The organism is Streptomyces sp. NPDC048288 (genome assembly GCF_043201555.1).
Classification (GTDB): domain Bacteria; phylum Actinomycetota; class Actinomycetes; order Streptomycetales; family Streptomycetaceae; genus Streptomyces.
The window spans coordinates 114,042-171,712 of record NZ_JBICZD010000001.1; the positions used below are offsets into that span (position 1 = coordinate 114,042).

Here is a 57,671-nt window from a genome sequence, read left to right on the forward strand (position 1 = left end):
CCACCGCGTCCGCGAGGGCGCGCGGGACCGGCGCCACCGGGAGGCCCGTCACCGGCTCGGGGGTCGGCAGCGCGGCCGTGCGGAGCACCCGGACGTACGAGGTGGAGCGCAGCCGGCGCAGCCGGGGCACCAGCACGTCCACGTGGTCCAGGGAGGGCAGCGGCGGCGTGGACGAGAAGCCGTGCAGGGTGAGGGCCGCCAGGCCCGTGATCATCGCGTCCGGGTAGACCGGGCGGTGGGGGGAGTCGGGGCTCGGCTGGGAGGGGACGCCGGGGGCCGGCTCCCGGGCCGCGAACAGCAGGGCCCCGTGCAGGCGTTCCTCGCTGGTCGGCGGGCCCGGGTGGAGCATGATCACGCCCGGGAGCAGCTGCTGCCAGGCGCCGCCCGGGCGGCACTGCTCGGCGATCTCGGTGGCCGCGACGCCGTGGGAGCGGAGCTGGGCCGTGGTCAGCACCCGGCGGCGGGCCTCCGGCAGATGACGGAGGGGGCGGGGGGAGAGCGGGGTGTTGTGGGTCATGGCCTCGGGATTCCCGGGGCCGGCCGGGTCCTTAACCGGTGTTACGCGTTCGTCGATGAATACGGACAAGCCGGGGCTAAAGGGCAGGTGTTCGGGTGCCGAAGAGAGGCCGGAAACCCCTGGTCCGCACGGGTGGGGGCCAGGGGTTACGGGCGTGATCGAATGAATTGCGTAACGGTCACCCGGCGGGCGACCTATGGCCAAAGGTCAGCCGGTGGCCGCCTGTGCGTCGCACTCCTGTCCGCGCAGCGCGCGGGCCAGGTCGTCGCGGGCCTCCAGGACCAGCCGGCGCAGCGCCGGCGGCGCGTCGGCGTGCGCCGACAGCCAGGCGTCCGTCGCCTCCAGCGTCCGCGGACCGTCCTGCAGCGAGGGGTACAGACCGCGCACCACGTCCATGCCGATCTGGATCGAGCGGTCCGCCCAGATCCGCGCGATCACCTCGAAGTACTTCTCCGCGTACGGCGCGAGCAGCTCCCGCTGCGTCGGCTGGGCGAAGCCCGCGATGGTCGCCTCCACCAGCGCGTTGGACAGCGCCTGCGACTCCACGACCTGCGCCCACGCCTGCGCCTTCACGGCCGCCGACGGGCGGGCGGCCAGGCAGCGCACCTGGTGCCGCTTGCCGGACGCCGTGTCGTCCCGGGCCAGTTCGGCCGCCAGGTCGGTCTCGTCGGCCGCGCCGTGCGCGGCGAGGGGTTCGAGGAACGCCCAGCGCAGCTCCTGGTCGACGTCGAGGCCGTCGATCGCCGCGGTGCCGGCCAGCAGCTCCCGCAGCAGCCCGAAGTCGTCCTCGCCCGTCGCCGTCGACGCGAAGAACCGCGCCCAGGCCAGCTGGTGCTCGCTGCCCGGCTCCGCCTGCCGCAGCTCGCGCAGGGCGCCCTCGGCGAGCAGCCGCCCGGCCGTGTCCCGCCACTGCGGCGCCACGTAGTGGGTCAGCGCCGAGCCCGCCCACGCCTGCAGCATCTGCAGCACGCCGATGTCCGACTCGCGGCTCGCGAACCGCAGCACCAGGTCGACGAAGTCCCGGGCCGGCAGCAGCGCGTCCCGGGTCAGGTTCCACAGCGCCGACCAGCACAGGGCGCGGGCCAGCGGGTCGGTCAGGGCACCCAGGTGGTCCCGGAGGGTCGCCAGTGACGTGTCGTCGAAGCGGATCTTGCAGTACGTGAGGTCGTCGTCGTTGACCAGGACCAGCTCCGGGGCCTCGGCGCCGGCCAGCTCCCCGATCACCGTGCGCGGGCCGTCGACGTCCGTCTCCACGCGCGCGTACCGCTCCAGCGCGCCCTCGGCCGTACGGCGGTAGAGGCCGATCGCGACCCGGTGCGGACGCAGCTCCGGGTGCGACTCGGCGGCCTCCTGCAGCACCGCCAGCTCCTGTACCCGGCCCTCCGCGTCCAGCAGCACCTGCGGGGTCAGCGAGTTCACCCCCGCCGTCTGCAGCCACTGGTGCGCCCACGCGCTCATGTCCCGGCCGCTGGTCTCCTGAAGGACCGACAGCAGGTCACCGAGCCGGGTGTTGCCGTACGCGTTGCGCTTGAAGTAGCGGCGGGCACCCTCCAGGAACGCGTCCTGGCCGACGTACGCCACGAGTTGCTTCAGGACGCTGGCGCCCTTCGCGTACGTGATGCCGTCGAAGTTGAGCTTGGCGTCCTGCAGGTCGCGGATGTCGGCGGTGATCGGGTGTGTGGAGGGCAGCTGGTCGGCGCGGTAGGCCCAGGCCTTGCGGCGGTTGGCGAAGGTGATCCAGGCGCCGTCGAAGCGGGTCGCGCCGACGTTCGCGAAGGTGCCCATGAAGTCCGCGAAGGACTCCTTCAGCCACAGGTCGTCCCACCACACCATGGTGACCAGGTCGCCGAACCACATGTGCGCCATCTCGTGCAGGATCACGTTGGCGCGGGCCTCGTACGACGCCTGCGTCACCCGGCCGCGGAAGATGTACTCCTCGCGGAAGGTCACCAGACCCGGGTTCTCCATCGCGCCGAGGTTGTACTCGGGCACGAACGCCTGGTCGTACTTGCCGAACGGGTACGGGTAGTCGAAGTGCTCGTGGAAGAAGTCCAGGCCCTGCTTGGTGACCAGGAAGACGTCGTCCGCGTCGAAGTAGGGGGCCAGGCCCTTGCGGCACATCGCGCCGAGCGGGATCTCCAGCGTCGAGCCGTCCGGCAGGGCCCGGCTGTAGGAGTCCGTCACGTAGTGGTACGGACCGGCCACCACGCAGGTGATGTACGTCGAGATGGGCTTGGTCTCCGCGAACCGCCAGACGCCGTCGGCGAGTTCACCGGCGCCGTTGCTCCACGCCGTCCACTCCTCGGGCGCCCGCACCTCGAAGCGGAACGGCGCCTTGAGGTCCGGCTGCTCGAAGTTGGCGAAGACCCGGCGGGAGTCGGCCGGCTCGTACTGCGTGTAGAGGTAGACCTCGCCGTCCTCGGGGTCGACGAAGCGGTGCAGGCCCTCGCCGGTGCGGGAGTAGGCGCACTGCGCGTCCACCACCAGCTCGTTCTCCGCGGCCAGGTCCTCCAGGGCGATCCGGGTGCCGTCGAAGACCTCGCCCGGGTCGAGATCCTTCCCGTTCAGTGTCACCGCGGTCACGCTCGGTGCGATCAGGTCGGCGAAGCTGGACGCGCCCGGCTCGTTGCAGCGGAAGCGGATCGTGGTGACCGAACGGAAGGTGCGCGGCTCGCCCCGGCTCTCGCCGACGGCGGACCGTACGTCCAGCGCCACGTCGTACCCGTCGACGGACAGCAGGGCGGCCCGCTCCCGGGCCTCGTCGCGGGACAGATTCTCACCGGGCACGGTTGGCACTCCCTCGTCGTCGATACGCATCGTTGTCGGTACGCCGGAACAGCACCGATCCTCCCATGCGCCCCTGACGCCGGGCAGCCGGGAATGGGGTGGCGGGTGCCGGTGTTGCCGCTGGAAAACGGCCGTATTCCGAGGAGAACCATGTCCGAGACCGTGACCGGCTCCGGCAAGACCCCCGTCGACTTCTGGTTCGACCCGCTGTGCCCCTGGGCCTGGATGACCTCCCGCTGGGTCCTGGAGGTGGAGAAGGTCCGCGACATCGAGGTGCGCTGGCACATCATGAGCCTCGCCGTGCTCAACGAGCCGAAGCTGGACGAGCTGCCCGAGGAGTACCGGGAGCTGCTGGAGACCAAGGCGTGGAAGCCGATCCGCGTGGTCACCGCGGCCTGGCAGAAGCACGGCTCCGACATCCTCGGCCCGCTGTACACCGCGCTCGGCACCCGGATCCACAACAACGGCGAGGGCCCGACCGTGGAGGCCGTCGCGGGCGCCCTCGCGGACGTCGGCCTGCCCGCCGACCTGATCGACTACGCCGACCAGGAGGACTTCGAGTTCGACGCCGAGCTGCGCGCCTCCCACAAGGAGGGCATCGACAAGGTCGGCCAGGACGTCGGCACCCCGGTCATCGCGGTCCCCGGCCCCGACGGCGAGCAGATCGCCTTCTTCGGCCCGGTCGTCACCCCCGCCCCGCAGGGCGAGGAGGCGGCCCGGCTGTGGGACGGCACCCTCGCGGTCGCCTCCGTCCCCGGTTTCTACGAGATCAAGCGGACCCGCACCAAGGGCCCCGACTTCAGCAACCTCAGCTGAAGGAGGCGGGGAGGGAGAAGCCGTCCGACTGGTTGAAGTAGGGCTGGACCCAGAGGCACTGCCCCTGCGAGGTCTTCCCCTCGCACCGCCAGAAGCCGTGCGCGCCCTTCTTCTCGAAGACCGACGCGATGTACTTCTCCTCCTCCTCGGTGACCCTGCGGAAGGGGTGCAGCTTTCCTCGGGGGCAGTTGGGACAGTGCAGGGTGGACACACCAGCCTCCCGGAGCGGTCCGGCGAAAAGGTCGGAAACGGGAGCATAGGTGCGCCGCCCTGCCTCGCGTGAGTCCGGAATCCGTCCCGCCGGGGCGGATTCCGGACGCGGCCCCAGCTGCCGTAGCACCATGGGCACATGACGGAGATCGACACCTCGGTGCCGCACTCGGCGCGCATCTGGAACTACTGGCTCGGTGGCAAGGACAACTACCTCGTGGACCAGGAGGCCGGCGACGCCTACGCCGCCGTCTTCCCCGGGATCGTGACCATCGCCCGCAGCAGCCGGGCCTTCCTCGGCCGCAGCATCCGCCATCTGGTGGCGGAGGCGGGGATACGGCAGTTCCTGGACGTCGGCACGGGGCTGCCGACCGTCGACAACACCCATGAGGTCGCCCAGCGCAGTGCTCCCGAGTCGAGGATCGTGTACGTCGACAACGACCCGCTCGTCCTCGCCCACGCCCGCGCCCTGCTGACCTCCACCGAGGAGGGCGTCACCGCCTACGAGGACCTCGACCTGTACGCGCCGGAGCGCATCCTGGAGGCCGCGGCCAGGACCCTCGACCTCACCCGGCCCACCGCGCTGATCCTCAGCGGCATCCTCGGCCATGTCGACGGCCACGACCGTGCCCGTGACCTGGTCGACGCCCTGCTGTCCGGCCTGCCCGCCGGCAGCTACCTCTCCGTCAACGACGGCTCCCGCGGCACCGACCCGGCCTACGAGCAGGCGCAGGACGCCTACAACGAGACCGGCGCGGTCCCCTACTTCCTGCGTCCCGTCGACCAGATCGAGGGCTACTTCGAGGGCCTGGAACTGGTCGGCCCCGGAGTGGTCTCGGTCCCCCTGTGGCGCCCCGAGCCGGGCACGGACCCGGACCCGCGGCCCATCGGCCAGCACGGCGGCCTGGCCCGCAAGCCGTAGGCCCCGGGCCACAGGCCGGTCACCGGGAAGCCCCCGCGAGTCACGTCCTCGCGGGGGCTCCCCCTCTTTCCGCCCGCCCCGGTGAACGGTGAGAAGACGATCACGAGGCAGGACGCGTCGGCGGCTCAGGGAGCCAGCAGCAGCACATCCGCGCGCGACCGCGCCGCCTCGTAGCGGCGGGCCACGTCCTGCCAGTCGACGACCGCCCACATGGCCTCGATGAAGTCGACCTTCTGGTTGCGGTACTGGAGATAGAACGCGTGCTCCCACGCGTCGAAGACCAGGACCGGCGTCGACCCCTGGCCCACGTTGCCCTGGTGGTCGTAGACCTGCTCGACGATCAGCCGCCCGCTCAGCGGCTCGTACGCGAGGACGCCCCAGCCGGAGCCCTGGGTGGTGGCCGCCGCCTTGGACAGCTGCGCCTTGAACCCGGCGAAGGAGCCGAACGACTCCGCGATCGCGTCCGCCAGCTCGCCCACCCCGTCCGCCGCGAGCGGCTCGCCGCCCCCGTCGCCCGTCATGTTCCGCCAGTAGATGCTGTGCAGGATGTGGCCCGACAGATGAAAGGCCAGGCTCTTCTCCAGCCCGTTCACCGAGCCCCAGCTCTCCTTGTCCCGCGCCTCCGCCAGCTGCTCCAGCGTGTCGTTGGCACCCTTCACATAGGCCGCGTGGTGCTTGTCGTGGTGCAGCTCGATGATCTCGGGACTGATCACGGGCGCGAGCGCGGAGTAGTCGTAGGGCAGTTCAGGAAGCGTGTAGACGGGCATGGGCGTGGATCCCCTCCGAACCTCTTATTGCAAAGAGCTTGCAACTACACATTAGCAACAAGAGCCTCGGTGTGGGGGGCGGCGCGCGTGGGGAATGCGCCCGGCAGGGGCGGGATCTACTATCGAGAGTCGTGGAGAGGGGGCGCCATGGGGCCGGAGATCGCCGACCTCGCTCGGACGGCGGGTACGACGGTGGTGACTCTGCTGGCCACCCAGGCCTGGGAGTCGGCGCGGGATGGTGTGGTCGCCCTCTGGCAGCGCTTCCAGCCTGCCCGGGCGGAGGCGGTGGGCGGCGAACTGGAGGCCACCCGAGAGGACCTGCTCCTGGCCCGCGCCGCGGGCGACACCGAGGCCGAGGCCGCACTGACCGCCGAGTGGCAGGCACGGGTCCGCCGGCTGCTGCTCACCCAGCCGGAGGTCGCCGACGAACTGCGTCGCATCCTTGGTGAGCTGGACCACCGTTTCCCACAACAGCAGACCAAGGTGGACGTCCGGTTGCGCGCCGAGGTCTCCGGCAGTGGTCGCGTCTACCAGGCCGGCCGCGACCAGCACATCACCGAACGATGAGCGAACTGGGCGCCCGCGCCTCGGGGCAGGGCCGGATCTTCCAGACGACCGGCGACCAGCACATCGAGGAACACCATCACCATTACGACGCTGGTGCTGCCCCGCTCTTCGGCACCGCGTCGCCGTCCTGGCCAGTGAGCCCGGCCGGGCCCGACTCCGTACGGGTGCCGCTGGTCGGCCGTCCGCCGGGCATTCTGCGCGACCGCGAGGAACTCCTCGGCGTGCTGACGGCCGCCCTCACCGGGACCGGCGGCGACGCCCACGTCGTACACGGTATGGGCGGTTGCGGGAAGACGGCGCTGGCGTACTGGTTCTTCACCGGGGCCGTCCGCGCTCACGGTAGGACAGGCTTCTGGGTGAACGCCTCGGAGCGCATGTCCCTGCGGGCCGGGATGCTCGCGGTCGCGGGCGACCAGGGGGCGACGGCGGGTGAACTCGCCGCGGCTGCCGCAGGACAGCGGGCCGCGGCCGACGTGGTCTGGCACTACCTCGACCAAGCGGCGGATCCCTGGCTGCTGGTTCTCGACAACGCCGACGACCCGGGCATCCTGGAGGACGGCGCCTGGCTACGGACCAGCCCCGGGGGAATGATCCTGGTCACCACCCGCCATGCCGGATCGCCGCTGTGGCGCGGGCCCGGTGTCACCCGGCACGCCCTGGACGTCCTTCCGCTCGATCACGCGGCCCAGGTGCTGTGCGACCTGGCACCCGACGCGGGCGACCTGGAGTCTGCGGGGAGAGTGGCCGAACGCCTGGGCCGGCTTCCTCTCGCGCTCACCCTGGCTGGTTCCCATCTCGCCCACCAGCTACTGGAGTCGTGGTCCATGGACGAGTACGACCGCAAGCTCGCCGAGGAGTCGACCGCCATCGTGGACCGGGGCGCGACCGGTCACGGCAGCAGCCAGTCCCGCCATTTGGTCGGCCGCACCTGGCAGTTGTCGCTGAACACCCTGACCGAGCAGGGACTGCCGGAGGCGACGACGTTGCTGCGGCTGCTGTCCTGCTGGGCGGCGGATCCCGTGCCGCTGGACGCGCTGGCCCCGTTGGCGCAGGGGGCGACGGCCCTTGAGGAAGTCGAACCGGCGCGAGTGGAACCCGCCCTGCGGGCACTGCTCGACCACTCGCTGGCCGAGCTGGTCCTTGTGTCCGACGGGGTGCGCTGCGTCCGTGCACACGGCGTGCTCCTCGACAGTGTCGCGGCAGGCATGCCGGAGGAACGACGGCCGGCGCTGGTCGAGACGGCGGCGAGGTTGCTGGAAGCGGCCCTGCCCGAGTCGGGCACCGCATCGCCCGAGGTCCGAGACCGGCTCGGGCTGCTGGCGCCGCATGCCTCGGCGCTGCTGAGGACGGCGCCCGGGGAGCGGACCGTCACGCTGGCGGTGCGCGTTGCCCGGCGGGTGTTCGACTCGGGAGACTTCCCAAGTGCTCTCGGACTCGCTCCGGAAGTCGCCGACCGGGGAGAGGCGTTGCTCGGTGTGCGGCACCCGGTTGCCCTGGAGGCGCGTGAAGTGGAGGCCAGAGCCCTGTTCCGGATGGGCCATTACCCCGAGTCCGAGGAACTGCACCGCCGGGTCCTCGCGCGCCGCGAACTCGTGCTCGGTCCGGACCATCCGGACACCCTGCGCAGTTGTGTCGGCCTGCACCAGCCGCTCGACCTCCAGGACAACGACGAGGAGGCGGAACGCCTGCTCCGCAGGGCACTCGAAGGTCAGCGGCGGGTGCTCGGGGAGCACGCCCCGGAAACCCTCTTCACCTGGGTCTACCTCGCGGAGATTCTCCCCCAGCTCGGCAAGGAGAGCGAGTTCAGGGCCGAGGTCGGCGCCCTCACCGAAACCTGTGAGCGAGTGCTGTCGCCTGACGACCTCACGACGGTCGGGGCCTACCACTCCTACGGTGTCGGCCTGGTGGCCTTCGAGCGGTACGAAGAGGCTGAGCCCATCGCCCACCGCGTGCTGGCGGACCGGACGCGCCTCCAGGGGGCCGGTCACCCGGTGGCTGTCTCCGCCCTCTCCCTGAACGCCGTGGTCGCCCGCGGTCTGGGCAGACACCGGGAAGCCCTCACGATGCTGCGTCGGGTCGCCGAACTCCGGGAACAGGCACTCGGCCCCGACCACCCCTTCGTCGCCTACGACCGCGACCGGCTCACCGCCTGGGAGGCCGAAGCCGGAGCCTGATCACTCCCCGGCGGCGCGTCCGCGCTGGCGGGCGTAGCCCAGTGCTGCCAGGGCGGCTGTCATGCCGCCGGTGTAGTAGAGCTGGGTGCGGGTGTCCGGTTCGCGGGCCATCAGGGCGAAGATGGTGGCCATGCCGGCCAGGGCCAGCCAGGTCAGGTAGGGGAACGCCCACATGCGGACGGCGAGTTTTTCCGGGGCCTCGGCTTCCACGCGGCGGCGCAGGAGGAGCTGGGAGACGGCGATGAGGATCCAGACGACGAGGATCACCGCGCCGATCATGTTGAGGAGCCAGGGGAAGACGTCGTCGGGACGCCAGTAGCTGAGCAGGACGCAGAGGAACCCGAAGACGCAGGAGGTGAGGACCGCGCGGCGCGGGACGCCGCCGGAGATCCTGGCCAGCGCCCGGGGGCCCTGGCCGCGCGTCACCAGGGAGTGGGCGATGCGCGAGGAGCCGTAGATGTTGGCGTTCATCGCGGAGAGCAGGGCGACGAGGACGACCACGTTCATGAGCTGCCCGGCGCCGGGGATGCCCAGGTGGTCGAGGGCGGCGACGTACGGGCCCTTCGCAACGAGTTCCGGGGAGTCCCAGGGGACCAGGGTGACGATGACCGCCATGGAGCCGATGTAGAAGAGCGCGATGCGCCACATGGCGGTGCGGACCGCGCTCGCCACGCCCCGGACCGGGTCCTCGGACTCGGCCGCCGCGATGGTGACCGTCTCCAGGCCGCCGTACGCGAAGATCGAGGCGAGGAAGCCGATGACCAGGCCCTCCCCGCCGTGCGGGAGGAGGTCGGTGAGGTGGGCGGTGCCCGGGGAGTCCGTGCCGGGGAGGACGCCGGCGATCGCCAGGACGCCGAGGACCAGGAAGAGGCTGATCGCGCCGACCTTCAGGGCCGCGAACCAGAACTCGAACTCGCCGAAGTTGCGCACCGCGGCCAGGTTCGTCGCGCAGAAGACGGCCATGAACAGGGCGACCCAGGCCCACTCCGGGGTGCCGGGCAGCCAGCCCGTCACGATCTTCGCGGCGCCGATCCCCTCCAGGCCCACGGCCGTGCAGAGCAGCACCCAGAACGCCCAGCCCGCCGTGAAGCCCGCCCACGGCCCGATCGCCCGCTCGGCGTGCGCGGAGAAGGAGCCCGACGACGGGTACGCGGCCGACATCTCGCCCAGCATCCGCATCACCAGCATCACGAGCAGGCCGGAGAGGGTGTAGGCGAGGACGACGGACGGGCCGGCGGCGGCGATCCCGGCGCCGGAGCCGACGAAGAGCCCCGCGCCGATCACCCCGCCCAGGGCGATCATCGACAGATGGCGCTGCTTGAGACCGGGGGAGAGGCCCGGGGACGGCGGGACACCGCCGTCCTCGTGCGACGGCGGTGTCTCGACCGGGGTGCTGCGGTGCGGCATGGGCGCGGCTCGTCCAATGGGTGAGATGGGCAAAAACGCCCACAGTCTGGGCGGCCGCACCGCTCAGCGGAGGTGGCCGTCCATCATCCGGACGGGCCCCTGACCGGGTGTGGTCACGCGGCCACGGGAGTGTAGTGCGAGGCGTCGCCCTCGATCGAGTAGCTCTCCTTGCCCTCGATGCCGACCGGGACGTCGCCGGCGAGGGTCACCCGGTGCAGGCGGCGCGGCCGGCCGTCGTAGTTGTCGATGGCGTAGTGCTGGGTGATCCGGTTGTCGAAGACCACCAGCTGGTTCTCCGACCAGCGGTGGCGCAGGATGTTCTCCGGACGGGTGACGTACGCCTGCAGCAGGTCCAGGATCCGGCGCGACTCGGACGGCGACAGGCCGACGACGCGCTGCGCGAACCCGCCGATGTACAGGCCGCGTTCACCGGTCAGCGGGTGGACGCGGACCACCGGGTGGACCGTGCGGTACTTGATCGACGTGAACTGGGCGCGCTGGGCGGCCTGCCGCTCGTCGATCTCCTCGTCGGGGACGGCGTAGTCGTAGTCGTTGGTGTGCTCCGCCCACAGGGTGTCGGCCAGGGCCCGCAGCGGCTCGGGGAGTTGGCGGTAGGCGGCGGCCGAGCTGGCGATCAGGGTCTCGCCGCCGTACGGCGGGACCGTGATCGAGCGCAGGGTGGTGGCCTGCGGCGGGTTGAGGACGAAGGTCACGTCCGTGTGCCAGTGGTTGGCGGCCCGGCCGCGCTCGCTGTCCACCGGGAGGACGTTCGGCACGCCGTCGATGGAGGAGACCGTCGGGTGGGCGGTGGTGACCTCGCCGAAGGTGCGGACGAACGCCTGGTGGCTGTCGTCGTCGAGGTTCACGTCGTCGAAGACGAGCGCCTTGTGCGTGTTGAGGGCCTCGCGGACGGCGACGGCCGTCTCCGGGTCGAGGGGGCGGGAGATGTCGACGCCCAGGACGCGGGCGCCGATGTTCGCGGTGATCTTGCTGATCTGGAGGGACATGGCGGTTCCTTTCAGGCGAACACAGGGCTGGCGGTGTACTGGTTGGCGGGGCGCGGGAGGCCGTAGCGCTCCCGCAGGGTGCGGCGCGGGCCGTATTCCGTACGCAGCAGGCCGCGGGCGCGCAGGATCGGGACGACGTGGTCGACGAAGGTCTCCAGACCGGACGGCAGCACGGGCGGCATGATGTTGAAGCCGTCGGCGGCGCCCCGGGTGAACCAGGTCTCGATCGCGTCGGCGACCTGCTCCGGCGTTCCGGCGAAGGTCAGATGGCCACGGCCGCCGCCGAGCCGCCCGATCAGCCGCCGCACGGTCAGCCGCTCGCGGCGGGCGAGCCCGACGACCAGCGAGTAGCGGCTCTTCGCACCCTCGATGGCGTCCTCGGACGGCAGCTCGGCGGGGAGCGGGCTGTCCAACTCCAGTGTTCCGGCCGGGAGATGGAGGAGCCGTTCCAGGTTGGCGACCCCGTGCCGGTGCACGATGTGGTCCTCCAGGAGCCGCTCGTGCGCCCGCGCCTCGGCCTCCGTCGAGCCGATGACGGGGACGATGCCGGGCAGCACCTTGATGTGGCCGGGGTCGCGGCCGGCCGCGGCCGTACGGGACTTCAGGTCGGCGTAGAAGTCCCGCGCCTCCTCGATGGTCTGCTGCGCGGTGAACACCGCCTCCGCGTACCGGGCGGCGAACGCCTTGCCGTCCTCGCTGGACCCGGCCTGCACCAGCAGCGGGTAACCCTGCGGGGAGCGGGGCACGTTGAGGGCGCCCTCGACGCTGAAGTACGACCCCTGGTGCCGGGGCGGGTGGATCTTCGCGTCGTCGCCCCAGACCCCGGACGCCTTGTCGGCGAGGATCGCGTCGTCCTCCCAGCTGTCCCAGAGTTTCAGGGCCACGTCGAGGAACTCGGCGGCCCGCGCGTACCGCTCGGCGTGCGCGGGCTCCTCCTCGATCCCGAAGTTGCGGGCCGCCTCCGCGCCCGCCGTGGTGACGATGTTCCAGCCCGCCCGGCCGCCGCTGATGATGTCGAGCGAGGCGAACTTGCGGGCCAGGTTGTAGGGGGAGTTGTAGGAGGTGGAGGCGGTGGCGATCAGCCCGATGTGCTCGGTGGCCGTTGCCAGCGCGGTGAGCAGGGTGAGCGGTTCCAGGGCCCCGGCGGGCCGCTGCGCGACACTGCCCCACAGATGCGGGCCGTCGGCGAGGAAGAGCGAGTCGAAGGTCCCCCGTTCGGCGGTCTTGGCCAGCCGTACGTAGTGCGCGAGATCGACGTGCGCGTACGGGTCGCTCTCCGGGAGGCGCCAGGAGGCCTCGTGGTGACCGGTGTTCATGAGGAAGGCGTTGAGCTGGAGCCGGCGGGTCATGCGGCGTCCTCCGTGACACCGAGGGCGGCGAGCAGCCGGGTGCGGTACTCGTCCCGTGGGCGGGTGTGGTCGATGGTCAGGTCGACGCCGACCCGGCCCTTCTCCAGGACCAGGACGCGGTCGGCGAGGACGATCGCCTCGTCGACGTCGTGGGTGACGAGAAGGACGGACGGGCGGTGCCGTTTCCACAGCTCGCGCAGCAGGTGGTGCATCTTGATCCGGGTGAGGGCGTCCAGCGCGCCGAACGGCTCGTCGGCGAGGAGCAGTTCGGGCTCGCGGACCAGGGAGCGGGCGAGCGCGGCGCGCTGTGCCTCGCCGCCGGACAGCTCGCCCGGCCAGGCCCGCTCCCGGCCGCCGAGGCCGACCTCTTCGAGGGCGGCCCGCCCCAGGTCGTGGGCGTCCCGGCCGTCCAGCCCCAGCACCACGTTGTCGAGGACCCGGCGCCAGGGCAGCAGCCGGGAGTCCTGGAAGACCACCGACACCCGCTCGGGGGCGCTGAGTTCACCGCTGCCGGCCACCCCGTGGTCGAGTCCGGCGACCGCCCGCAGCAGGGTGGACTTGCCGGAGCCGCTGTGCCCGAGCAGGGCGGTGAACTGCCCGGCGGGCAGGTCGAGATCGACGGAGTCGAGGACCCTGCGCTCCCCGAACGACCGGGTCAGTCCCCGGAGCCGGACGGCGGGGCGGGTCAGCTGCTCAGTGTGCGGCGCCACGACAGCACCCTCCGTTCGACGAGTCGGACCACGGTGTCGGAGACGAGGCCGAAGACGCCGTAGATCAGCAGACCGACGAGGATGATGTCGCTGCGCCCGTAGTTCTGGGCCTGGAACATCATGTAGCCGAGGCCGCTGGTGGCGTTGATCTGCTCCAGGACGACCAGGCCGAGCCAGGATCCGGTGACACCGAGCCGGAGTCCCACGAAGAATCCGGGCAGCGCGCCGGGGATCACGACCTCCCGGACGAACCGGAGCCTCGACAGGTTCAGCACCTCGGCGAGTTCGACGTACCGGCTGTCGATCGCGGACAGCGCGGCATGGGTGTTCAGGTAGACCGGGATGTAGACGACGATCGCGATGATGGCGATCTTGAAGGTCTCGCCGATGCCCAGCCAGAGGATGAACAGCGGGATCAGGCCGAGGGTGGGGATGGCCCGGTTGATCTGCACGGTCCCGTCGATCAGCGCCTCGCCGGTGCGGGTGAGCCCGGAGGCCAGGGCCAGCAGCACCCCGGCGGTCAGGCCGATCGCGAAGCCGTACCCGGCCCGCTCCACGGAGGTCAGGATGTCGGTGCGCAGCGTCCCGGCGGTCCACAGGTGGACAGCGGTGTCCAGGACGGTCCAGGGCGCCGGGATCGCGCCGGGGTCGAGCTGTCCGGCGGCGGAGGCGACGGCCCAGGCGGCGAGGACGACGAGCGGACCGGCGAGCCGGGCGGCGGGCAGCCGGCGGCCGGGGGAGAGCCGGCGGCGCGGCCGGACCCGGTGCGCCTTCTCCTCCGCGACGGGGACCGGCACGGTGCCGGTGGTCACGGCGGTCATTTCCGGTACTCCGCCGGTACGGCCTTGGCGGCGAGGGACTCGAAGCGGTGGTCGAAGAGCCCGGTGACGTCGGTCTTCTTCACGAAGCCGCCCTCCGCCAGCAGATCGGCGGTCTCCTGCTCCCACTTGACCGCCTCGTCCCAACTGGGCGGGAACAGCGGCTTGTTGGCGAGCCTGGTGATGCCCTGGGCCTGGGCGAGGGTCAGGTTCTGCGTCTTGACGTAGAACTCCTCGTTCCAGGTGTCCGGGTTCTCCCACTGCCAGACCAGACCCTTGGCCCACTCCGGGATGTACGCGGCGATCGCGGCGGCCTTGGCCTTGTCGTTCAGCACCGCCTGCGGCGCCCAGAGCAGGTTGAGCAGGTCGACGACGTCGGTGGCGATGGTGTGGGCGCCCTTGGAGCCGTACTGCTGGAGGTAGGCCGGCGCCTGGGTGTTGGCCAGCGGGGCCACGTCCACCTGCCCGGACTGCAGGGCGGTGAGGAACTGGTTGCTGGTCAGCGGGACCAGCTGCACGTCGTCGTAGGCGAGCCCGGCCTCCTTGAGCGCCCGCAGCAGGACGACCCCCTGGGCCTGCCCCTGCGAGAAGGCGAGCTTCTTTCCCTTGAAATCGGCGGCCGTGCGGATGTCGCTGCCGGGCTTGGTGGCGAACAGGTAGTTCGGCTTGCGGGTGATGCTGATCGCCACGATCTTCGCCGCGAAACCCTGGAACTGCGCCTGGATCGGCGGAATACCCGCGTTGTTCGCGAGGTCCAGGGACTTGGCGCGGAACGCGTTGATGACATCGGGACCGGCCCCGATGTTCACCCAGCTCGACACCGTGAACGGCAGCGCGGGCAGTTTCGCCAGCCGGAACTGCAACTGCTGGGTGCCCAGATAGGAGGCGATCTTCAGGCTGGTCCCGGCCGGGACCTTCGCGGCCGGCGGAGCCGTGGAGGCGGCCGCGGTGTCGGCGGCGGCACTGCCACCGGCGCAGCCGGCGAGCCCGGCCACGGCCGCCGAGGCGCCGAGCAGCGAGGTGAGGAAGAGCCGGCGGTCGAGGCCGGGGGAGGACGCAGAGGACATGGGAGGGCTCCGAGGGGAAAAGCAGCAGAAAGGCAGGGCGAATTCCCGGCGGCAGAGGGCCGGAAAGAGAGATCTCACGCAGAGAGAGCGGAGAGCGGAGAGCGGAGAGAAATGCGCGCTCGCGGCGCGTCAAGACGTCAGCAACAGAGGGTGCGACAGGTCATGAGCAGGATGTTCCTTGCCGTGTGCGACGGCTGTCAATATTCCGAGTTTCTGAATTAAATAAGCCGTGGTGACGCGCTCAGCGGATCCCGGTACAGCACGTCCAGGACCACCGAACCGCCCGCCACCGCCAGCACCGAGTCGCCGAAACTGGTCGGCGCGACCAGGGCGGCGCGCTCCGCTCCGACCGCCTCCCGCAGCGCGGCGAGACAGTCCTCCCGGTACAGCACCCCCACCTCAGTGACGACCACGCTCTCCGGGTTGAGGACGTCGAGCAGCAGCGCCGCCGCCCGTCCGGTCAGCCGCGCCCGCTCCACCAGCAGCGCCGCGGCCGCCGGGGCACCGGCCCGCGCCGCCGCGAGGACGTGCATCGGGTTGCCGCCGCCGTCGACGACCCCGGCCGCCCGGGCCCGCCGCACCAGCGTCCGCTCGCTCAGCTCCACCTGGAGGCAGCCGGTGCGTCCGCAGCCGCACGGCTCGGTGCCGCCCGGCACCGGGAGATGGGCGATCGTGCCGGCCTGGGAGCGCGGGCCGTGGTGCACCTCGCCGCCGGTGGCGAAGGCCGCGTCGACCACGTTCCCGACGAACAGGTGCAGCACGCTCCGGCTGCCCCGGGCCCGCCCGAACAGCCGCTCCCCGTTGACCAACGCCCGCGCGTGCCCGTCCACATGGACCGGCAGCCCGGTGCGCGCGCCGAGCAGCTCCCGCACCGGCACCTCGCGCCAGCCCAGCAGCGGATGCTCGACGACGGTCCCGGAGTCCCGGTCCACCCAGCCGCCGACGGCCACCCCGACCCCGAGCGGCCGACTGCCCGGCACCTCGGCGAGCAGTGCGGCCAGCCCGGCGGCGGCCCGCTCCAGCACCGCGCGGGGACCGGTGTCGCCGTGCTTCAACTCCCTGCGGACGACGACCCGTCCGCGCAGGTCGAGCAGCGCGACCGTGGTGTACGGCACGGCCACGTGCACCCCGCCCACCACGAACCGCGAGTCGTCCAGGTCGACGGGCACATGCGGCCGGCCCACGCCGTTCACCCGGCGCGGCGCCTCGGCCTCCCGGATCAGGCCGAGTTCGGTGAACCGGGCGCAGTAGTCGGTGACGGAGGCCGGCGAGAGCCCGGTCAGCCGGGCGATGGTGGAGCGGGCCACCGGCCCGTGCTCCAGCACCGAGCGCAGCACCACACTGGCGCTGGTCCGCCGCCGGTCGCCGGGGGGAGAGAGGGGATGCGGGGGTGCCGCGGTACGGGGCATGGGAAACCGTCCTCGGGAACGGGGCCGACACGTCTCGTCTCGGGAGTCGAGGCGCGCCGGACCGGTCACCCGCCGTACGGCCTCAGAGCGGCCGGCGACAGACGGCAGCCCCTTGCCGTCGCAGGTCGACATAGCGACGCGACGTGAAGTTCCGGGACTGGGCGACCATGTCCGGAAGCGTAGGCCAGAAACCTTGAATCCCACCAGAGCGCTGGGATTCGATTGGCGGAACTCCACAGGCCTGTTCAACGCCGTTGACGTGAGTGAAACATCTCTGCCTCAGTGATCGGCGTCACGCCGTACCGGGTGTAACCCACATCCTTTGTGGGGAGCCCACCAACCGTCGCTTCCGCCCTTTGTCGACCGCTGACGTGTCCGGCTCAGACCGGCCGGGATAGCGTCACGGTGTTCCCAGCCTGCCCGCCCCACCCTCACCCCGCGGAGTCCCCATGAGCACCGCCACCGCGACCGCCTCCAGCCGCACCGGCACCGTCCTCGCCGACCTCCTGCCCGCGTCCCGGGTGCGCGATGCCGCCCTCGTGCTCGGCGGCGCCGCGCTCACCGGCCTCGCCGCCCAGATCGCGGTCCCCGTGCCCGGCTCCCCGGTGCCGGTGACCGGCCAGACCTTCGCGGCCCTGCTCGTCGGCACCAGCCTGGGCGCCCGCCGCGGCGTCGCCTCCCTCGCCCTGTACGCGCTGGCCGGCCTCATGGGCGTGCCGTGGTTCGCGAGCGGCACCTCCGGCCTCTCCGTCTCCTTCGGCTACATCCTCGGCATGATGCTGGCCTCCGCCGCCGTCGGCGCCCTGGCCCGGCGCGGCGCCGACCGCGACGTACTGCGCATGGCGGGCACCATGGTGCTCGGCGAGGCGGTCATCTACGCGATCGGCGTGCCCTACCTGGCCTTCGCCGCCGACATGTCCGCGTCCGCGGCGATCGCGGCCGGCCTCACCCCGTTCCTGATCGGTGACGCCGTCAAGGCGCTCCTGGCGATGGGCGCGATGCCCGCGGCCTGGAAGCTCGTCGGCAAGCGCTGACCCGACGGCGGACGACAGACGACAGGGGCCCGGGGTGCGGCAAGCACCCCGGGCCCCTGTGCTGTTCTCGTCCGGTTACGACGGCTGCCGCGGCCGCCGCTGCGACCACCACACCCCCGCCGCCCCCGCCGCGATCAGCGCCGCCCCGGCCGCGCCGAGCGGCAGCACGTCACGTCCCGCGCCGGTCTTCGGCAGCTGGTCGCCGCCCGGCCCCACCGGCTTGTTGTCGGTGCCCAGCAGCAGCGGGGTGGCCGGGGCGTTCGGCGACGGGTTCGTCGTACCGAACGGCACCGGGCCCTGCTGCCAGAACGTCTTCTTCCCGTCCGCACTCTGCACGGGCAGGCAGATCTTCCCGGCCTTGCCCAGATCGAACGTGGCGTCGACCGCGTACGACGTCGACCTGCCCGCGCCGAGCGCGCCGACCGGGCAACTGAAACCGCTGTTCGAACCGGCCGGCAGATCCTTCTCGGCGATCGCGTCGCACCCCTTGACGCCGTTCACCTTCAGGCCGTCGAAACCGACCACCAAAAGCCTGATGTCGCCGCTCTCCTTGGTTCCCTCGTTCTTCACGGTCGCGGTAATCGACGTTTTCTGCGAACTGTTGTCGACGGAGATCTTCTCGGGCAGCGTGGTCGTCAGCTTCACACCCTCGGGTGCCTGGTCAACCGCCTTTCCCCCCTTGCTGCTTCCCGGTCCCTGGTCATCGGCGGCAGCCGTGAACGGCAGGATCATCACGGCCGAGAAAGATGCCGTGACCAGCGATCCCGTGACCACGGCCAGCCGCCGGGCCATACGACGAGAACTCATGTTCGTCCCCCTTGCAACCCCCTGGACCGCGCCTGAATTCGCGGCCACTTGAAGAGGTACCACAAGATTTCTCCGCACTATGCTGGTACGGCCGTAAGTGTGACCATTGTGTGTCAGCAGGGGCGGTCGTTGAGGGGGTGCAGCGAATTGCCGGAGAATTCAGGGAGTTCAGGGAGTTCAGGGAGTTCAGGGAATTCGGAGGGGCCGGGGAATTCCGTTGGTCCAGGGAACGCGGGGAGCGCGGGGCCGGGTGGTGTCCCGGGGCTGCTGGTGAACGGCCGCTACCGGCTGGCCGAGAGTATCGGGCAGGGAGGAATGGGGCGGGTGTGGCGGGCCGCCGACGAGACGCTCGACCGGCAGGTCGCCGTCAAGGAGATGCGGATCGACGGCCTCGACGCCGAGGACACCCGCACCCGCCGCGAGCGCACCCTGCGCGAGGCCAGGGCCACCGCCCGCATCGACCACCCCAACGTCGTACGGGTCTACGACGTCGTCGACGAGGGCGAACGCCTGTGGATCGTCATGGAGCTGGTGCACGGCCGCTCCCTGGAGTGGATCATGGCCGAGGAGGGGGCGCTGAGTCCCCGCGCGGCGGCCCGGATCGGCCTCGGCCTGGTCGCGGCACTGCGTCAGGTGCACGCCGGGGGAGTGCTGCACCGCGACATCAAACCCGGGAACGTCCTCGTCGAGAGCACCGCCGGCCGGGTCGTCCTCACCGACTTCGGCATCGCGGCCATCCAGGACGCCAAGGCGCTCACCATGGTCGGCATGCTGGTCGGCTCCCCCGACTACATGGCCCCCGAACGGATCTCCGGCCGCCCGCAGGGCCCGCCCTCCGACGTCTGGTCGCTCGGCGCGACCCTGTGCGCGGCCCTGGCCGGCCGCTCCCCCTTCTCCCGCGACACCACCCTCGCCACCCTGCACGCGGTCCTCTACGAGGAGCCCGAACTCCCCGCCGCAGCGGGCCCGTTGCGCGAACTGCTGGCCGCGCTCCTGGAGAAGGACCCGACGACCAGGCCGGACCTGGCCGAGGTCGAACAGGCCCTGCGCCCGGTGGCGTACCCGACCCGCACCCCGACCGAGACGCATCCGGCTCCGCCGCCCCGGCCGACGGAACGCCCGACACCGGTGTACGTCGACCCGACAAAGCTCCGCCTGCCACCGCCGCAGGACGAACGCCCACAGCCACCGCGGACGCAGATATCACCGCCGGTCAGCGCCTCGACGGAGGCGGCTTCGGAAGGCTCGGAGGCCCGTTCCGAAACCCCGTCGGGCAATTCGGCGGCCCCGACATTGCAACGCCCCGAACCGCAGCGCCCCGTCAGGGGCGCGGGGCTGCATCGATCAGCGGCTCCGCCGCAGGGCGCGACCAGCCCCCACACACCCGCAGCGACCCACCGCCGCACAGCCCCCCGACGCACCACCCTCCTCGCCGCACTGGGAGCCGCAGCCGTTGCCACCGCCATAGCCGTCCTTCTCACCACCACCACAACAGGCGGCGGCGACGACAAGACGGCGACCGGCACCTCCTCCTCGGCCAAGCCCACTTCATCGGCGCCGACCGTAGAGGGAACGACCCGCCCCCGCAGCCTCCCGCCCGGCGCCCACGAGGAGGCCGGCGGCTTCGCCTGGGTCACCCCCAAGGGCTGGCGGCGGGACGTGAAGACGGGCGCCGAGGTGCACTACACCTCCCCCGACGGCCGCCAGGAACTCGTCGCCAAGTCCTCCCTGGCCCGCGGCGACCTCATGGAGAGCTGGACCGCCTCCGAACGCAGCGCCCACCAGGGCCAGGACTACCGCAAGATCCGGCTGGCCGAGACGACCTTCCGCGGCTACCCGGCGGTGGTCTGGGAGTACACCTTCACCCTCAAGGGCACCCCCTGGCACGCACGGCTGCTGGGCTTCGACGCCGACGGCAAGTCGTACCAGATCAACACCTGGTACCAGCCGGCGGTCGAAGCCCAGGCCGTACGGACGTACGCACAGGTGAAGGAGGGCTTCACCCTGCTGTGAGCGTCAGCCGACGGACACCTTGTCGGCGGACTCGGTGGACTCGGCGGCCGCCGTCGCCTCCGCGGCACGGCCGCCCGTCATCTTCTGCTTGACCACGGCGACCGCGACCACGACCGCCGCGACCAGCAACGACAGCAGCACCGTCGTACGACCGCTGCTCTCGCCCTCCGTGTCGGTCAGCATGTAGCCCAGCACGAACACGATCAGACCGGCCGTCGCCCAGGTCAGATACGGGTACAGCCACATCTTCACGACGAGCTTCTCCGGCGCCTCGGCCTGGATGATCTTCCGCATCCGCAGCTGCGAGAAGCAGATGACCAGCCAGACGAACAGGGCGACCGCGCCGGAGGAGTTGACCAGGAAGAGGAAGACCGAGTCCGGGAACCGGTAGTTGAAGAAGACGGCGACGAAGCCGAAGACGACGGAGGCGACGATCGCGGCCATCGGCACACCGCGGGACGTGGTCCGCGCGAACGCCTTCGGCGCGTCTCCGCGCTGACCGAGCGAGAACGCCATCCGGGAGGCCGTGTACAGGCCGGAGTTGAGACAGGACAGCACGGACGTCAGCACGATGAAGTTCATGATCTCGCCGGCGTGCGCGATGCCGAGGGAGTCGAGGGCGGCGACGTACGAGCCCTTCTCCTTGATCGACGGGTCGTTCCACGGCAGCAGCGCGACCACGATCAGGATCGAGCCGAGGTAGAAGACGCCGATCCGCCAGATGATGCTGTTGGTGGACTTGGTGACCGCGCGCTGCGGGTTCTCCGACTCGCCGGCCGCGAGGGTGGCGATCTCGCTGCCCATGAAGGAGAAGACGACCAGGAGCACGCCGGTCAGGATGGCGCCGGGGCCGTGCGGCAGGAAGCCGCCGTGGTCGGTCAGGTTGGAGAAGCCCGCCTTGTCGCTGTGCGCGCCGGGCAGGACGCCGAGCACGGCCAGCAGGCCGACGACGATGAACGCGCCGATCGCGACGACCTTGATGCCGGCGAACCAGAACTCGAACTCGCCGTACGAGCCGACCGAGACCAGGTTGGTGGCGGTGAGCACGACCATCACGATCAGCGCCCAGCCCCACTGCGGTACGGCCGGGATCCAGCCCTCCAGGATCTTGGCGCCGGCGGTGGCCTCGACCGCCAGCACCACGACCCAGAAGAACCAGTACAGCCAGCCGATGGAGAACCCGGCCCAGCGGCCGAGCGCGCGGTCCGCGTGCGCGGAGAACGATCCGGAGGTGGGGTTCGCGGCGGACATCTCGCCGAGCATCCGCATCACCAGCACCACGAGCGTGCCGACGAGCGCGTACGACAGCAGGATGCCGGGGCCTGCGGTGGCGATACCGGAACTGGAGCCGACGAAGAGACCGGCGCCGATGACGCCGCCGATCGCGATCATCGACAGATGTCGGTTCTTGAGTCCAGCGTGGAGACCGTTACCAGTCATGGGGGGAATTCCTTTGCGCCGGGTGAGCGGGCTCTCGTACGAGCGGCGTACGAGTCGGTCCAGTGAAACGGAGGTGGACTGATTCCTGAACCTTTGAATCCAGATTGTTACTTGAGGTTTTCCTGAGGTTCTGTAGTGTTACTCACATTTTCCGGGGCGCTTTCGGGTACATGGCCCCGGCCCTGCCGGGTGGTTACACCCGTGTCACACTCATCCCATGCGCGTGTATCTCGGCTCCGACCATGCGGGCTTCGAACTCAAGAACCACCTCGTCGAGTGGCTGAAGGCGGCGGGTCACGACCCCGTCGACTGCGGCCCCCACATCTACGACGCCCAGGACGACTACCCGCCCTTCTGCCTCCGCGCGGCCGAGCGGACGGCGGCGGACCCCGAGTCCCTCGGCATCGTGATCGGCGGCTCCGGCAACGGTGAGCAGATCGCCGCGAACAAGGTGAAGGGCGTGCGGGCGGCGCTGGCCTGGAGCGAGGAGACGGCGTCGCTCGGCCGGCAGCACAACGACGCCAACGTCGTCGCGGTGGGCGCGCGGATGCACACGGAGGACGAGGCGACCAAGTTCGTCGAGACGTTCCTCAACACGCCGTTCTCCGAGGGGGAGCGGCACATCCGCCGCATCGACATGCTGTCGGCGTACGAGACCACGGGCGACCTCCCCCCGATCCCGGCCCACCACCCCCAGCCGTAGCCTCTGCCACCGACCCACCCACCCACCCGACTGCTTCGGGATCTCCCCGTCCCCTCGACGTTCACCTCTCCACTGACCGAGTCGGGTGGACGGGTGGGAAGGAAGTGCGGAAGTGCCGGAGGGGCACACCATTCACCGGCTCGCGCTGGACTACCGGCGGTTCACCGGGCCCGTACGGGTCACCAGCCCGCAGGGGAAGTTCTCCGACGCCGCCGCGCTGATCGACGGCGCCCCCCTCACCCGTACCGAGGCGCACGGGAAGCATCTCTTCCTCGGGTTCCGCGAGAGCGACTGGGTGCACATCCACCTCGGCCTCTTCGGCAAGGTGGGGTTCGGCGACGCACCCGCGCCGCCGCCCACGGACACCGTCCGGCTGCGGCTCGCGGACGCCACCGCCTACGTCGACCTGCGCGGGCCGACCACGTGTGCCCTGATCACGGCGGAGGAGAAGGACGCCGTACACGCCCGGCTCGGTCCGGATCCGCTCCGTGACGACGCCGACCCGGACGCGGCGTACCGGAGGATCTCCCGCAGCCGTACGACGGTCGCCGCGCTGCTGATGGACCAGAAGGTCATCGCGGGCGTCGGCAACGTCTACCGCGCCGAGGTGCTGTTCCGGCACGGCATCGATCCGTACCGCGCGGGCAGGGACCTCACCCCGGGCGAGTGGGGCGCCGTGTGGGGGGATCTCGTCGAGCTGATGCGCGAGGGCGTCAGGAACAACCGGATCGACACCGTGCGGCCCGAGCACACACCGGAGGCGATGGGCCGGCCGCCGCGCGTGGACGACCACGGCGGCGAGGTGTACGTCTACCGCCGGGCCACCCTGCCCTGCCACCTCTGCGGCACCGGCATCCGCACCGCCGACCTCGCCGCCCGCAACCTCTTCTGGTGCCCCACCTGCCAGCAGCGCTGACCGTGTCCCGGCAGCGCTAGAAGCCGTGCGGCAGCCACGGCGTCACCGGTGACCCGAACGCCGTCGACGCCTCCGCCAGCGCCCCCGGCCGCAGCTCGGCCACCCGGCCGGCCCGTGCCAGCGACAGCAGGGACACCCCGCCGAGGTACGCCGCCCCCAGCTCCCGTACGGACACGGCGAGCTCGGCCGGGTCCGTCGTACGCTCGCAGGACGCGCCCTTGGGGTCCCCGGTCAGCCGCCAACGCCCCGTGTTCCAGGGGCAGAAGGCGTCCTCCACCGCCAGCACCACGTCCACCGGCGTCTGGTAGGTGCGGGCCGCGAGCGCCGCACCGACGTCGACGAGGCGGACGTACCCCTTGTCCTGGACCCGGGTCAGACAGCGCCGGATGTCGGAGACCAGGTACTGCCAGGCGTCGTCCACCGGGCGCCCCCGTACCGTCAGCTTCGACATCAGGTCGATGCCGAACAGGAACCGCCACAGCGCCGCGTCGCTCACGGGGTCGACGGCGGCCAGGTCCTCCAGCGCCACCGTGCCGTCGTGCCCGCTCGGCGACCAGCCCAGCTTGGTGCGGAACCGGGCGTACCCGGTGACCTCCCCGTCCCGCTCGGCGACCACGCACTGCAGCGCCGACGCCCCGTCGCGCTCGCTCTCCGGGTCCAGCAGCGCCACCCGCTCCCAGCCGGGCTGCCGGGCCAGCATCCCGGGCCGCAGCGGCACCGTCCGCGCGTACACCGCCTCGCACGCGGCGAGCACCTCGGCCGGCGCGGCGTACCGCACCCGTACGCCGTCGGTGCCGGCCGGCACGTCCAGGGTGACCCGGCTCGTGTCGATCTCGGCCTGCAGCTGGAAGGTCGCGGCGGCGTACCCGAAGCGGCCGTAGATGGCCGGCTCGGAGGCGGTCAGCGCGGCCAGCGGCTCGCCCCACTCCCGTACGTCGTCCAGCTGGCGGCGCATCATCGAGGTCAGCACCCCGCGCCGCCGGTGCGTCGCGGCCACGCTCACCATGGTGACCCCGGCGGTGGGCAGCACGGCGCCGCCCGGCACGGTCATCCGGAACCGGAACGCGCCGCCCGTCCCCACCAGCTCGGATCCGTCCCAGACGGCCAGCGAGCGCTCGAAGTCGGTGAGGGAACGGTCCAGTTCCCGCTCCTCGGCCGACGCCGGACCCGCGCCGAAGGCGCGCACCAGGTGCTCCCACCACCCGTCGAACTCCTCGGCACGCAGCACCTTCAACTCGGTCGCACGGTCGGTCGCCATACCTCATGCCTAGCAGGGGCAATGCAGGACGAGCCAGCGAATTTCTCCCGGACGGCGACGTGAGGGCGTCCGGTGAAGTTCACTGTGAAGTCGCACGCGAAGTTGAGCCTCGGACGGGGGACAAGTGGGACCTCCCGTGCCAAGAAGCTGGTCCGATGGATAGGGTCCCGAACTAATGGCAGTAGACCGAGAGCGGCGCGCGAAGGCCGAGACGCTTACGGCCCGGTGGAAGATGCAGTGGCACCGGGCCCGCGTCGGCCTGCGCAGAAGCGCCGTGGACTACTTCCGCGGCGACGGCTCCGACTGGATCGCGCTGGCCGGACTGCTGCTCACCATCCCGGTCCTCGCGGCCATGACCCTCGCCAACTCGGTGTGGTTCTCCCCGGCCCTGCTGGTCCTGCCGATCATCGCGGGCGGCCTGCTGCTGCGCCCGGCGAGCCTGCTCGGCCTGTACGCGGCGGCGGCGACGGCCCTGATCGTGGAGTCGGTACGGCTCGGCCCCTACACCGAGGGCCCCTCCCGGGTCACCCCGGGTGTCGTCCTGGTCGTCGCGGCCTGCGGGTTCTTCGGACTGCTCACCGCGCAGTTCCGCAGCCGGGTCGGCGTGCCCTGGCGGCGCGGCGGCACCATGCTCTTCGACCTGCGCGAACGCATCCGGGTGCAGAGCAAGCTGCCGAAGCTGCCACCGGGCTGGCACCGCGAGATGGCCCTGCGGCCGGCCGGCGGCCAGTCCTTCTCCGGCGACTTCGTGGTCGCCTCCCGCACGAACAACGGCCGCACCATGGAGGTCGTCCTCACGGACGTCTCCGGCAAGGGCATGGACGCGGCGTCCCGCGCCCTGCTGCTCTCCGGCGCCTTCGGCGGCCTGCTCGGCTCCCTGCCCCCGCACGCCTTCCTGCCCGCCGCCAACGGCTACCTGCTCCGCCAGGACTGGGACGAGGGCTTCGCGACCTCCATCCACCTGGTCCTCGACCTCGACTCCGGCGACTACGAGCTGTACTCCGCGGGCCATCCGCCCGGCCTCCAGCTCAGCGCGGGCAGCGGCCGCTGGGAGGAGAAGGCCGCGGAGGGCCCCCTCCTCGGCGTCTACGACGGTGCCCAGTTCGACTCGGTCAAGGGCTCCCTGCGCCCCGGCGACGTCCTGATGCTCTTCACGGACGGCCTGGTGGAGACCTCCGACCGGGACATCATGGAGGGCATGGACCGGCTCACCGGGGAGGCGGACCGCTATGTGGCCGGCGGCTTCCACGGCGCGGCCTGGCACCTCATCGAGGCCGTCGCCAAGGACGTCAACGACGACCGGGCCCTGCTGCTGATCTGCCGCGAAGCGGCCAGGTGACATGACCCCGGCCCCCTTCTCCGTCCCCGAGGTCGAGGAGATCGCCCGCGCCGCCCACGCCGGGCAGACCGACAAGGCGGGGCGGCCCTACGCCGAGCACCTGGCCGCGGTCGCCGAAGGGGTGCGCGCCCGGGGCGGTGACCCCGAGCAGGTCGCCGCCGCGTGGCTGCACGACTCCGTCGAGGACCACGCCGTGACGGAGGAGTGGCTGGCCTCGGCGCCGCTCACGCCCCGTACGAAGGCGATCGTGCTGGCCCTGACCAAACGGGCGGGCGAGGCCCCGGAGGCGTACGCGCGCCGCGTCCTGGACACCCCGGGCGCGCTGCTCGTCAAAGAGGCCGACCTCGCGCACAACGCCGACCCGGGGCGTCTCGCCGTACTCGACGCGTCCACCCGCGACCGGCTGACCGAGAAGTACGCCCGGATGCGCGCCCTCCTCGGCCTGCCCGCGTAGGCGGACTCACGCGTTGGCCATCTCCCGGCCGCGCCGGCTCCGCTCCCGGGCCTGTTCCGCCGCGTCCTGCCGGAACGCCCACTCCATCCGTGGCTCCATGGCGAACCGGAACACCCGCCGGACGGGCCGGGTGCACAGCAGGGTCACCCCGGCGCCGGCGAGCGCGGTGACGAGGATCTCGCCGAGCGGGCCGTGCAGCCACCTCGGGTCGAACCAGCCCGCGTGGACGCCGTACTTCACGACGAAACCGTGCAGCAGATAGCCGTAGAGCGTGCCCGCGCCCAGCGCGGTGAACCACATCCGGCGGCCCGGCACCCAGGAGAAGAAGGCGGCCGTCAGCACCGTCGAGCAGCCGAACATGGCGAGCACCATCACCGGCCCGCACCACCACGGCGCACCCAGTTCCTGCGCGGAGTCCCGGTGGTAGAACCACGCGGTGTTCATCCGCGGCACCGCCCACCAGGAGAACGCCAGCGCCAGCGCGAACACCGGCACCGCGGCGATCCGCACCGGCCACCTGCGCACCAGCCGGAAGTGCTCGGGCCGCAGGCACAGGCCGAGCACGAAGTACGGCAGGAACTGCAGCACCCGCTGGAGGTCCAGGTCGTCGCCGATGCTCGGCGACACGGACGCCAGCATCGCCACGGCGAACGCGAGCGGCAGCGGGTGGCGGACCGCCCGCCAGATCGGCGTGGTCAGCCGCCAGGCGAACAGCGCGCACAGGAACCAGGTCAGGTACCAGGGGTCCAGCAGGCTGATGTCCTGGCCGGAGTCGCCGATGACGAAGCGCTCGAAGAGCGAGTAGGCCGTCTCGAACAGCACGTACGGCACGACCACCCCGGTGAGCAGCCGCTTCAGCCGGTCCGGGCGCAGGTCGAAGGTCCGGGAGAAGTAGCCGGAGACGATGATGAACGCCGGCATGTGGAAGGCGTACACCACGGAGTACACGGCCTCCAGGACCCGGCTGTCGCCCTTCAGCGGCTCCCAGGAGTGGCCCATGGCGACCAGCACGATCGCCAGGTACTTGGCGTTGTCGAAGAACGCGTCGCGCTCCGTGCCTCTCGGCGGTCGGGCCGGGGGACGGGGTGTTCGGTTCTGGCCGGGGGGCGTGGCGGCGTCGGACATCTGAGGCACCTTAGCGTCGCCTGTGGGATTCCGTAAAACCCTCGATGGGAATCCTGGATATGAGCTGGGACACGTGCCGAATCGCCGTCCGTATTGGCCGAGTCGACTCCTGTACTCATGCAGTTCCATGCGGCACTTACACCCGTGATGTCCCTATTCTTCCTGACTAATTGGTGCATAACATCCGTGCGCGGACCTGCCTTGTGGTGCCTGTGTCAACAATTCGAATTCGCTGCGCGCACGTTGTGTGGACACGGAAACCATGTCTGCCAATTGCCATGGATCCATGGGCGGGTGGACCCTCGAATTACTGTGCGGGCGGCAGTCGGTGTGCGGTGCACTGTCGACGTTGTGTCACGAACCGCATAGTGCGGCCTGGTTGGTGGCACGATGGTTCTGGCGGGGGTGCGGGGTCGTACCCCTGGGCCGGGAGAGCGGAACCGACCGAGGGCGTGATCAGTTGTGGCCATTTCACTGTCTGTGGTGCTGCTGTTGGCGATCATCCTGGTAGTGCTGATCAGAGGGGGGAACATCAAGGCCGGCCCCGCGATCGTCGCGGTCCTGTTCGGCTTCTTCCTCGCGTCGACCGGGATGGCCCCGTCCATCCAGCGGTTCCTCGACTCGATAGCGCAGACCATCAACTCGATCAGCTTCTGACCGTGACCACGGCCCCTGGACGCACCGAAGGCCCAGGGCAGAGGGGGAAACCTCTCACCTGGGCCTTCGCCGTTCAGAGCGGGCGACGGGAATCGAACCCGCGTAGTCAGTTTGGAAGACTGAAGCTCTACCATTGAGCTACGCCCGCACACCACGCGCCGCAGGTCGGTGACCGCGGCACAGGAGGCATCGTAGCGGGTCGCCGGCTGCCCGGGCCAACGGGTTGGTCCGGGCGGATGTCGGTGAACAAAGCGGCCGACGCAGGCAGCCCGGGCATGTACCCTACGTGTCGCACCGATACGGGGTGTGGCGCAGCTTGGTAGCGCGTCCGCTTTGGGAGCGGAAGGCCGTGGGTTCAAATCCCGCCACCCCGACCACCACCTGACGGCGTCCGTCTTGATCGCCTTTTGGGGCGCTGAGCGGCTGCGGTTACTATGCAAGCTGCGCGCCCGTGTGTCCCGGCCCGCCAGACGGCGGCCTACGAACTCCTCCGGGCGGCGAAACTCCGCCGGGCCCCTCTGGCACCGGCAGAACCCAAGAAGTCAGCCACAAGGAGACCGAACCGTGAAGAGCGCCGTGGAGACCCTGAACCCGACCCGGGTTCGGCTCACTGTCGAGGTGCCCTTCGAGGAGCTCAAGGACAGCCTCGACGCGGCGTACCAGAAGATCAACCAGCAGGTCACGGTGAAGGGCTTCCGCAAGGGCAAGATCCCGGCCCGGGTCATCGACCAGCGGTTCGGTCGCGGTGCGGTGCTGGAGGAGGCCGTCAACGACGCGCTCCCGAAGTTCTACACCGAAGCGGTCAACGAGGCCGAGCTCAGCCCGCTCGGCCAGCCCGACGTCGACATCACCGAGCTGAAGGACGGCGAGACGCTGAACTTCACCGCCGAGGTCGACGTCCGCCCCGCCCTGGAGATCCCGGACTACACCGGCATCGAGGTCGAGGTCGACGCCGTCGAGGTGACCGACGAGGACATCGAGAAGTCCGTGGAGCAGCTCCGTGAGCGCTTCGCGTCCACCTCCCCGGTCGAGCGTGCCGCCGAGGACGGCGACGTCGTCACCATCGACCTGGAGGCCAAGGTCGACGGCGAGGTGCTGGAGGACGGCATCGCCAGCGGTGTCTCCTACACCATCGGCTCCGGCGAGCTGCTGGACGGCATCGACGACGCCGTGAAGGGCCTGGAGGCCGGTGGCGAGGCCACCTTCGCCTCCGAGCTCAAGGGCGGCTCCGCGGCCGGCAAGGAGGCCGAGGTCACCGTCAAGGTCACCCAGGTCGCCGCCCGCGAACTGCCCGAGCTGGACGACGAGTTCGCGCAGCTCGCCTCCGAGTTCGACACCCTGGACGAGCTCAAGGCCGACAGCCGCAAGCGGCTCGCCAACATGAAGACGTACGACCAGGCCACCCAGGCCCAGGAGCGCGTCCTCGAGAAGCTCCTGGAGCTCGTCGAGGTGCCCGTCCCCGAGAAGCTCCTCGAGGACGAGATCAACACCCGCAAGCACAACCTGGAGCACCACCAGCTCGGCCAGATGGGTCTCGACCTCGAGAAGTACCTGGAGATCCAGGGCAAGACCGCCGAGGAGTTCGACACCGAGACCCGCGAGGCCGCGGTCAAGGGCATCAAGACCCAGTTCGTCCTCGACGAGCTGGTCAAGAAGGAGAACCTCAACGTCAACCAGGAGGAGCTCACCGAGCACCTCATGCGGCGTGCGGCCTCCTCCGGCATGTCCCCCGACCAGTTCGCCCAGGCCGTCGTCGAGGGCGGCCAGGTTCCGCTCCTGGTCGGCGAGGTCGCCCGCGGCAAGGCCCTGGCCGTCGTGGTCGAGGCCGCCACGGTGAAGGACACCAACGGCGAGATCGTCGACCTCGACGACGAGGACGAGGACGAGACGGAGGCCCCCGAGGCCGCCGCCGACGCCACGGACACCGCCGACGAGGAGAAGGCCGAGGGCTGACCCCCACGGCGCCCGTAACGGCGTACAGAGGGGCTCCTGGGCACTGTCCCGGGGGCCCCTTCGTCGTTGCCGCCCCGATGGCGGCGCAGCCGCCGTTCGGGGGCGCGGGGAACTGCGCGACCGGCCCCCGCGCACCCGCACATGCCCCCGTACCGCACCCCGAACGGCGCTACGCCCCCGGCGAACAGCCCTGTTACCGGGATTCCCCGAAGGGACCATCGCGTTAGGGTCCATGAGTACGAGGGCAGCCAAGCCCCCGGCTACGGAAACGTGAGACGGCCCGGCGCCGTCGTAAGACGAGCAGGTGGATACGTGACGAATCTGATGCCCTCCGCCGCCGGCGAGCCTTCCTTCGGTGGTGGCCTCGGCGACCAGGTCTACAACCGGCTGCTCGGCGAGCGGATCATCTTCCTGGGCCAGCAGGTGGACGACGACATCGCCAACAAGATCACCGCGCAGCTGCTGCTGCTCGCCGCCGAGCCCAACAAGGACATCTTCCTCTACATCAACAGCCCCGGCGGCTCGGTGACGGCCGGCATGGCGATCTACGACACCATGCAGTTCATCCCGAACGACGTGGTGACCATCGCGATGGGCATGGCGGCCTCGATGGGCCAGTTCCTGCTCACCGGCGGTACCGCGGGCAAGCGCTTCGCGCTGCCGCACACCGACATCATGATGCACCAGGGCTCCGCGGGCCTGGGCGGTACGGTCTCGGACATCAAGATCCAGGCCCAGTACCTGCTGCGCACCAAGAAGACCATGTCCGAGCTGACCGCCCTGCACTCCGGTCAGTCCGTCGAGACGATCGTCCGCGACGGCGACCGCGACCGCTGGTTCACCCCGGAAGAGGCCAAGGAGTACGGTCTTATCGACGGGATCATCACGCATGCCTCCGGTGTTCCGGGAGGCGGCGGCACCGGCGCCGCCTGAGCCCGGCCAGGCCGCACTCCGCCGAGACTCCAGCCCCCCGAACGCCACCAGGACGGTGAACACCCTCATGAGCAACATCTCCGGCGCCGCTGACGCCCGCTACGACGGGCCCCGGCCCGACGCCCGCTACGTCATCCCGCGCTTCGTCGAGCGCACCTCCCAGGGCATCCGCGAGTACGACCCGTACGCGAAGCTCTTCGAGGAGCGCGTGATCTTCCTCGGCGTCCAGATCGACGACGCCTCCGCCAACGACGTCATGGCGCAGCTGCTGTGCCTGGAGTCGATGGACCCCGACCGGGACATCTCGATCTACATCAACAGCCCGGGCGGCGACATGACCGCCCTCACGGCGATCTACGACACGATGCAGTTCGTGAAGCCCGACATCCAGACGGTCTGCATGGGTCAGGCGGCCTCCGCCGCGGCGATCCTGCTGGCCGCCGGCACGCCCGGCAAGCGCATGGCGCTGCCGAACTCCCGGGTGCTGATCCACCAGCCGGCCGGTTCCACCGGCCGCGGCCAGCTCTCCGACCTGGAGATCATCGCCAACGAGTTCACGCGGATGCGCGACCAGCTGGAGAACATGCTGGCCAAGCACTCCAACCGGCCGATCGAGCAGGTCCGCGAGGACATCGAGCGCGACAAGATCCTCACGGCCGAGGAGGCGCTGGACTACGGCATCGTCGACCAGATCATCTCCACCCGGAAGATGAACAACTCCGCGGTCAGCTGACAGAGGATGTAGTCTCTGCCGCCCTTGGCACGGTTTGACCGCGTGCTCGGCAAGGTGCACGTCAAAGTGAACCGTGCCAAGGGGGGCCCGTACGGGGGGCCCGGCAAGGTACCGTCGACATAAGGCAGCACCAGGAGCCGCTGGATTCGAAAGAGTCCAGGCGTCTCCCAGGCGAAGGGGAAGCACACCGTGGCACGCATCGGTGACGGCGGCGATCTGCTCAAGTGCTCGTTCTGCGGCAAGAGCCAGAAGCAGGTCAAGAAGCTCATCGCAGGGCCCGGTGTGTACATCTGCGACGAGTGCATCGATCTCTGCAACGAGATCATCGAGGAGGAACTCGCCGAGACGAGCGAGGTGCGCTGGGAGGAACTCCCCAAGCCCCGCGAGATCTACGAGTTCCTGGAGGGCTACGTGGTGGGCCAGGAGCCCGCCAAGAAGGCCCTCTCGGTCGCGGTGTACAACCACTACAAGCGCGTCCAGGCAGGGGAGAACGGCGGCGCCCAAGGCCGCGACGACGCCATCGAGTTGGCGAAGTCCAACATCCTCCTGCTGGGCCCCACGGGCTCCGGCAAGACACTCCTGGCACAGACCCTGGCCCGCATGCTGAACGTCCCGTTCGCGATCGCCGACGCGACCGCGCTGACGGAGGCGGGCTATGTGGGCGAGGACGTGGAGAACATCCTCCTCAAGCTGATCCAGGCGGCCGACTACGACGTCAAGAAGGCCGAGACCGGGATCATCTACATCGACGAGATCGACAAGGTAGCCCGAAAGAGCGAAAATCCTTCGATCACGCGGGACGTCTCCGGCGAGGGTGTCCAGCAGGCCCTGCTCAAGATCCTCGAAGGCACCACGGCCTCCGTCCCGCCGCAGGGCGGCCGCAAGCACCCGCACCAGGAGTTCATCCAGATCGACACGACGAACGTCCTGTTCATCGTGGGCGGTGCGTTCGCCGGCCTGGAGAAGATCATCGAGTCCCGGGCGGGCGCCAAGGGCATCGGCTTCGGCGCCACCATCCGCTCCAAGCGGGAGCTGCAGTCGAAGGACCAGTTCGAGGACGTCATGCCCGAGGACCTGGTCAAGTTCGGCATGATCCCCGAGTTCATCGGCCGCCTCCCCGTCATCACCTCGGTCCACAACCTGGACCGCGAGGCCCTGCTCCAGATCCTCATCGAGCCGCGCAACGCCCTGGTCAAGCAGTACCAGCGCCTCTTCGAACTCGACGGTGTGGAGCTGGACTTCGAGCGTGAGGCCCTGGAGGCCATCGCCGACCAGGCGATCCTCCGCCAGACCGGCGCGCGCGGCCTGCGCGCCATCATGGAAGAGGTCCTCATGTCCGTGATGTACGAGGTCCCGTCCCGCAAGGACGTGGCCCGCGTGGTCATCACGGCCGACGTCGTCCACTCCAACGTCAACCCGACCCTGATCCCGCGCGACGCGCGCGGCCGGGGCTCGGGCGAGCAGAAGTCGGCGTAACCCCGCCAACACCGAAGCGCCGGGCCCTCCGAGGAGGGTCCGGCGCTTTCGTGTGGGCTGTCAGGTCCTACCTGGCGACGCGGGCCTCACCGCGCACATCCGCCGCGATCTTCGCGGACTCGTCCAGGGTGTACGTCTTCACCCCCGCGGTCGGCTCCACGACACCCATGGTGCTGTAGTCCGCCCAGATGCACATGTACGTCGACTGCTCCTTGCCGGTGACCTGGTTCTTGCTCTGCGCCTGCTGGCACTTCATCACCGCGCCGTCCAGACCGTCGGGGGAGACCGACTGCGCGTTGCCGACCAGCTTCACGTCGTCGTCCGAGGAACCGTCCTTCTTCATCTGCGCGAAGGTGGTGTCCAGGGCGACCTGCGGGTCCTTCACCGTGCCGTACACCCCGAAGAGGGTGACGTTCTCGGCGGCCTGGGCCTTCGCCACCGACGTCGGGTCGGTGGTGTCGAGGGACGACAGGTCGACGGTGGAGTAGATCGCGCCGACCGAAGTGGCGTCGGTGACACCGGCCTTGGCGAGGTCCTTCGCGTCGCTCGCGCTCGCCTTCTCCTCGTTGGAGTCCCCGTACCGCTTGTACTTGGTCAGCAGGGTGCTCGGCGTCGTCAGCTTGTGCGGCCCGTCGTCCTTCAGCTCCGAGCCGCTGCCGGCGAGCACGAAGTACGCCCCGACCGCGACGGCGGCGACCACCGCGACCGCGCCGATGATCAGACCCGTCTTCTTCTTGCCGCCGCCCGGGGCCGGCGGCTGCGGGACGCCGTAGGGCTGCTGGCCGTACGGGGGCTGGCCGTACGGGTTCTGCTGGGGCGGGACCGGCGGGGCCTGCTGCGGGTAGCCGTAGCCCGGCTGCGGCGGGGCCGCCGGCGGAGCCTGCTGGGGGTAGCCATAGCCGGGCTGGGGCGCCTGCGGCGGCTGGCCGTACGGACCCGGCTGCGGTCCGTACGGTCCCGGCTGCTGCGGCGGCGGCCCGCCGTACGGGCCCGGCTGGTTGTAGCTCATCTCTGGGTTCCCCTCCAGATGCTTATGTGTTCCTGACATCCTGGCGCAGTCACAGGGGGCTCATGGCGTGGGGGTGCCCACCGTTACAGAACAAACGCGTTTCGGGACACGCCCGGGACACCTCTAAACTGAGCCCCGTGACCGAGAATGCTCAGCAGCAGCCCACAGCGCCCAGCACCGAACTGCCGACCCAGTACGCGCCGGCCGACGTAGAGGGGCCGCTGTACGAGCGCTGGGTAGAGCGCGGTTACTTCGCGGCCGACGCCAAGAGCGACAAGCCCGCGTACACCATCGTCATCCCCCCGCCCAACGTCACCGGCTCCCTGCACCTGGGCCACGCCTTCCAGCACACGCTGATGGACGCGCTGACCCGCCGCAAGCGCATGCAGGGCTTCGAGGCGCTGTGGCTGCCCGGCATGGACCACGCCGGCATCGCCACCCAGAACGTGGTCGAGCGCGAGCTCGGCAAGGAGGGCAAGTCCCGCCACGACCTGGGCCGCGAGGCGTTCGTCGAGCGCGTCTGGCAGTGGAAGGAAGAGTACGGCGGCAGGATCCTCGGCCAGATGCGCCGCCTCGGCGACGGCGTCGACTGGTCCCGTGAGCGCTTCACCATGGACGAGGGCCTCTCCCAGGCCGTCCAGACCATCTTCAAGAAGCTCTACGACGACGAGCTGATCTACCGCGCCGAGCGCATCATCAACTGGTGCCCGCGCTGTCTGACGGCGATCTCGGACATCGAGGTCGAGTACCAGGACGACGACGGCGAACTGGTCTCGCTGAAGTACGGCGAGGGCGAGGACACGGTCGTCGTCGCCACCACGCGCGCGGAGACCATGCTCGGCGACACCGCCGTCGCGGTCCACCCCGACGACGAGCGGTACCGGCACCTCGTCGGCAAGCGGATCAAGCTCCCGCTGACCGACCGCACCATCCCGGTCGTCGCGGACACCCATGTCGACCCCGAGTTCGGCACCGGCGCCGTCAAGGTGACCCCGGCCCACGACCCGAACGACTTCGAGATCGGCCGACGGCACGGCCTCGAGTCGATGACCGTCATGGACGAGCGGGGCGTCATCACCGTCCACGGCCCGTTCGAGGGCCTGGACCGCTTCGAGGCCCGTTCCGCGATCGTCGCCGCGCTGCGCGCCGAGGGCCGGATCGTCGCCGAGAAGCGGCCGTACGTCCACTCGGTGGGCCACTGCTCCCGCTGCAAGACCACGCTGGAGCCCCGCCTCTCGATGCAGTGGTGGGTCAAGGTCGGCCCGCTGGCCAAGGCGGCCGGTGACGCCGTCCGCGACGGCCGGGTCGAGATCCACCCCGCCGACATGTCGAAGCGCTACTTCGACTGGGTCGACAACATGCACGACTGGTGCATCTCGCGGCAGTTGTGGTGGGGGCACCGCATCCCCGTCTGGTACGGCCCCGACGGCGAGGTCGTCTGCGTCGGACCGGACGAGGAGCCGCCGGGCGGCGAGGGCTGGACCCAGGACCCTGACGTCCTGGACACCTGGTTCTCCTCCGGCCTGTGGCCCTTCTCGACCCTCGGCTGGCCCGAACAGACCCCGGACCTGGAGAAGTTCTACTCCACCGACGTCCTGCTCACCGGCCACGACATCATCTTCTTCTGGGTCGCCCGGATGATGATGTTCGGCCTCTACGCGATGGACGGCGAGGTCCCCTTCAAGACCATCGCCCTGACCGGCCTGGTCCGCGACCAGTTCGGCAAGAAGATGTCCAAGTCCTCGGGCACCGCCGTCGACCCCCTCGACTGGATGAACCAGTACGGCTCCGACGCCGTCCGCTTCACTCTCGCCAAGGGCGCCAACCCCGGCGTCGACGTCCCGATCGGCGAGGACTGGGTCCAGGCGTCCCGGAACTTCGCCAACAAGATCTGGAACGCCACCCGCTTCGCGCTGATGAACGGCGCGACGGTCGAGGGCCCGCTGCCGGAGCCGGAGAAGATGTCCGCCACCGACCGGTGGATCCTCTCCCGCCTCAACAGGACCGTCGCCGAAGTCGACGCGTTCTACGAGGACTTCCAGTTCGCGAAGGTCTCCGACGCCCTCTACCACTTCGCGTGGGACGAGGTCTTCGACTGGTACGTCGAGCTGTCCAAGACGACGTTCATGGCGGGCGGCGAACCGGCCGAGGTCAGCAAGCGGGTCCTCGGCGAGGTCCTCGACGTCACCCTGAAGCTGCTCCACCCGGTGATCCCGTTCGTCACGGACACCCTGTGGACCACGCTCACCGGCGGCGAGTCGGTCGTCATCGCCGACTGGCCGGCCGACAGCGGCTTCCGTGACGAGGCGGCGGAGAGGGAGATCGAGGCCCTCCAGTCCGTCATTACCGAGGTCCGCCGGTTCCGCGCCGACCAGGGCCTGCAGGCCGGGCAGCGGGTCCCGGCCCGCCTCACCCTGGACGGCACGGCCCTCGCCCCGCACGAGGCCGCCATCCGCCAGCTGCTGCGCCTGCAGCCGGAGGGCGACGCCTTCGCGGCGACGGCCACCCTCCCGGTCGCCGGCGCCACGGTCGCCCTCGACCTCTCCGGCACCATCGACGTGGCGGCGGAGCGCAAGCGCCTCGCCAAGGACCTCGCCGCCGCCGAGAAGGAGAAGTCCCAGGCCACGGCCAAGCTGGGCAACGAGGCGTTCCTGGCGAAGGCCCCGGACGACGTGGTCGACAAGATCCGCGGGCGCCTCGCCAAGGCCGACGAGGACATCGCACGGATCCAGACCCAGCTGGACCGCCTTCCGCAGGCCTAGCCCGACGCGTCCCCGCAGGCGCCCGGCAGCCCTTTCCCGGGGTTGCCGGGCGCCTGCGCGTGTCTCCCGTTCGCCCGGCGCCGGCTGCGTACCGCCCTACAATCCAGAAGTAGGGGCATGACCTTAATGCTCCGTTTTGGTGCTATGTGGCGGAGGGAACGCCCGCATGCAGCGCAGGGGCCGGACGAAGACAGCTCCGCGCAGGGGACTCGTTCCCCTGACGGCTGTCGCGGGCGGCCTGCTCGCCGTCCTCATCGGCCTCGTCTTCCTGGTCCTGGTGCTGGCCGTCCAGGACGCGCGGCACTCCCTGCTGTCGGCCCGCAGCGGCAGACCGGCCCTGGACCAGATAGGGGTGGTCGAGGCGACCGTCCTCGACATGGAGGGCGGACAGCGGGGCTACGTCATCACCCGGCAGGACGAGTTCCTCAAGCCCTGGCAGGCGGCACGGGCCGCGTTCCCCGCGCGGGCGCGGAAACTCGTGGACGTCAGCACGTCCCCCGCCCAGCGCCGGCTCGCCGAGCAGATCCAGCAGGCCGGGCAGTCCTTCATCCACGACTACGCGATCCCGCTCGTCGAGGAGGCCCGGCGCGGCGACCCCGACGCCCGCAGCATCGCGCGGACCGTGGAGGGCAAGCAGCGCCTCGACGCGCTCCGCGGCCAGTTCTCCCGCTACCTGCACGCCGAGCGCCTCGCCATCGGCCGCCGCGAGAGCGCCCTCGAGACCCGGATGGACATGCTGACGGTCGCCGCGTCCGTCGGCGTCGGGGTCGCGGCCCTCCTGATCGTCGGCTACGGCGCCTATGTGACCCGGGTGATCGTCTGGCCGGTGCGCCGGATGGCCGGCACCGCGACCAGGCTCGCCGCCGGGGACCTGAGCGCCCGGGTGCCGCCCTCCGGCCGCAAGGAGATCGGCCAGCTGGAGACGGCCTTCAACACCATGGCCGGCTCCCTGGAGAAGAGCCACCGGCGGCTCAGACTGCTCTACGACGCCGGTACGGCCGTCGGCTCCACCCTCGACGTGCGGCGGACCGCCGACGACCTGGTGCGGGTGGCCGTCCCGCGCTTCGCCGACTTCGTCACCGTCGACCTGGAGGAGTCCGTGCTGCACGGCGGGGACCCGACCTCCGCCGAGAAGGCGCTGCGGCGCGTCGCCCGGGGCGGTGTCCGCGACGACTCCCCGCTGGACCCGGTCGACGCGCTGATCGCGGTGAGCCCGCCACCCCGGTCCGCCCCCGGCGCCCTCCCGGACGCCGCCCTGGTGCTCGACCTGCGTACCGCCGAGGCAGGGGCCTTTCCCGACGCCGGGAAGGCGGACCGGCTCCGTGAGTACGGCATGGGCTCGCTGATCACCGCGCCGTTGTCGGTACAGGGCGTCCTGATGGGGGTGATCACCTTCTGGCGCACGCACGACTCCCCGCCGTTCGAGGCGGACGACCTCTCCGACGCCGACGAACTCGCCGCGAAGTCCGCGCGCGCCATCGACAACGCCCGGCGCTACACCCGCGAGCGCGAGACCGCGCTGGCCCTGCAGCGCAGCCTGCTGCCGCACGGCCTGCCGGTCGGCCCGACCCTCGACTTCGCCTACCGCTACCTGCCCACCGGCACCCGGGCCGGAGTCGGCGGCGACTGGCTCGACGTGATCCCGCTGTCCGGCACCCGGGTGGCCCTGGTCGTCGGGGACGTCGTCGGCCACGGCATCCAGGCCTCCGCCACCATGGGCCGGCTGCGCACGGCGGTCCGCACCCTCGCCGACGTCGACCTGCCGCCCGACGAGCTCCTCACCCACCTCGACGACCTGGTCCTGCACCTCGACGACGGCGCCGGGGAGCAGGCCGCCGAGGTCGGTTCGACCTGCCTGTACGTCGTCCACGACCCGATCTCCCGGCGCTGCGCCCTCGCCAGCGCGGGCCACCCGCTGCCCTTCGTGATCACGCCCCAGGGGGCGGTGGAGCCCGCCCCCGGCCAGGCCGGGCCGCCGCTCGGGCTCGGCGGGCTGCCGTTCGAGACGACCGAGCTGGACCTCGCCCCGGGCAGCACGCTCGCCCTGTTCAGCAACGGCCTGGTGCACTCCCGCGACCTCGACCTGAGCCACGGCCTCGACCGGCTGCGCCGCGCGCTGGCGGGAAACCCCGGAAACCCCGAAAACCCGGGAAGCACGGCAAACCCGGGAAGCACGGCAAACCCGGGAACCCCGGAGTCGCTGGAGGCGACCTGCGACCGGGTGGTGGACGCGCTGCGCACCGGCGAGCCCGCCGACGACGTCACCCTGCTGCTCGCCCGCACCCGCGCCCTGCCCGGCGACCAGGTGGCCACCTGGGAGGTCCCCGCGGACCCCGAGCACGTCGCCCGGGCCCGCACCCTGACCAGCGCCCAGCTCGCCGCCTGGCAGCTGGACGAGCTGTCGTTCACCACCGAACTGGTGGTCAGCGAACTCGTCACCAACGCCATCCGCTACGGCGGCTCCCCGATCCGGCTCCGTCTCATCCGCGACACCACGATGCTGATCACCGAGGTCTCCGACGGCAGCAGCACCGCCCCCCACCTGCGGCGGGCCCGGGTCTTCGACGAGGGCGGCCGGGGCCTGCTGCTGGTCGCCCGGCTCACCCGGCGCTGGGGCACCCGGCAGACCTCCGCGGGCAAGACCATCTGGTGCGAACAGTCCCTGCCGGACACCCCCTGAGTTCTCCGGGCGGTCGCCCGGCTCCGTAGACTGGTGGGGTGAGTGATCTGCCCCCGCGCGACCCCCATGAGAGCTTCGACGAGATGATCGAGGCCGAGACGGACCGTGACCCCGATCTCGCGCTGATCGAGGCCGGCAGCCGGACCCTGCGCACCCAGGGCGGCCCGCAGCAGGCCGACGTCCCCGCCCGCCCCGAGGACCCCGAGGTCGACAAGGCGCTGCGCGAGGTCGAGGCGGAGCTCGCCACCCGTTGGGGCGAGACCAAGCTGGAGCCGTCCGTCACCCGTATCGCCGCGCTCATGGACGTGCTGGGCGAGCCGCAGCGGTCGTACCCCTCGATCCACATCACGGGCACCAACGGCAAGACCTCCACCGCCCGCATGATCGAGGCCCTGCTCGGCGCCTTCGACCTGCGCACCGGCCGCTACACCAGCCCGCACGTGCAGTCGATCACCGAGCGCGTCAGCCTCGACGGCGCCCCGATCTCCGCCGAGCGGTTCATCGAGACGTACCAGGACATCAAGCCGTACGTCGAGATGGTCGACGGGCAGCAGGAGTACCGGCTCTCCTTCTTCGAGGTGCTCACCGCCATGGCGTACGCGGCCTTCGCGGACGCCCCGGTGGACGTCGCCGTCGTCGAGGTCGGCATGGGCGGCTCCTGGGACGCCACCAACGTCATCGACGGGGACGTCGCCGTCGTCACCCCCATCGATCTCGACCACACCGACCGCCTCGGCGAGACCACCGCCGCCATCGCCGTCGAGAAGGCCGGGATCATCAAGCAGGACGCGACCGTCATCCTGGCCCAGCAGCCGGTGGACGCGGCCCAGGTGCTGCTGAAGAAGGCCGTCGAGGTGGACGCCACCGTGGCCCGCGAGGGCCTGGAGTTCGGCGTCGTCGCCCGCCAGATCGCCGTCGGCGGCCAGCTGCTCACCCTGCGCGGCCTCGGCGGCGAGTACGACCAGGTCTACCTCCCCCTGCACGGCCCCTACCAGGCGCACAACGCCGCCGTCGCGCTCGCCGCGGTGGAGGCGTTCTTCGGCGTCGGCTCCCAGCGTCCCGAGCCGCTCGACATCGACACGGTCCGCAAGGCCTTCGCGGCCGTCTCCTCGCCGGGCCGCCTCGAAGTCGTACGACGCTCTCCGACCGTCGTCCTGGACGCCGCGCACAACCCGGCCGGCGCCCGCGCCACCGCCGAAGCCGTCGGCGAGGCCTTCGACTTCAGCCGGCTGATCGGCGTGGTCGGGGCGAGCGGCGACAAGAACGTCCGGGGTCTGCTGGAGGCCTTCGAGCCGGTCTTCGCCGAGGTCGTGATCACCCAGAACTCCAGCCACCGCGCGATGGACGCGGACGAGCTGGCCGCGGTCGCCGTCGAGGTGTTCGGCGAGGACCGCGTCCAGGTCGAACCGCGGCTGCCCGACGCCCTGGAGGCCGCGATCACGCTGGCCGAGGAGGAGGGCGAGTTCGCCGGCGGCGGGGTGCTGGTCACCGGTTCCGTCATCACCGTCGGCGAGGCCCGACTGCTCCTCGGGAGGGGCTGACCATGCGGACGCTCTGCTCCTCCACCCTGATCGGCGAGTTCTTCGTCATCGGCTTCGCCGCCCTGGTCGCCATGAAGGACCCCGACCTGTCCACCTCCACGGTGTGGCTGGTCAGCGGCATCGCCATGGTCCTGTGCGTGGCCCTGTGCGGGGTGATCACCCGGCCGGGAGGCGTCGCCCTCGGCTGGGCGCTGCAGATCGCGCTGATCGCCTCCGGCGTCTTCGTGCCGACGATGTACTTCATGGGCGCGATCTTCGCCGGGCTGTGGTGGGCGTCGGTGCACTACGGCAGAAAGATCGACGAGGCCAAGGCGCGCTTCGCGGCCCAGTCCGAGGCCTCCTCCGCACCTGACGCTGCGTGACGGACGCCCGGATCCGCCCTGTAGCCTGCCAGCACCGCACCCGGTCAGTACCGAAGGAGCCCCTCCCGTGACTCAGCGCACCCTCGTCCTCCTCAAGCCCGACGCCGTCCGTCGGGGACTGACCGGCGAGATCATCAGCCGTATCGAGCGCAAGGCCGGCTGGCAGATCACCGCGCTGGAGCTGCGCACCCTGGAGCGGGCCACGCTGGAACAGCACTACGCCGAGCACGTCGGCAAGCCGTTCTACGAGCCGCTGGTCGAGTTCATGTCCGCCGGTCCGTCCGTCGCCCTGATCGTCGAGGGCGAGCGGGTCATCGAGGGCATCCGCGCGCTCGCCGGCCCGACCGACCCGATCGCCGCCGCGCCCGGTTCCATCCGCGGTGACTTCGGTGTGATCGTCCGCGAGAACCTGATCCACGCGTCCGACTCCGAGGAGTCCGCCGAGCGCGAGGTCAAGATCTTCTTCCCGGGCCGCGCGTAACCCTCCGGACCCCCGCGACGGGCCCGTACGGAGTTTTCGTGGAAGTTTTTGACGCGGCGTCAGCATGACGGCCCGCGTACGCTGGGACGGCCGAACGTTTTCGGCCATCCCTCGGCATATGCGTGCCGATCGGGGGAACGCGTGGCCCCGTTGGACCGTCTCCAGAAGCGAGGCGGCCCTGTACGTGCTGACAATGGCGAAGACCCTCGCGCAGTGTTCGTGCAGGCGCGTCTACGATGGAAGCCTTCACGTCACAGCACGCACTTCGCCGACCTGAAATGCCCTCAAAAGCTCCCGGGAAGGCCAGACGAATCCTGATGGGGAACTCAATGTCGTTCATCGGCCGTGACATGGCTGTCGACCTCGGGACCGCCAACACGCTGGTGTACGTCAGGGGTCGCGGGATCGTACTCAACGAGCCGTCCGTTGTCGCGATCAACACGAACACCGGTGGAATTCTGGCGGTCGGCGCGGAGGCGAAGAAGATGATCGGGCGTACGCCCGGGAACATCGTCGCCGTCCGCCCGCTGAAGGACGGCGTCATCGCCGACTTCGAGATCACCGAGCGGATGCTCCGCTACTTCATCCTGAAGATCCACAAGCGTCGCTATCTCGCGCGCCCGCGCGTGGTCGTCTGCGTGCCCTCCGGCATCACCGGCGTCGAGCGCCGCGCCGTCATCGAGGCGTCCTCGCAGGCCGGTGCCCGCCAGGTGCACATCATCGAGGAGCCCATGGCCGCGGCCATCGGCTCCGGCCTGCCGGTCCACGAGGCCACCGGCAACATGGTGGTGGACATCGGCGGCGGCACCACCGAGGTCGCGGTCATCTCGCTCGGCGGCATCGTCACCGCCCAGTCCATCCGCGTCGCGGGCGACGAGCTGGACAACGCGATCATCCAGCACATCAAGAAGGAGTACAGCCTCCTCCTCGGCGAGCGGACGGCCGAGCAGATCAAGATCACGATCGGTTCGGCGTACGAGCTCGACGACGACGAACACACCGAGATCCGAGGCCGGGACCTGGTGTCCGGCCTGCCGAAGACCGTGGTCATCTCGGCCGCCGAGGTCCGCAAGGCGATCGAGGAGCCGGTCAACGCGATCGTCGACGCGGTGAAGACCACGCTCGACAAGTGCCCGCCGGAGCTGTCCGGCGACATCATGGACAGGGGAATCGTTCTGACCGGCGGCGGAGCCCTGCTGCGCGGTCTGGACGAGCGGCTGCGCCGGGAGACCGGCATGCCGATCCACATCGCCGAGGACCCGCTGGACAGCGTGGCGCTCGGCTCCGGCAAGTGCGTCGAGGAGTTCGAGGCGCTCCAGCAGGTCCTGGACGCCCAGCCGCGCAGATGACGTAACTCTTCGATTCCGCCGTACGAGATGATCTCCTCTCGTGCGGCGGATCGTTGGTATAGAGGCATAAGCTCACACAAAACGAGCTCTGCTTCCCCGACGCTTCCCCAACACCCCATAAAACCAAGCTCGCCCAAGTTCCTATTGAGGAAGGCACGGCCGCCGCACGTGAGGGACACGAAAGAGAGCCGGCTGCTCCTGGTGCTGCTGATCGCCATCGCGTTCGCACTGATCACGGTGGACATCCGAGGTGGCAGGAACTCCCCGGTCGACGGTGCCCGGCAGGCCGCGGCAGCGGTCTTCGGCCCGATCGAGAACGGCATGTCGACGGTGGTGGACCCGGTGGGCAACGCCGTCTCCGCCGTCCGTGACTCCGGCGAACGCCACGACCGGCTGGCCCGGCTGGAGAAGCAGAACGCGACCCTCAAGGCGCGGCTCGGCAGCAGCGACCGCAACCGCAGCCGCCTGGCGCAGCTCGACAAGATGCTGAACATCGCCGCCGAGGGCCAGTACGGCATCAAGGGCGCCCAGGTCATCGCCATAGGGTCGGCGCAGGGCTTCTCCTGGACCATCACCATCGACGTCGGCTACAACGACGGCATCAAGCGCGACATGACCGTCCTCAACGGCAGCGGTCTCGTCGGCCGCGTCACCACCGTCGGCCCGGACGCCTCCACCGTGCTGCTCGCCAACGACCCCGACTTCACCGTCGGCACCCGCATGGAGGGCAGCGACGAACTCGGCTTCGCCTCCGGGCAGGGCGACCGCCCGCTGCGCGTCGAACTCCTCAACGGCAAGGCCGAGGTGAAGAAGGGCGACCGGCTCGTCACCTTCGGCTCCCAGGGCGACAAGCCCTTCGTGCCGGGCGTCCCGGTCGGCCGGGTCGCCTCCGTCGACCCCTCCAACGGCGGCCTCACCCGCACCCTGTACGTCACGCCGTTCGTGTCCTTCACCAAGCTCGACATCGTCGGCGTGGTCGTCGAGGCACCGAAGAAGGACCCGCGCGACGAGGTGCTCCCGGCCAAGCCGAAGCCGACCCCGACCCCGACGGTGACCGTCACGGTCACCCCGTCCGCGAACGCGAGCACGGGCACGGACACCACCGACCAGCAGCAGTAGGAGCTGAATCCCCCATGCGTGTCAACCGGATCCTGCTCTCCACCGCCCTGGTCGTCGTCGCCCTGGTGATCCAGGTCAGCGTCCTCGCCCGCCTCCACCTCCCGGGCGCCGTCCCCGACCTGATGCTGCTCACCGTCCTCGGCCTCGCCATGGTCTACGGCCATGTGGGCGGCGCCCTCGTCGGCTTCGGCGCCGGGCTCCTCGCCGACCTCGCCCCGCCCGCCGACCACGCGGCCGGCCGCTACGCCCTGGTGCTGTGCGTCGTCGGCTACTGCGCCGGGCTCATCAAGCCGGAGAACGGCCGCCTGAAGTCCGCGACCGGCCCGATGCTCGTCGTGGTCGCCGCCGCCGTCGGCTCCACCCTGCTCTACGCCGGCGTCGGCGCCCTCGTCGGCGACACCGCCGCCCGGCACGTCGGCATGACCAGCCTGCTGATCACGGCCGCCCTGTACGACCTGCTGCTCGCCCCGTTCGTGGTCCCCGGCGTCATGGCCCTGGCCCGCCGCGCCGACAACGACCCGCTCACCGAGGCCAACTCCGGCGGCAAGGCGGGCGACATCTCCTCCGGCTGGATCTCCTCCGGCACCGGGATGCGCATCGGCGGCCAGCGCGGCGGCCTCGGCGGCCTCAAGGCGAAGGCCCGCTCCCGTACCGTCCGCGTGGGCCGCATCAAGGGGGTCAAGCGCCTGTGAGCACGGCGGAGTTGGGCCGCGGAGCCATTCACAGCTCCGTCGGATATGACACCCAGGTACAGCACGGAGAGGGGGAGGCAACCCAGTGACCAACATTCCCGAGACCGGTCGGACCCCACGGGTCCAGATCCGTCTCGTCGTCATCCAGATCCTGGTCCTCTCCCTGCTCGGCACGCTCGGCGGCCGGCTCTGGTACCTGCAGATCCGCGAGGGCGCCGAGTACCAGAAGGAAGCTTCCGGCAACCACGTCCAGCAGGTCGTCGAACCCGCCGTACGCGGCTCGATACTGGACGCGCGCGGAGTCCCCCTCGCCGACAACGAGACCCGGCTCGTCGTCTCCGCCTCCCGTACCGACCTGCTCAAGCAGAAGGACGACGGCAAGGCGGTCCTGACCAAGCTCGCGGGCGTCCTCGGGATGAAGCCCGAGGAGGTCATGCAGAAGGTCCGCCTCTGCGACTCCAAGACCCCCCAGCCCTGCTGGAACGGCTCGCCCTACCAGCCGATCCCGATCACCGACGAGGCCACCGCCAAGCGGGCCCTGCAGATCCGCGAGCGCGCCGAGGACTTCCCCGGCATCACCGCCGAGCCCGAGGCCGTGCGCCGCTACCCGGCCCCCGGCAAGTCCAACACCGCCCAGGTCCTCGGCTACCTCTCCCCGGTCACCGACGACGAGATCGAGCAGGCCAAGGACAGCAGCTCGCCCTACCTGCGCTCCGACATGGTCGGCCGGTCCGGCCTGGAGCGCGAGTACGACAAGGAACTGCGCGGCAAGGCCGGCGTCACCCGCTACGAGGTCGACAACCTCGGCCGGGTCATCGGCAAGGCCAAGTCGGACGCCGCCGAGCCCGGTTCCAACCTGGTCACCAGCATCGACTCCCGCGTCCAGCGGGTCGCCGAGTACGAGCTGGACAAGGCGATGAAGACCGCCCGCAAGCAGTACGACAAGATTACCCAGGAGAACTACAAGGCCGACTCCGGCGCCGTCGTCGTGATGGAGGCCAAGACCGGCCGGATCGTCGCCATGGCCTCCGCGCCGAACTACGACCCGAACGTCTGGGTCGGCGGCATCTCCGCCAAGGACTACAAGGCCCTCACCGGCAAGGACTCCGACTACCCGCTGCTCAACCGGGCCATACAGGGTCAGGCGGCGCCCGGTTCGACGTTCAAGGTGGTCTCCACGGCCGCCGCGGTCCAGGCCGGCTACGTCTGGGACGGCGGCTACCCCTGCACCAGCTCGTACTCGGTCGGCGGCCAGGTCTTCAAGAACTTCGAGGGCGAGAACTTCGGCCCCATCTCCCTGGGCCGCGCCCTGGAGGTCTCCTGCGACACCGTCTTCTACGGCCTCGCCGACCGCGAGTGGAAGAAGGACGGCGGCATCAACCCGAAGAAGGGCGAGCCGAAGGACTGGTTCTTCAAGACCGCCCACCAGTTCGGCCTCGGCCAGGAGACCGGCGTCGACCTCCCCAACGAGGTCACCGGCCGCGTCCCCGACCGCCAGTGGAAGCTCGACTACTGGAAGGCCAACAAGGACGCCTGGTGCAAGTCCGGCAAGAAGGACGGCACCTACGTCGAGAAGATCGAGTACGAGAACTGCCTCGAAGGCAACAAGATGCGCGAGGGCGACGAGATCAACTACTCGATCGGCCAGGGCGACACCCTCGTCACGCCGATCCAGGAGGCGATGATCTACAGCGCCGTCGCCAACGGCGGCACCGAGTACCAGCCGACCATCGGCAAGGCGATCATCAGCGCCGACGGCAAGAGCGTCCAGGAGATCAAGCCCAAGGCGCTGCGCAAGCTGCCCGTCAGCCAGGCCACCCTCAAGGGCATGGACGACGCCTTCGCGGGCGTCATCACCCGCGGTACCGCCGCCTGGAAGTTCGGCGGCTGGCCGCAGGACAAGATCGCCCTGCACGGCAAGACCGGTACCGCCGAGGTCTACGGCAAGCAGACCACGTCGTGGCTGGCCACCTACACCAAGGACTACACGGTCATCATGACCATCGCCCAGGCCGGTACCGGTTCCGGTGCCTCCGGTGAGGCGGTCCGCAACATCTACAGCGCGCTCTACGGCGTCGGCGCGGACGGCTCCGTCGACAAGTCCAAGGCGCTGCTCTACAGCCCGCAGCAGGGCCTGCCGAAGGTCCGCACGGACGGCACCATCGCCTCCCCGAAGGTCTCCAAGGACCCGGCGAAGGACTTCCAGGCCTCCCAGCAGAGCGACAAGCAGGACGACGGCCAGACCCCGGCCGCGACCACGGCCTCACCGTCGACGGGCAACCGCACCACCCGAAGGCGGCCGCGCAGGAGGGGAAGCCGGAGGATGCTCACATGACCGGCGTCAACAGCTTCTCCGTCTCCGGCTACGGCCCGGCGCGGGCCGGCTGGACCCGGCTCTTCGCCCGGGACTCGCTCACCCGCCGCCTGGACTGGCCGATGCTGCTGGCCGCCCTCGCCCTGTCCCTGCTCGGCTCGGTGCTGGTCTACTCGGCGACCCGCAACCGCACCGAGATCAACCAGGGCGACCAGTACTACTTCCTGGTCCGGCACCTGATGAACATGGGCATCGGGCTCGCCCTGATGATCGGCACGGTCTGGGTCGGCCACCGCCAGCTGCGCAACGCGGTGCCGATCCTCTACGGCCTCTCGGTGCTCGGCATCCTCGCGGTGCTCACCCCGCTGGGCGCCACCATCAACGGCAGCCGCAACTGGATCGTCTTCGGCGGCGGCTTCTCGCTGCAGCCCGCCGAGTTCGTGAAGATCACGATCATCCTGGGCATGGCGATGATACTGGCGGCCCGGGTGGACGCCGGTGACAAGCCGTACCCGGACCATCGCACCGTCCTGCAGTCCCTGGGCCTGGCCACCGTCCCGATCCTGATCGTGCTGCTCATGCCCGACCTCGGCACGGTCCTGGTCATGGTGACCATCATCCTCGGCGTGCTGCTCGCCTCCGGCGCCTCCAACCGCTGGGTCTTCGGCCTGCTCGCCGCCGGCGTGACCGGCTGTGTCGCCATCTGGCAGCTGCACATCCTGGACGAGTACCAGATCGCCCGCTTCGCCGCCTTCGCCAACCCGAGCCTCGACCCGGCCGGCGTCGGCTACAACACCAACCAGGCGCGGATCGCGATCGGTTCCGGCGGCCTGACCGGCGCCGGCCTCTTCCACGGCTCGCAGACCACCGGCCAGTTCGTCCCGGAGCAGCAGACCGACTTCGTCTTCACGGTCGCGGGGGAGGAGCTGGGCTTCCTCGGCGCCGGCCTGATCATCGTGCTGCTCGGCGTCGTCCTGTGGCGGGCCTGCCGGATCGCCCGCGAGACGACCGAGCTGTACGGCACGATCGTGGCGGCGGGCATCGTGGCCTGGTTCGCGTTCCAGGCGTTCGAGAACATCGGGATGACCCTCGGCATCATGCCGGTCACCGGCCTGCCGCTGCCGTTCGTGTCGTACGGCGGCTCGTCGATGTTCGCGGTGTGGGTGGCCGTGGGGCTGCTGCAGTCGATCAGAGTGCAGCGCCCGATGTCGGCATAGCGGGACAGGATGCGACAGAACGGGTTGGAACGGGAGGGGTGTGCAGATCGTTCGCGATATGTTCACCTCTCCCTCATTTTGATTTTTCCTCCGATTTACCCTCCTTGGCTTCTGGCCCTTGTAGGGCGCGCCCACTAGATTCGGTTCATGGCGGATACGAAGCGTGAAATCGAGCGCAAGTACGAGTCCGACGACAGCGGGCTGCCCGACCTGACCGGTGTCGCGGGCGTGGCGAACGTCCTGGACAAGGGCACCGCCGAACTCGACGCGACCTACCACGACACCTCCGACCTGCGCCTGGCCTCGGCCAGAGTCACCCTGCGGCACCGCACCGGCGGCAGCGACGCGGGCTGGCACCTCAAGCTCCCCGTGGCCCCGGGCATCCGCGACGAGATCCACGCCCCGCTCTCCGACACCCTCCCCGACGAACTGGCCGGCCTGACCCGCTCCCGGGTCCGCGAGGGCAGCCTCGTCCCCGTCGTCCGGCTGCGCACCGCCCGCGACGTCCAACACCTCGTCGACGCCGACGGCACCCTGCTCGCCGAGGTCAGCGTGGACCGCGTCCGCGCCGACCGGCTCTTCGGCGGCTCCGGCAAGGCCCAGTGGACCGAGATCGAGGTGGAACTGGCCGACGGCGGCGACCCCGCCTTCCTCGACAAGGTCGAGAAACGCCTCGGCAAGGCGGGCGTCCGGCCCTCGAAATCCCCCTCGAAGCTCGCCCGGGCCCTGTCCGAGACCAAGGGCGCCAAGCCACGGACCGGGCAGCCGGAGCCCGCCGCGCCCGGCACCGCCGGCGACCACGTCATGGCCTACGTCCGCGCCCAGCGGGACGCGATCGTCGAGCTCGACCCCGCCGTACGCCTGGACACCGAGGAGGGCGTGCACGACATGCGCGTGGCCACCCGCCGGCTGCGCAGCACCTTCCGCACCTTCGGCAAGGTCCTCGACCGGAAGGTCACCGACCCGGTCGCCGACGAGCTGAAATGGCTGGCCGGCGAGCTGGGCCTGGGCCGCGACCAGGAGGTCCTGGCCGAACGCCTGCTGGCGGCCCTGGCCGAGGTACCCGCCGCCCTCGTGCACGGCCCCGTCCACGACCGGCTGCGCGACTGGGCCGAGGCCGGCGAGCGCGGCTCCCGGAGCCGGCTGCTGGGCGTCCTGGACTCCGGGCGCTACCTGGCCCTGCTCGACACCCTGGACGCCCTGGCCGCCGACCCGCCCCTGCTGAAGGCGGCCGCCGGAGACCCGGAGAAGGTGCTCACCCAGGCCGTCCGCAAGGACTTCGCCAAGGTCACCGACCTGATCGAGACGGGCATGGCCCAGCCCCCCGGCCACGAACGCGACCTCGGCCTGCACGAGGCCCGCAAGAAGGCCAAGCGCACCCGCTACGCGGCCGAGGCGGCCCGCCCCGTCCTCGGCGGCCCGGCGAAGGCCCTCCTGAAGTCGATGAAGTCCCTGCAGACCCTGATCGGCGAGCACCAGGACAGCGTGATGGCCCGCGAGACCCTCGGCGAGCTGTCCGCGGTGGCCCACGCGGCCGGGGAGAGCGCGTTCACCTACGGGCTGCTGTACGGCCGCGAGGAACAGCGGGCGGCCGCGGTGGAGGCCGAGGTCCCGAAGGCCTGGAAGGACATCAAGGACGAGGCGCCGGTGTGATCGACGGGTACGGGGGAGTCCGCCGGGCGGGTTAGGCTTGATGGTCACCTCCCCAGCCTCCGGCCGGGGGCGCCCCAGTCCGCTCACCGAAGGTCCGCGAGATGCCTGCCGAAGCCGCCGCCCAGGTCGCCGAGTCTGTGTTCCCGCAGCTCGAAGCCCTGCTCCCGCATGTGCAGAAGCCGATCCAGTACGTCGGCGGTGAGCTCAACTCCACGGTCAAGCCGTGGGAGACCAGCGACGTCCGCTGGGCGCTCATGTACCCGGACGCCTACGAGGTCGGCCTGCCCAACCAGGGCGTCATGATCCTCTACGAGGTGCTCAACGAGCAGGAGGGCGTCCTCGCCGAGCGCACGTACAGCGTGTGGCCGGACCTGGAGGCGCTGATGCGCGAGCACCGCGTCCCCCAGTTCACGGTGGACAGTCACCGCCCGGTGAAGGCCTTCGACGTGTTCGGCCTGTCCTTCTCCACGGAGCTGGGCTACACGAACATGCTCACGGCGCTGGACCTGGCGGGCATCCCGCTGGAGTCCAAGGACCGCACCCTCGACGACCCGATCGTCCTCGCGGGCGGCCACGCGGCCTTCAACCCCGAGCCGATCGCGGACTTCATCGACGCGGCGATCATCGGCGACGGCGAGCAGGCCGTCCTCGACATGACGAGGATCATCCGCGACTGGAAGGCGGAGGGCCGCCCCGGCGGCCGCGAGGAGGTCCTCTTCCGCCTGGCGAAGACCGGCTCGGTCTACATCCCGGCCTTCTACGACGTCGAGTACCTCCCCGACGGCCGTATCGCCCGCGTGGTCCCCAACAAGTCGGGCGTCCCCTGGCGCGTGTCGAAGCACACGGTCATGGACCTCGACGAGTGGCCCTACCCCAAGCAGCCCCTCGTCCCGCTCGCCGAGACGGTCCACGAACGCATGTCCGTGGAGATCTTCCGCGGCTGCACGCGCGGCTGCCGCTTCTGCCAGGCCGGCATGATCACCCGCCCGGTGCGCGAGCGCTCGATCACCGGCATCGGCGACATGGTGGAGAAGGGCCTCAAGGCGACCGGCTTCGAGGAGGTCGGCCTGCTCTCCCTGTCCTCGGCCGACCACTCCGAGATCGGCGACATCGCCAAGGGCCTGGCCGACCGCTACACCGAGGACAAGGTCGGCCTGTCCCTCCCCTCCACCCGCGTCGACGCCTTCAACATCGACCTGGCCAACGAGCTGACTCGCAACGGCCGCCGCTCCGGCCTCACCTTCGCCCCCGAGGGCGGCTCGGAACGCATCCGCAAGGTCATCAACAAGATGGTCTCCGAGGACGACCTCATCCGTACGGTCTCGACGGCGTACGGCAACGGCTGGCGCCAGGTGAAGCTGTACTTCATGTGCGGCCTGCCCACCGAGACCGACGAGGACGTCCTCCAGATCGCCGACATGGCGATGAACGTGATCGCCGAGGGCCGCAAGGTCTCCGGCCAGAACGACATCCGCTGCACGGTCTCGATCGGCGGCTTCGTCCCCAAGCCCCACACCCCCTTCCAGTGGGCGCCGCAGCTCTCCGCCGAGGAGACAGACGCTCGCCTCACGAAGCTCCGCGACAAGATCCGCGGCGACAAGAAGTACGGCCGCTCCATCGGCTTCCGCTACCACGACGGCAAGCCCGGCATCGTGGAGGGACTCCTGTCCCGCGGCGACCGCCGCATCGGCGCCGTCATCCGCGCCGTCTACGAGGACGGCGGCCGCTTCGACGGCTGGCGCGAGCACTTCTCCTACGACCGCTGGATGGCCTGCGCCGACAAGACGCTGCCGGCCCTCGGGGTGGACGTCGACTGGTACACCACCCGCGAGCGCACCTACGAGGAGGTCCTCCCCTGGGACCACCTCGACTCCGGCCTCGACAAGGACTGGCTCTGGGAGGACTGGCAGGACGCCCTCGACGAGACCGAGGTCGAGGACTGCCGCTGGACCCCCTGCTTCGACTGCGGCGTGTGCCCCCAGATGGACACCAGCATCCAGATCGGCCCGACCGGCAAGAAGCTGCTGCCTCTTACGGTCAAGAACGCCGCTCCTGCGTCTGGCGGGCACTCGCACTGAGGTTGGCCGGCATGGGCTGAACTCGGCCTCGATGAGGCGTGGGGCGAACTCCATGTGGCACTGGCTAGGCCGTGAGGCCCTCGATGGCCACGGGGAGGTGGCGGGGGCCGCGCAGGACCGCGTTGGCGCGGTAGGGGGGTGGGTCTTCGAGGAGGCCGGAGAACTTGACGCGGCGGAACAGTTCGGGGACGGCCGCGTGGAGTTCGATGCGGGCGAGTGGCGCGCCGAAGCAGTAGTGGATGCCGGTGTAGAAGCCGAGGTGCTCGTTGTCCTTGCGGTCGGGGTCGAACCGGTCGGGGTCGAGGAAGCGCTGGGGGTCGCGGTTGGCCGCGGCCAGCATCAGCCAGACCGGTGAGCCCTCGGGGATCGTGGTGCCGGCGACGTCGATGTCGGCGAGGGCGGTGGTCCAGGGGACGAACTGCACCGGGGGCTCGTACCGCAGTACCTCCTCGATGAGCGGGACGGCCAGGTCGGGGTTGTGCTGGAACCGGTCGAGGACGTCGGGGTGCCGCAGCAGGGTGAGGGTCGTGTTGGTGATCGCGTTGACGGTGGTCTCGTGGCCGGCCACCAGCAGCAGCACCGCGGTGGCCTCCAGGTCCGCCGGTGTCATGTCGGGGGCGAGCGCGCTGAGGATCCCGGGGCCGGGGTGACGGCGTTTGGTCTCGATCAGGTCGGCCAGGTAGGCGCCCAGGTCCTGGCGTGCCTGCTGGGCCTTTTCCTGGCCGCTGCCGGCGTCGGCCTGGGGATCGACCCCGGACGCCAGGGCGTCGGCCCAGCCGTGGAAGCGCGGTTCGTCCTCGCGCGGCACGCCGAGGACCTTGCAGATGGCGGTGACGGGAAGGGGGTAGGAGAAGTCCTCGACGATGTCGACCTGGTCCTTGCCCTCGAAGGCGTCGAGCAGCCCGGTGACGACCTGGGCCAGCTCGCCGCGCAGACCGTCGAGGAACCGGGGGCTGTGCGGGGGACCGAACGGCCGGTTGATGGTGTCACGCAGCCGGTCGTGCAGCGGCGGGTCGGTGAAGATGAAGCTCGGCGGCAGACTGGTGTCCTCCGCGTCCACGTTACGGGCGTGGCCGGACGGACGGTTGCGGGTGTCGTTGCTCAGCCGCGGGTCGTTGGCCAGGCTCCGCACCTCGTGGTAGGTGCTGACCAGATAGGTGCCGTCCTCCTCCCGTCTGACCGGCGTCTTGCGCAGTTCCGCGTAGAGCGGGTACGGGTCGGCCCGGTTGGCGTAGTCGGTGATCCGTGCCGTGATGCTGTCGGACGTCATGGTGGCTCCTGGGGCTCCGGGCGTAGCGGGACCGGCGATCAGGCATGCGACGGAACGAACTCGACACGCCGCTCGCTCGGGGAGTGACCCGTCAGCGTGACGGTGGGCCCGTGGGTGGGCAGATGGGGATCGGGGAAGGCCGGGTCGACCGGCTCCAGCCTCTCGGTACGGCGGTCGACCGTGTGGAACTGCGGCGGGAACGCCGCGCCCGACGCGATCTGCTCCTCGTAGAACCCCAGCCACTTGCCTCCGTCGAAGGACGCCGCGGCGATGACACGGCCCCGGTACCCGTACACCGCGACGAACCGCTCCTCGGTGAGCGTGCCCTGCGCCACGACCAGCTGGTCGCCCAGCGAGGGCACACCGACCGACTTGATGTTGACCCCGAACTGGGAGGACCAGAACATCGGCAGCCACAGATGCGGACGGCGCTCCGGACTCGCGCAGATCATGTTGTGGGCGGCGATCTCGGCCTGCTCGACCGCGTTGCCCCAGTGCTCCAGCGCCAGGAACTGGTAGTCGAACAGCGGATGGGGGCTGCGTGCCACGTCACCGGCGGCGTAGATGTCGTCGGTGACGATGCCGTTGACGTCGAACACCCGGCAGCCGGCGTCGCACGCGATCCCCCGGGGACCCGCGGCCAGCCCCGAGCCGGTGAGCCACTCCGTGTTCCGCATGGCACCGAGGGAGACGACCGCCACGTCCACGTCGATCGCCGAACCGTCGGACAGATGGGCCCGCTTGAGCCGCCCCACGTCGTCGCCCTCCAGGGCGGTGACGCTGATGCCGCAGCGCAGGTCGACGCCGTGCCGGCGCTGCAGCCGGTCCGCGACCGCGCCGATCACCCCGCCGAGCGCCCCCACCAGCGGCGCCGGACCGCGTTCGGCGACCGTGACGTCGACACCCAACTCCCGGCAGGCGGAGGCGACTTCGGAGCCCGTGAACCCGGCGCCGATCACCAGCACCCGGGACACGCCCCCGGTCAGCTTGCGGTGCAGGCGGGCCGAGTCGTCACGGGTCCGCAGCACGAACACCCCGTCCAGCGCGGCCTGTTCCGGGTGCATCCAGGGCCGCGCCCGGGTGCCGGTGGCGATCAGCAGACGGTCGTAGGGGACCGTGTCGCCGTTCGCCAGACGTACCTGCCGGGCGTCCCGGTCCAGGCCCTCGGCGGCGACGCCCAGACGCCACTCGGCGTCGATCTCGCGCCGCCGCGGCAGCGCCGTGTCCTCGGGCCGGGCCCGCCCCAGCAGCGCCTGTTTCGACAGCGGCGGCCGGTCGTAGGGTTCGTACGGCTCGTCTCCGATCATGGTCAGCGATCCGGTGAAACCCTGTTCCCGCAGGGTCTCCGCCGCGCGCAGACCGGCCAGCGAGGCGCCGACGACGACCATGCGGCCCTGACGCCGCAGGGTCTCGACGTCCGGGTCAGCCGACATGGGACTCGACCCGCTTCGTCGGCTCGTCGGAGTAGTCGACCAGGATGGCCTGGACCGGGCAGGCGGCAGCGGCCTTCTCCACCCGGTCACGGTGCTCCTCGTCGAAACGAGGAGTGAACAGCAGCGCTTCCTCGCCGTGCAGGGCGAAGACGTCCGGGGCGAGGAAAACACACTGCGCGTATCCCTGGCACCGGTTGAGATCGACGACAAGCCTCATCTGGAACCCGCTCCCTGTTCGGGCCGCGGTCGCCCTGGCGCGCCGGGCTTCGCAGCCCCTGTGCTCGGTGTCCCCACGATCGGTCGGCATGCCTCCTCTCCAGAATCGGCTCCCTCGGGACCGCCCGCAAACCGGGAGATCTGTCCTTCAGCGATGGATCCGGGGACGCCGGTCAGCACGGTGACGGGAGCGGCCATCGGGGTGGGCGCCACCTCGCCACCTCCCTGGCCGACTGGTCCAAGTGGCGCCGGGAGCAGGCCGAACGCCGTACCGCCGTCAAACGCGAGCTGTACGCGGCCTACCTCGCGGCCGTCGCGCGCAGCTGGAACCACATCAGGGCCGTGGTCGTCAACAGCGCGGAACCCTGGCCGGAGCGGGCGGGCCTGGCGGGAGACGCCTACCGGAGCGGCGGCGTGCACGAGCTGCGCTACCAGATCTCCATCACCGCTCCACCGGACATAGTCGCCCTCTCCGACCAGGTCATGCGCGGCAGGATGCGCCTGGACCTCGACGACACCTCCCAGCCGCCCCCGCCCGACACCCGTTGAACAGCCGGGGCTACGGCCGGAGCACGATCTTGCCGTGGGTGTGCCCGCGTTGCAGGTCGTGGAAGGCCTCGCGGACCCGGTCCAGGGGGTAGGTGCGGGCGACCGCGACCTCCAGCTCCCCGTGCGCGGCGAGTCGGGCGAGTTCGCCGAGTACGACCGCGCAGGCGGCCGAGCCCTCACCGTAGGTCCGTGCGCCGATCTTCGCCGCGGCCTGCCAGTCGCGGATCGTGTTGATGCGCTCGGGGCGCACACCCAGCTCCACGGCCAGGTCCACGTAGCCGTCGCCGAAGGTGTCGACGAACGCGTCGACGTCCCCGCCGGCCGCTTGCCGGATCCGGTCCGCGACGCCCTCCCCGTAGGCGACCGGGACGATCCCGCGGTCCTTCAGCCACGGGTGGTTGCGCTCGCTCGCCAGCCCGATCACCGTGGCGCCGCGCCGCCGCGCGAGCTGCACGGCGAGCGACCCGACACCGCCGGCCGCGCCGGACACCACGACCGTGTCGGACGGGCCGGGGTCCACCGCGAACACGCAGGCGTAGGCGGTCGTACCGGCCACGTACAGGGAGCCGGCCACCTCCCAGGACAGGCCCTGCGGGCGGGAGACCACGTTGACGTCGTCGGCCAGGACGTACTCCGCGTGGCTCGCCCTGCCGTGGGTGAAGCCCAGCACCTCGTCGCCCACCGCGAAGCCGCGCACCTCCGGGCCCGTCTCCACCACGACACCGGCCAGGTCGCTGCCCTGCCCGGAGGGGAACGTCGCCGGCCAGCGTCCGTGCCGCGCGCCCTCGCGGATCATCACCTCGCCGGGCTGGATCCCGGCCGCGCGGACCTCGACCAGCAGCTGACCGGGGCCGGGCACCGGCCGTTCCACCTCCTCCACCCGCAGCACATCGATCCCGCCGTACGTGTGGAACCGCACCGCCTTCATCGCGTGATCACCGCACTTCCTCGCTCGGGTCGTGTCCGGACGGCCGGACGGCCGGACGCCGACCGTGCCGTGCCGTGCCGTGCCGTGCCGTGCCGCGCGTTCAACGGCCCGGGGACGGAGCCGTATTCCCGGCCGTGCGGCCTCAACGAAGGTGCGGCGGTGGTCAGTTGGCGGGCGAGTCCGCGTGCGTCAGCCGCGCAGTGCGGCCGCGCCCGCGTCGACGGCGCGCAGGGCGCGGGCGACCGTCTCCTCGTTCTCGCCGACCGGGGCCACGTAGTCGAGGACCGCGCGGGCCGCGTCCTCGCCGAGGGTGCGGGTGATCACCCAGGTGGCGAGGTACTGGGACGCCAGGCAGCCGCCGGCCGTGGCGATGTTCCCCTCGGCGTGGAACGGCGTGTCCAGGACGGTGACACCACAGGCTTCGACGAAGGGCCGGCTCTTGCGGTCCGTGCAGGCGGGCATGCCGGTCAGCAGCCCGAGCCGGGCGAGCACCAGCGCGCCGGAGCACTGCGCGCCGATCAGCTGCCGGTCCGGGGCGAGCCGCAGCCGGGAGATCAGCCGGTCGTCGGCCACCACGTCCCGCGTCCTCACCCCGCTGCCGACCAGCACCACGTCGGCCTCGGCCGCGAACTCCATCGGGCGCTGCCCGG

Annotated in this window: 49 protein-coding genes and 2 tRNA genes (2 of these 51 cut by a window edge); 29 read left to right on the forward strand and 22 right to left on the reverse strand. The window is 70.7% G+C overall.

Annotation, left to right across the window (positions count from 1 at the left end; translation table 11 throughout):
• Both ACGFZS_RS00495 and pepN read right to left on the reverse strand, forming a co-directional pair.
• Positions 1-517, reverse strand: partial view of a hypothetical protein gene (locus tag ACGFZS_RS00495; RefSeq protein WP_393793277.1) — the beginning only. The gene continues 521 nt to the left of window position 1, outside the view; the window shows 517 of its 1,038 coding nt (coding positions 1-517); it begins with the start codon at positions 515-517; its stop codon lies beyond the left edge, outside the window.
• A gap of 207 nt (positions 518-724) precedes the next feature.
• Positions 725-3,304, reverse strand: coding sequence for an aminopeptidase N (gene pepN, locus ACGFZS_RS00500; protein ID WP_393793278.1), 2,580 nt, complete (start codon positions 3,302-3,304; stop codon positions 725-727).
• A gap of 150 nt (positions 3,305-3,454) precedes the next feature.
• Here pepN and ACGFZS_RS00505 point away from each other — a divergent pair, with 150 nt between their 5' ends.
• Positions 3,455-4,120, forward strand: a complete 666-nt coding sequence (locus ACGFZS_RS00505) for a DsbA family protein (protein WP_365682536.1) — start codon at positions 3,455-3,457, stop codon at positions 4,118-4,120.
• Here the strand turns inward: ACGFZS_RS00505 and ACGFZS_RS00510 are convergent.
• On the reverse strand, positions 4,113-4,331 hold the full coding sequence (locus ACGFZS_RS00510; RefSeq protein ID WP_355711681.1) for a hypothetical protein: 219 nt from the start codon (positions 4,329-4,331) through the stop codon (positions 4,113-4,115). The genes ACGFZS_RS00505 and ACGFZS_RS00510 overlap by 8 nt on opposite strands.
• A gap of 138 nt (positions 4,332-4,469) precedes the next feature.
• Between ACGFZS_RS00510 and ACGFZS_RS00515 the strand changes: the two genes are divergently transcribed.
• The gene (locus ACGFZS_RS00515; protein ID WP_393793279.1) at positions 4,470-5,252 is read left to right on the forward strand and encodes an SAM-dependent methyltransferase; all 783 of its coding nucleotides are present in this window, start codon (positions 4,470-4,472) and stop codon (positions 5,250-5,252) included.
• Positions 5,253-5,377: 125 nt separating this feature from the next.
• On the opposite strand, the gene ACGFZS_RS00520 is transcribed toward ACGFZS_RS00515, so the two are convergent.
• Complete coding sequence (locus tag ACGFZS_RS00520; RefSeq protein WP_355711677.1) at positions 5,378-6,019, reverse strand: superoxide dismutase; 642 nt, start codon at positions 6,017-6,019, stop codon at positions 5,378-5,380.
• 147 nt (positions 6,020-6,166) lie between these two features.
• Between ACGFZS_RS00520 and ACGFZS_RS00525 the strand changes: the two genes are divergently transcribed.
• Positions 6,167-6,586 (forward strand): hypothetical protein, encoded by a 420-nt coding sequence (locus ACGFZS_RS00525; protein ID WP_393793280.1) that lies wholly within the window; start codon positions 6,167-6,169, stop codon positions 6,584-6,586.
• The gene (locus tag ACGFZS_RS00530) at positions 6,583-8,760 is read left to right on the forward strand and encodes a tetratricopeptide repeat protein (protein ID WP_393793281.1); all 2,178 of its coding nucleotides are present in this window, start codon (positions 6,583-6,585) and stop codon (positions 8,758-8,760) included. Before ACGFZS_RS00525 ends, ACGFZS_RS00530 begins: the two co-directional genes overlap by 4 nt.
• Here ACGFZS_RS00530 and ACGFZS_RS00535 read toward each other — a convergent pair whose 3' ends face one another.
• The 7 genes from ACGFZS_RS00535 to ACGFZS_RS00565 all read right to left on the reverse strand — a co-directional run bounded on the left by ACGFZS_RS00535 (position 8,761) and on the right by ACGFZS_RS00565 (position 16,527).
• Positions 8,761-10,167, reverse strand: a complete 1,407-nt coding sequence (locus ACGFZS_RS00535; protein WP_393793282.1) for an amino acid permease — start codon at positions 10,165-10,167, stop codon at positions 8,761-8,763.
• Between the two features lie 113 nt (positions 10,168-10,280).
• Positions 10,281-11,174: a TauD/TfdA dioxygenase family protein gene (locus tag ACGFZS_RS00540; protein WP_393793283.1), complete on the reverse strand. Its 894-nt coding sequence runs from the start codon at positions 11,172-11,174 to the stop codon at positions 10,281-10,283.
• 11 nt (positions 11,175-11,185) lie between these two features.
• The gene (locus tag ACGFZS_RS00545) at positions 11,186-12,523 is read right to left on the reverse strand and encodes an LLM class flavin-dependent oxidoreductase (protein WP_393793284.1); all 1,338 of its coding nucleotides are present in this window, start codon (positions 12,521-12,523) and stop codon (positions 11,186-11,188) included.
• Complete coding sequence (locus tag ACGFZS_RS00550; protein WP_393793285.1) at positions 12,520-13,233, reverse strand: ABC transporter ATP-binding protein; 714 nt, start codon at positions 13,231-13,233, stop codon at positions 12,520-12,522. Before ACGFZS_RS00550 ends, ACGFZS_RS00545 begins: the two co-directional genes overlap by 4 nt.
• On the reverse strand, positions 13,209-14,054 hold the full coding sequence (locus tag ACGFZS_RS00555; protein WP_393793286.1) for an ABC transporter permease: 846 nt from the start codon (positions 14,052-14,054) through the stop codon (positions 13,209-13,211). Before ACGFZS_RS00555 ends, ACGFZS_RS00550 begins: the two co-directional genes overlap by 25 nt.
• Positions 14,051-15,118: an ABC transporter substrate-binding protein gene (locus ACGFZS_RS00560; protein WP_393793287.1), complete on the reverse strand. Its 1,068-nt coding sequence runs from the start codon at positions 15,116-15,118 to the stop codon at positions 14,051-14,053. The genes ACGFZS_RS00555 and ACGFZS_RS00560 overlap by 4 nt, the downstream gene beginning before the upstream one ends.
• A gap of 218 nt (positions 15,119-15,336) precedes the next feature.
• On the reverse strand, positions 15,337-16,527 hold the full coding sequence (locus ACGFZS_RS00565; protein WP_393793288.1) for an ROK family protein: 1,191 nt from the start codon (positions 16,525-16,527) through the stop codon (positions 15,337-15,339).
• Positions 16,528-16,976: 449 nt separating this feature from the next.
• On the opposite strand from ACGFZS_RS00565, the gene ACGFZS_RS00570 reads away from it, so the two are divergent.
• Positions 16,977-17,561, forward strand: a complete 585-nt coding sequence (locus ACGFZS_RS00570) for a biotin transporter BioY (protein ID WP_393793289.1) — start codon at positions 16,977-16,979, stop codon at positions 17,559-17,561.
• A 75-nt stretch (positions 17,562-17,636) separates the two neighbouring features.
• Here the strand turns inward: ACGFZS_RS00570 and ACGFZS_RS00575 are convergent, their stop codons facing one another.
• The gene (locus ACGFZS_RS00575; RefSeq protein ID WP_393793290.1) at positions 17,637-18,353 is read right to left on the reverse strand and encodes an LPXTG cell wall anchor domain-containing protein; all 717 of its coding nucleotides are present in this window, start codon (positions 18,351-18,353) and stop codon (positions 17,637-17,639) included.
• Between the two features lie 330 nt (positions 18,354-18,683).
• Between ACGFZS_RS00575 and ACGFZS_RS00580 the strand changes: the two genes are divergently transcribed.
• Entirely contained in the window at positions 18,684-20,381 is a 1,698-nt protein-coding gene (locus ACGFZS_RS00580) for a protein kinase (RefSeq protein WP_393794090.1), read from the forward strand.
• 3 nt (positions 20,382-20,384) lie between these two features.
• Here the strand turns inward: ACGFZS_RS00580 and ACGFZS_RS00585 are convergent, their stop codons facing one another.
• Positions 20,385-21,821 (reverse strand): amino acid permease, encoded by a 1,437-nt coding sequence (locus ACGFZS_RS00585; protein ID WP_393793291.1) that lies wholly within the window; start codon positions 21,819-21,821, stop codon positions 20,385-20,387.
• 217 nt (positions 21,822-22,038) lie between these two features.
• Between ACGFZS_RS00585 and ACGFZS_RS00590 the strand changes: the two genes are divergently transcribed.
• A complete protein-coding gene (locus ACGFZS_RS00590; protein ID WP_359221217.1) occupies positions 22,039-22,524 on the forward strand; it encodes a ribose-5-phosphate isomerase in 486 nt (161 codons plus the stop codon).
• A 112-nt stretch (positions 22,525-22,636) separates the two neighbouring features.
• Positions 22,637-23,440 carry an Fpg/Nei family DNA glycosylase gene (locus ACGFZS_RS00595; RefSeq protein WP_393793292.1) on the forward strand — a complete coding sequence of 268 codons (804 nt, stop codon included), beginning with the start codon at positions 22,637-22,639 and terminating at the stop codon, positions 23,438-23,440.
• Positions 23,441-23,456: 16 nt separating this feature from the next.
• Here the strand turns inward: ACGFZS_RS00595 and ACGFZS_RS00600 are convergent, their stop codons facing one another.
• Positions 23,457-24,698: a GNAT family N-acetyltransferase gene (locus ACGFZS_RS00600; RefSeq protein ID WP_393793293.1), complete on the reverse strand. Its 1,242-nt coding sequence runs from the start codon at positions 24,696-24,698 to the stop codon at positions 23,457-23,459.
• Between the two features lie 175 nt (positions 24,699-24,873).
• Between ACGFZS_RS00600 and ACGFZS_RS00605 the strand changes: the two genes are divergently transcribed.
• A complete protein-coding gene (locus tag ACGFZS_RS00605) occupies positions 24,874-26,037 on the forward strand; it encodes a PP2C family protein-serine/threonine phosphatase (protein ID WP_355711652.1) in 1,164 nt (387 codons plus the stop codon).
• A gap of 1 nt (position 26,038) precedes the next feature.
• Positions 26,039-26,491 carry an HD domain-containing protein gene (locus tag ACGFZS_RS00610; protein WP_393793294.1) on the forward strand — a complete coding sequence of 151 codons (453 nt, stop codon included), beginning with the start codon at positions 26,039-26,041 and terminating at the stop codon, positions 26,489-26,491.
• 6 nt (positions 26,492-26,497) lie between these two features.
• Here ACGFZS_RS00610 and ACGFZS_RS00615 read toward each other — a convergent pair whose 3' ends face one another.
• Complete coding sequence (locus ACGFZS_RS00615; protein WP_393793295.1) at positions 26,498-27,616, reverse strand: acyltransferase family protein; 1,119 nt, start codon at positions 27,614-27,616, stop codon at positions 26,498-26,500.
• A 462-nt stretch (positions 27,617-28,078) separates the two neighbouring features.
• Here ACGFZS_RS00615 and ACGFZS_RS00620 point away from each other — a divergent pair, with 462 nt between their 5' ends.
• Positions 28,079-28,273, forward strand: coding sequence for a hypothetical protein (locus ACGFZS_RS00620; protein WP_123976981.1), 195 nt, complete (start codon positions 28,079-28,081; stop codon positions 28,271-28,273).
• 77 nt (positions 28,274-28,350) lie between these two features.
• Here ACGFZS_RS00620 and ACGFZS_RS00625 read toward each other — a convergent pair.
• Positions 28,351-28,421: transfer RNA gene (locus tag ACGFZS_RS00625), tRNA-Gly, on the reverse strand.
• Between the two features lie 152 nt (positions 28,422-28,573).
• Here ACGFZS_RS00625 and ACGFZS_RS00630 point away from each other — a divergent pair.
• From ACGFZS_RS00630 to clpX, 5 genes are all read left to right on the forward strand, one after another.
• A tRNA-Pro gene (locus tag ACGFZS_RS00630) sits at positions 28,574-28,650 on the forward strand.
• Between the two features lie 187 nt (positions 28,651-28,837).
• Complete coding sequence (tig, locus tag ACGFZS_RS00635; RefSeq protein WP_365682571.1) at positions 28,838-30,226, forward strand: trigger factor; 1,389 nt, start codon at positions 28,838-28,840, stop codon at positions 30,224-30,226.
• A 324-nt stretch (positions 30,227-30,550) separates the two neighbouring features.
• A complete protein-coding gene (locus tag ACGFZS_RS00640; RefSeq protein ID WP_362583058.1) occupies positions 30,551-31,159 on the forward strand; it encodes an ATP-dependent Clp protease proteolytic subunit in 609 nt (202 codons plus the stop codon).
• Between the two features lie 67 nt (positions 31,160-31,226).
• Positions 31,227-31,892: an ATP-dependent Clp protease proteolytic subunit gene (locus ACGFZS_RS00645; protein ID WP_355711644.1), complete on the forward strand. Its 666-nt coding sequence runs from the start codon at positions 31,227-31,229 to the stop codon at positions 31,890-31,892.
• Between the two features lie 189 nt (positions 31,893-32,081).
• Entirely contained in the window at positions 32,082-33,368 is a 1,287-nt protein-coding gene (gene clpX / locus ACGFZS_RS00650) for an ATP-dependent Clp protease ATP-binding subunit ClpX (protein ID WP_189261442.1), read from the forward strand.
• Between the two features lie 67 nt (positions 33,369-33,435).
• Here the strand turns inward: clpX and ACGFZS_RS00655 are convergent, their stop codons facing one another.
• Positions 33,436-34,377 (reverse strand): hypothetical protein, encoded by a 942-nt coding sequence (locus ACGFZS_RS00655; RefSeq protein WP_393793296.1) that lies wholly within the window; start codon positions 34,375-34,377, stop codon positions 33,436-33,438.
• 137 nt (positions 34,378-34,514) lie between these two features.
• On the opposite strand from ACGFZS_RS00655, the gene ACGFZS_RS00660 reads away from it, so the two are divergent.
• From ACGFZS_RS00660 to ACGFZS_RS00715, 12 genes are all read left to right on the forward strand, one after another.
• Positions 34,515-37,139, forward strand: a complete 2,625-nt coding sequence (locus ACGFZS_RS00660; protein WP_393793297.1) for a valine--tRNA ligase — start codon at positions 34,515-34,517, stop codon at positions 37,137-37,139.
• A 166-nt stretch (positions 37,140-37,305) separates the two neighbouring features.
• The gene (locus ACGFZS_RS00665; RefSeq protein WP_393793298.1) at positions 37,306-39,819 is read left to right on the forward strand and encodes a SpoIIE family protein phosphatase; all 2,514 of its coding nucleotides are present in this window, start codon (positions 37,306-37,308) and stop codon (positions 39,817-39,819) included.
• Positions 39,820-39,902: 83 nt separating this feature from the next.
• Positions 39,903-41,360 (forward strand): bifunctional folylpolyglutamate synthase/dihydrofolate synthase, encoded by a 1,458-nt coding sequence (locus ACGFZS_RS00670; RefSeq protein WP_393794091.1) that lies wholly within the window; start codon positions 39,903-39,905, stop codon positions 41,358-41,360.
• 2 nt (positions 41,361-41,362) lie between these two features.
• Complete coding sequence (locus tag ACGFZS_RS00675; RefSeq protein ID WP_365682581.1) at positions 41,363-41,722, forward strand: DUF4233 domain-containing protein; 360 nt, start codon at positions 41,363-41,365, stop codon at positions 41,720-41,722.
• A gap of 67 nt (positions 41,723-41,789) precedes the next feature.
• Entirely contained in the window at positions 41,790-42,203 is a 414-nt protein-coding gene (gene ndk / locus ACGFZS_RS00680) for a nucleoside-diphosphate kinase (protein WP_093503045.1), read from the forward strand.
• Between the two features lie 329 nt (positions 42,204-42,532).
• On the forward strand, positions 42,533-43,552 hold the full coding sequence (locus tag ACGFZS_RS00685) for a rod shape-determining protein (RefSeq protein ID WP_355722280.1): 1,020 nt from the start codon (positions 42,533-42,535) through the stop codon (positions 43,550-43,552).
• A gap of 168 nt (positions 43,553-43,720) precedes the next feature.
• Entirely contained in the window at positions 43,721-44,671 is a 951-nt protein-coding gene (mreC, locus tag ACGFZS_RS00690; protein WP_355722283.1) for a rod shape-determining protein MreC, read from the forward strand.
• Between the two features lie 14 nt (positions 44,672-44,685).
• Positions 44,686-45,363 (forward strand): rod shape-determining protein MreD, encoded by a 678-nt coding sequence (gene mreD / locus ACGFZS_RS00695; RefSeq protein WP_365682584.1) that lies wholly within the window; start codon positions 44,686-44,688, stop codon positions 45,361-45,363.
• Between the two features lie 85 nt (positions 45,364-45,448).
• A complete protein-coding gene (mrdA, locus tag ACGFZS_RS00700; RefSeq protein ID WP_393793299.1) occupies positions 45,449-47,698 on the forward strand; it encodes a penicillin-binding protein 2 in 2,250 nt (749 codons plus the stop codon).
• Positions 47,695-48,894 (forward strand): rod shape-determining protein RodA, encoded by a 1,200-nt coding sequence (gene rodA, locus ACGFZS_RS00705; protein ID WP_393793300.1) that lies wholly within the window; start codon positions 47,695-47,697, stop codon positions 48,892-48,894. Before mrdA ends, rodA begins: the two co-directional genes overlap by 4 nt.
• A 147-nt stretch (positions 48,895-49,041) precedes the next feature.
• Positions 49,042-50,547 carry a CHAD domain-containing protein gene (locus ACGFZS_RS00710; RefSeq protein ID WP_393793301.1) on the forward strand — a complete coding sequence of 502 codons (1,506 nt, stop codon included), beginning with the start codon at positions 49,042-49,044 and terminating at the stop codon, positions 50,545-50,547.
• Between the two features lie 101 nt (positions 50,548-50,648).
• Entirely contained in the window at positions 50,649-52,625 is a 1,977-nt protein-coding gene (locus ACGFZS_RS00715) for a TIGR03960 family B12-binding radical SAM protein (protein WP_393793302.1), read from the forward strand.
• Between the two features lie 64 nt (positions 52,626-52,689).
• Here ACGFZS_RS00715 and ACGFZS_RS00720 read toward each other — a convergent pair whose 3' ends face one another.
• From ACGFZS_RS00720 to ACGFZS_RS00730, 3 genes are read right to left on the reverse strand one after another with little or no spacing between them, the layout of a single operon-like run.
• Complete coding sequence (locus ACGFZS_RS00720; protein WP_393793303.1) at positions 52,690-53,895, reverse strand: cytochrome P450; 1,206 nt, start codon at positions 53,893-53,895, stop codon at positions 52,690-52,692.
• 38 nt (positions 53,896-53,933) lie between these two features.
• On the reverse strand, positions 53,934-55,328 hold the full coding sequence (locus ACGFZS_RS00725) for an NAD(P)/FAD-dependent oxidoreductase (RefSeq protein ID WP_393793304.1): 1,395 nt from the start codon (positions 55,326-55,328) through the stop codon (positions 53,934-53,936).
• Positions 55,318-55,545, reverse strand: coding sequence for a ferredoxin (locus ACGFZS_RS00730; RefSeq protein WP_365682602.1), 228 nt, complete (start codon positions 55,543-55,545; stop codon positions 55,318-55,320). The genes ACGFZS_RS00725 and ACGFZS_RS00730 overlap by 11 nt, the downstream gene beginning before the upstream one ends.
• A gap of 341 nt (positions 55,546-55,886) precedes the next feature.
• Between ACGFZS_RS00730 and ACGFZS_RS00735 the strand changes: the two genes are divergently transcribed.
• Positions 55,887-56,093, forward strand: a complete 207-nt coding sequence (locus ACGFZS_RS00735) for a hypothetical protein (protein ID WP_393793305.1) — start codon at positions 55,887-55,889, stop codon at positions 56,091-56,093.
• Positions 56,094-56,103: 10 nt separating this feature from the next.
• On the opposite strand, the gene ACGFZS_RS00740 is transcribed toward ACGFZS_RS00735, so the two are convergent.
• A complete protein-coding gene (locus tag ACGFZS_RS00740) occupies positions 56,104-57,021 on the reverse strand; it encodes an NADP-dependent oxidoreductase (RefSeq protein WP_393793306.1) in 918 nt (305 codons plus the stop codon).
• A 189-nt stretch (positions 57,022-57,210) separates the two neighbouring features.
• Positions 57,211-57,671: the 3' portion of a DJ-1/PfpI family protein gene (locus tag ACGFZS_RS00745; RefSeq protein WP_393533045.1), read on the reverse strand. 151 nt of this gene lie beyond the right edge of the window; 461 of the gene's 612 nt are visible here — the last part of the coding sequence; the start codon falls outside the window, past its right edge; its stop codon occupies positions 57,211-57,213.

Coding starts and splice junctions, on each gene's coding strand:
- ACGFZS_RS00505 (WP_365682536.1), top strand. CDS start 3,455: ATGTCCGAGACCGTGACCGGCTCCGGCAAGACCCCCGTCGACTTCTGG.
- ACGFZS_RS00515 (WP_393793279.1), top strand. CDS start 4,470: ATGACGGAGATCGACACCTCGGTGCCGCACTCGGCGCGCATCTGGAAC.
- ACGFZS_RS00520 (WP_355711677.1), bottom strand. CDS start 6,019: ATGCCCGTCTACACGCTTCCTGAACTGCCCTACGACTACTCCGCGCTC.
- ACGFZS_RS00525 (WP_393793280.1), top strand. CDS start 6,167: ATGGGGCCGGAGATCGCCGACCTCGCTCGGACGGCGGGTACGACGGTG.
- ACGFZS_RS00530 (WP_393793281.1), top strand. CDS start 6,583: ATGAGCGAACTGGGCGCCCGCGCCTCGGGGCAGGGCCGGATCTTCCAG.
- ACGFZS_RS00535 (WP_393793282.1), bottom strand. CDS start 10,167: ATGCCGCACCGCAGCACCCCGGTCGAGACACCGCCGTCGCACGAGGAC.
- ACGFZS_RS00540 (WP_393793283.1), bottom strand. CDS start 11,174: ATGTCCCTCCAGATCAGCAAGATCACCGCGAACATCGGCGCCCGCGTC.
- ACGFZS_RS00545 (WP_393793284.1), bottom strand. CDS start 12,523: ATGACCCGCCGGCTCCAGCTCAACGCCTTCCTCATGAACACCGGTCAC.
- ACGFZS_RS00555 (WP_393793286.1), bottom strand. CDS start 14,054: ATGACCGCCGTGACCACCGGCACCGTGCCGGTCCCCGTCGCGGAGGAG.
- ACGFZS_RS00560 (WP_393793287.1), bottom strand. CDS start 15,118: ATGTCCTCTGCGTCCTCCCCCGGCCTCGACCGCCGGCTCTTCCTCACC.
- ACGFZS_RS00565 (WP_393793288.1), bottom strand. CDS start 16,527: ATGCCCCGTACCGCGGCACCCCCGCATCCCCTCTCTCCCCCCGGCGAC.
- ACGFZS_RS00570 (WP_393793289.1), top strand. CDS start 16,977: ATGAGCACCGCCACCGCGACCGCCTCCAGCCGCACCGGCACCGTCCTC.
- ACGFZS_RS00575 (WP_393793290.1), bottom strand. CDS start 18,353: ATGGCCCGGCGGCTGGCCGTGGTCACGGGATCGCTGGTCACGGCATCT.
- ACGFZS_RS00580 (WP_393794090.1), top strand. CDS start 18,684: ATGGGGCGGGTGTGGCGGGCCGCCGACGAGACGCTCGACCGGCAGGTC.
- ACGFZS_RS00585 (WP_393793291.1), bottom strand. CDS start 21,821: ATGACTGGTAACGGTCTCCACGCTGGACTCAAGAACCGACATCTGTCG.
- ACGFZS_RS00590 (WP_359221217.1), top strand. CDS start 22,039: ATGCGCGTGTATCTCGGCTCCGACCATGCGGGCTTCGAACTCAAGAAC.
- ACGFZS_RS00600 (WP_393793293.1), bottom strand. CDS start 24,698: ATGGCGACCGACCGTGCGACCGAGTTGAAGGTGCTGCGTGCCGAGGAG.
- ACGFZS_RS00605 (WP_355711652.1), top strand. CDS start 24,874: ATGGCAGTAGACCGAGAGCGGCGCGCGAAGGCCGAGACGCTTACGGCC.
- ACGFZS_RS00610 (WP_393793294.1), top strand. CDS start 26,039: ATGACCCCGGCCCCCTTCTCCGTCCCCGAGGTCGAGGAGATCGCCCGC.
- ACGFZS_RS00615 (WP_393793295.1), bottom strand. CDS start 27,616: ATGTCCGACGCCGCCACGCCCCCCGGCCAGAACCGAACACCCCGTCCC.
- ACGFZS_RS00640 (WP_362583058.1), top strand. CDS start 30,551: ATGCCCTCCGCCGCCGGCGAGCCTTCCTTCGGTGGTGGCCTCGGCGAC.
- ACGFZS_RS00645 (WP_355711644.1), top strand. CDS start 31,227: ATGAGCAACATCTCCGGCGCCGCTGACGCCCGCTACGACGGGCCCCGG.
- ACGFZS_RS00655 (WP_393793296.1), bottom strand. CDS start 34,377: ATGAGCTACAACCAGCCGGGCCCGTACGGCGGGCCGCCGCCGCAGCAG.
- ACGFZS_RS00665 (WP_393793298.1), top strand. CDS start 37,306: ATGCAGCGCAGGGGCCGGACGAAGACAGCTCCGCGCAGGGGACTCGTT.
- ACGFZS_RS00670 (WP_393794091.1), top strand. CDS start 39,903: ATGATCGAGGCCGAGACGGACCGTGACCCCGATCTCGCGCTGATCGAG.
- ACGFZS_RS00675 (WP_365682581.1), top strand. CDS start 41,363: ATGCGGACGCTCTGCTCCTCCACCCTGATCGGCGAGTTCTTCGTCATC.
- ACGFZS_RS00685 (WP_355722280.1), top strand. CDS start 42,533: ATGTCGTTCATCGGCCGTGACATGGCTGTCGACCTCGGGACCGCCAAC.
- mreD (WP_365682584.1), top strand. CDS start 44,686: ATGCGTGTCAACCGGATCCTGCTCTCCACCGCCCTGGTCGTCGTCGCC.
- rodA (WP_393793300.1), top strand. CDS start 47,695: ATGACCGGCGTCAACAGCTTCTCCGTCTCCGGCTACGGCCCGGCGCGG.
- ACGFZS_RS00710 (WP_393793301.1), top strand. CDS start 49,042: ATGGCGGATACGAAGCGTGAAATCGAGCGCAAGTACGAGTCCGACGAC.
- ACGFZS_RS00715 (WP_393793302.1), top strand. CDS start 50,649: ATGCCTGCCGAAGCCGCCGCCCAGGTCGCCGAGTCTGTGTTCCCGCAG.
- ACGFZS_RS00720 (WP_393793303.1), bottom strand. CDS start 53,895: ATGACGTCCGACAGCATCACGGCACGGATCACCGACTACGCCAACCGG.
- ACGFZS_RS00725 (WP_393793304.1), bottom strand. CDS start 55,328: ATGTCGGCTGACCCGGACGTCGAGACCCTGCGGCGTCAGGGCCGCATG.
- ACGFZS_RS00730 (WP_365682602.1), bottom strand. CDS start 55,545: ATGAGGCTTGTCGTCGATCTCAACCGGTGCCAGGGATACGCGCAGTGT.
- ACGFZS_RS00740 (WP_393793306.1), bottom strand. CDS start 57,021: ATGAAGGCGGTGCGGTTCCACACGTACGGCGGGATCGATGTGCTGCGG.